Source organism: Staphylococcus sp. SA22, from assembly GCF_054165785.1.
On the sequence record NZ_JBSZQY010000003.1, the window covers coordinates 1 to 57671 of the forward strand.

56 protein-coding genes and 1 other annotated feature (1 of these 57 running past the window's edge) are annotated in these 57671 nt (G+C 34.6%); of the genes, 22 read left to right on the forward strand and 34 right to left on the reverse strand.

From position 1 onward, the window contains the following. Window positions 1–200: 200 nt before the first annotated feature. The 4 genes from ychF to ACXQH5_RS03870 form a co-directional block, all read right to left on the reverse strand. Window positions 201–1298: a redox-regulated ATPase YchF gene (gene ychF, locus ACXQH5_RS03855; protein ID WP_160203746.1), complete on the reverse strand. Its 1098-nt coding sequence runs from the start codon at window positions 1296–1298 to the stop codon at window positions 201–203. 11 nt (window positions 1299–1309) lie between these two features. Then, on the reverse strand, window positions 1310–1513 hold the full coding sequence (locus ACXQH5_RS03860) for a DUF951 domain-containing protein (protein WP_000157348.1): 204 nt from the start codon (window positions 1511–1513) through the stop codon (window positions 1310–1312). Window positions 1514–1542: 29 nt separating this feature from the next. Then, on the reverse strand, window positions 1543–2424 hold the full coding sequence (locus ACXQH5_RS03865) for a mechanosensitive ion channel family protein (RefSeq protein WP_000373077.1): 882 nt from the start codon (window positions 2422–2424) through the stop codon (window positions 1543–1545). 153 nt (window positions 2425–2577) lie between these two features. After that, window positions 2578–3423 carry a ParB/RepB/Spo0J family partition protein gene (locus ACXQH5_RS03870; protein WP_014363379.1) on the reverse strand — a complete coding sequence of 282 codons (846 nt, stop codon included), beginning with the start codon at window positions 3421–3423 and terminating at the stop codon, window positions 2578–2580. 228 nt (window positions 3424–3651) lie between these two features. Beyond that, window positions 3652–4021 (forward strand) — a binding site (T-box leader). Between the two features lie 65 nt (window positions 4022–4086). Here ACXQH5_RS03870 and ACXQH5_RS03875 point away from each other — a divergent pair. Genes ACXQH5_RS03875 through ACXQH5_RS03895 form a run of 5 tightly spaced genes read left to right on the forward strand, consistent with a single transcriptional unit; the run spans window position 4087 to window position 11177 of the window. Next, complete coding sequence (locus ACXQH5_RS03875; protein ID WP_000655692.1) at window positions 4087–5190, forward strand: PLP-dependent transferase; 1104 nt, start codon at window positions 4087–4089, stop codon at window positions 5188–5190. Further along, window positions 5187–6347: a cystathionine beta-lyase MetC gene (gene metC, locus ACXQH5_RS03880; protein WP_458066587.1), complete on the forward strand. Its 1161-nt coding sequence runs from the start codon at window positions 5187–5189 to the stop codon at window positions 6345–6347. Before ACXQH5_RS03875 ends, metC begins: the two co-directional genes overlap by 4 nt. Beyond that, on the forward strand, window positions 6316–8157 hold the full coding sequence (locus ACXQH5_RS03885; protein WP_000077321.1) for a bifunctional homocysteine S-methyltransferase/methylenetetrahydrofolate reductase: 1842 nt from the start codon (window positions 6316–6318) through the stop codon (window positions 8155–8157). The genes metC and ACXQH5_RS03885 overlap by 32 nt, the downstream gene beginning before the upstream one ends. Continuing rightward, window positions 8154–10382, forward strand: coding sequence for a 5-methyltetrahydropteroyltriglutamate--homocysteine S-methyltransferase (gene metE / locus ACXQH5_RS03890; RefSeq protein WP_000207628.1), 2229 nt, complete (start codon window positions 8154–8156; stop codon window positions 10380–10382). Before ACXQH5_RS03885 ends, metE begins: the two co-directional genes overlap by 4 nt. 42 nt (window positions 10383–10424) lie before the next feature. Beyond that, on the forward strand, window positions 10425–11177 hold the full coding sequence (locus ACXQH5_RS03895; RefSeq protein WP_000150225.1) for a cyclase family protein: 753 nt from the start codon (window positions 10425–10427) through the stop codon (window positions 11175–11177). Between the two features lie 82 nt (window positions 11178–11259). On the opposite strand, the gene ACXQH5_RS03900 is transcribed toward ACXQH5_RS03895, so the two are convergent. Next, on the reverse strand, window positions 11260–12441 hold the full coding sequence (locus ACXQH5_RS03900; RefSeq protein WP_000199085.1) for an acetyl-CoA C-acetyltransferase: 1182 nt from the start codon (window positions 12439–12441) through the stop codon (window positions 11260–11262). A gap of 521 nt (window positions 12442–12962) precedes the next feature. Here ACXQH5_RS03900 and ACXQH5_RS03905 point away from each other — a divergent pair. After that, entirely contained in the window at window positions 12963–14096 is a 1134-nt protein-coding gene (locus ACXQH5_RS03905; protein ID WP_000245691.1) for a low temperature requirement protein A, read from the forward strand. Between the two features lie 386 nt (window positions 14097–14482). On the opposite strand, the gene ACXQH5_RS03910 is transcribed toward ACXQH5_RS03905, so the two are convergent. Genes ACXQH5_RS03910 through ACXQH5_RS03925 form a run of 4 tightly spaced genes read right to left on the reverse strand, consistent with a single transcriptional unit; the run spans window position 14483 to window position 16892 of the window. After that, on the reverse strand, window positions 14483–15112 hold the full coding sequence (locus ACXQH5_RS03910; RefSeq protein ID WP_000677717.1) for an ABC-2 transporter permease: 630 nt from the start codon (window positions 15110–15112) through the stop codon (window positions 14483–14485). After that, window positions 15112–15954 (reverse strand): ABC transporter ATP-binding protein, encoded by an 843-nt coding sequence (locus tag ACXQH5_RS03915; RefSeq protein ID WP_000209561.1) that lies wholly within the window; start codon window positions 15952–15954, stop codon window positions 15112–15114. Before ACXQH5_RS03915 ends, ACXQH5_RS03910 begins: the two co-directional genes overlap by 1 nt. A gap of 24 nt (window positions 15955–15978) precedes the next feature. Further along, on the reverse strand, window positions 15979–16692 hold the full coding sequence (locus ACXQH5_RS03920; RefSeq protein WP_000698757.1) for a DUF3169 family protein: 714 nt from the start codon (window positions 16690–16692) through the stop codon (window positions 15979–15981). Beyond that, a complete protein-coding gene (locus tag ACXQH5_RS03925; RefSeq protein WP_001246010.1) occupies window positions 16689–16892 on the reverse strand; it encodes a helix-turn-helix transcriptional regulator in 204 nt (67 codons plus the stop codon). The genes ACXQH5_RS03920 and ACXQH5_RS03925 overlap by 4 nt, the downstream gene beginning before the upstream one ends. 241 nt (window positions 16893–17133) lie before the next feature. On the opposite strand from ACXQH5_RS03925, the gene ACXQH5_RS03930 reads away from it, so the two are divergent. The 3 genes from ACXQH5_RS03930 to tatC all read left to right on the forward strand — a co-directional run bounded on the left by ACXQH5_RS03930 (window position 17134) and on the right by tatC (window position 18564). After that, window positions 17134–17523 (forward strand): DUF1398 domain-containing protein, encoded by a 390-nt coding sequence (locus ACXQH5_RS03930; protein WP_000886003.1) that lies wholly within the window; start codon window positions 17134–17136, stop codon window positions 17521–17523. A gap of 98 nt (window positions 17524–17621) precedes the next feature. Further along, a complete protein-coding gene (locus ACXQH5_RS03935; RefSeq protein WP_001794540.1) occupies window positions 17622–17846 on the forward strand; it encodes a twin-arginine translocase TatA/TatE family subunit in 225 nt (74 codons plus the stop codon). Between the two features lie 16 nt (window positions 17847–17862). Next, the gene (gene tatC, locus ACXQH5_RS03940; protein ID WP_001823695.1) at window positions 17863–18564 is read left to right on the forward strand and encodes a twin-arginine translocase subunit TatC; all 702 of its coding nucleotides are present in this window, start codon (window positions 17863–17865) and stop codon (window positions 18562–18564) included. Between the two features lie 250 nt (window positions 18565–18814). Here the strand turns inward: tatC and ACXQH5_RS03945 are convergent, their stop codons facing one another. The 4 genes from ACXQH5_RS03945 to ACXQH5_RS03960 all read right to left on the reverse strand — a co-directional run bounded on the left by ACXQH5_RS03945 (window position 18815) and on the right by ACXQH5_RS03960 (window position 23398). Next, window positions 18815–20527: an FTR1 family iron permease gene (locus tag ACXQH5_RS03945; protein WP_000683710.1), complete on the reverse strand. Its 1713-nt coding sequence runs from the start codon at window positions 20525–20527 to the stop codon at window positions 18815–18817. Further along, window positions 20508–21737: an iron uptake transporter deferrochelatase/peroxidase subunit gene (efeB, locus tag ACXQH5_RS03950; RefSeq protein ID WP_000186216.1), complete on the reverse strand. Its 1230-nt coding sequence runs from the start codon at window positions 21735–21737 to the stop codon at window positions 20508–20510. The genes ACXQH5_RS03945 and efeB overlap by 20 nt, the downstream gene beginning before the upstream one ends. Further along, entirely contained in the window at window positions 21734–22588 is an 855-nt protein-coding gene (efeO, locus tag ACXQH5_RS03955; protein WP_000737196.1) for an iron uptake system protein EfeO, read from the reverse strand. Before efeO ends, efeB begins: the two co-directional genes overlap by 4 nt. Window positions 22589–22852: 264 nt before the next feature. Further along, the gene (locus tag ACXQH5_RS03960) at window positions 22853–23398 is read right to left on the reverse strand and encodes a GNAT family N-acetyltransferase (RefSeq protein ID WP_000467642.1); all 546 of its coding nucleotides are present in this window, start codon (window positions 23396–23398) and stop codon (window positions 22853–22855) included. Window positions 23399–23757: 359 nt separating this feature from the next. Between ACXQH5_RS03960 and ACXQH5_RS03965 the strand changes: the two genes are divergently transcribed. Beyond that, on the forward strand, window positions 23758–24753 hold the full coding sequence (locus tag ACXQH5_RS03965; protein ID WP_000157636.1) for a YeiH family protein: 996 nt from the start codon (window positions 23758–23760) through the stop codon (window positions 24751–24753). Window positions 24754–24812: 59 nt separating this feature from the next. On the opposite strand, the gene ACXQH5_RS03970 is transcribed toward ACXQH5_RS03965, so the two are convergent. From ACXQH5_RS03970 to ACXQH5_RS03980, 3 genes are read right to left on the reverse strand one after another with little or no spacing between them, the layout of a single operon-like run. Further along, window positions 24813–25379 (reverse strand): NADPH-dependent FMN reductase, encoded by a 567-nt coding sequence (locus tag ACXQH5_RS03970; protein ID WP_001028433.1) that lies wholly within the window; start codon window positions 25377–25379, stop codon window positions 24813–24815. Between the two features lie 13 nt (window positions 25380–25392). Then, complete coding sequence (locus tag ACXQH5_RS03975) at window positions 25393–26454, reverse strand: LLM class flavin-dependent oxidoreductase (protein WP_001086101.1); 1062 nt, start codon at window positions 26452–26454, stop codon at window positions 25393–25395. 13 nt (window positions 26455–26467) lie between these two features. Next, window positions 26468–27394 (reverse strand): VOC family protein, encoded by a 927-nt coding sequence (locus ACXQH5_RS03980; protein ID WP_001028210.1) that lies wholly within the window; start codon window positions 27392–27394, stop codon window positions 26468–26470. Between the two features lie 311 nt (window positions 27395–27705). Here ACXQH5_RS03980 and glpT point away from each other — a divergent pair, with 311 nt between their 5' ends. After that, window positions 27706–29064, forward strand: a complete 1359-nt coding sequence (glpT, locus tag ACXQH5_RS03985; RefSeq protein ID WP_001010116.1) for a glycerol-3-phosphate transporter — start codon at window positions 27706–27708, stop codon at window positions 29062–29064. An 83-nt stretch (window positions 29065–29147) separates the two neighbouring features. Here the strand turns inward: glpT and ACXQH5_RS03990 are convergent, their stop codons facing one another. The 3 genes from ACXQH5_RS03990 to mepR form a co-directional block, all read right to left on the reverse strand. Further along, window positions 29148–29588 carry a MepB family protein gene (locus ACXQH5_RS03990; RefSeq protein ID WP_000278311.1) on the reverse strand — a complete coding sequence of 147 codons (441 nt, stop codon included), beginning with the start codon at window positions 29586–29588 and terminating at the stop codon, window positions 29148–29150. 102 nt (window positions 29589–29690) lie between these two features. Further along, window positions 29691–31046, reverse strand: coding sequence for a multidrug efflux MATE transporter MepA (gene mepA / locus ACXQH5_RS03995; protein WP_000651037.1), 1356 nt, complete (start codon window positions 31044–31046; stop codon window positions 29691–29693). 105 nt (window positions 31047–31151) lie between these two features. Further along, window positions 31152–31571 carry a multidrug efflux transporter transcriptional repressor MepR gene (gene mepR / locus ACXQH5_RS04000; RefSeq protein WP_000397413.1) on the reverse strand — a complete coding sequence of 140 codons (420 nt, stop codon included), beginning with the start codon at window positions 31569–31571 and terminating at the stop codon, window positions 31152–31154. Window positions 31572–31782: 211 nt separating this feature from the next. On the opposite strand from mepR, the gene ACXQH5_RS04005 reads away from it, so the two are divergent. The 4 genes from ACXQH5_RS04005 to ACXQH5_RS04020 are packed head-to-tail and all read left to right on the forward strand — an operon-like array spanning window position 31783 to window position 35833. After that, window positions 31783–33738 carry a BglG family transcription antiterminator gene (locus tag ACXQH5_RS04005; RefSeq protein ID WP_000954247.1) on the forward strand — a complete coding sequence of 652 codons (1956 nt, stop codon included), beginning with the start codon at window positions 31783–31785 and terminating at the stop codon, window positions 33736–33738. A 4-nt stretch (window positions 33739–33742) separates the two neighbouring features. Then, window positions 33743–34186, forward strand: coding sequence for a PTS sugar transporter subunit IIA (locus ACXQH5_RS04010; protein WP_000050762.1), 444 nt, complete (start codon window positions 33743–33745; stop codon window positions 34184–34186). A gap of 1 nt (window position 34187) precedes the next feature. After that, on the forward strand, window positions 34188–34472 hold the full coding sequence (locus tag ACXQH5_RS04015; RefSeq protein WP_000699540.1) for a PTS sugar transporter subunit IIB: 285 nt from the start codon (window positions 34188–34190) through the stop codon (window positions 34470–34472). A gap of 14 nt (window positions 34473–34486) precedes the next feature. Continuing rightward, the gene (locus ACXQH5_RS04020; RefSeq protein WP_001147991.1) at window positions 34487–35833 is read left to right on the forward strand and encodes a PTS ascorbate transporter subunit IIC; all 1347 of its coding nucleotides are present in this window, start codon (window positions 34487–34489) and stop codon (window positions 35831–35833) included. Window positions 35834–35976: 143 nt separating this feature from the next. On the opposite strand, the gene ACXQH5_RS04025 is transcribed toward ACXQH5_RS04020, so the two are convergent. From ACXQH5_RS04025 to ACXQH5_RS04050, 6 genes are all read right to left on the reverse strand, one after another. Then, window positions 35977–36999 (reverse strand): lipoate--protein ligase, encoded by a 1023-nt coding sequence (locus ACXQH5_RS04025; protein ID WP_000280816.1) that lies wholly within the window; start codon window positions 36997–36999, stop codon window positions 35977–35979. Beyond that, complete coding sequence (locus ACXQH5_RS04030) at window positions 36977–37921, reverse strand: SIR2 family NAD-dependent protein deacylase (protein ID WP_001191930.1); 945 nt, start codon at window positions 37919–37921, stop codon at window positions 36977–36979. Before ACXQH5_RS04030 ends, ACXQH5_RS04025 begins: the two co-directional genes overlap by 23 nt. Next, the gene (locus tag ACXQH5_RS04035; RefSeq protein WP_000449065.1) at window positions 37911–38711 is read right to left on the reverse strand and encodes a protein-ADP-ribose hydrolase; all 801 of its coding nucleotides are present in this window, start codon (window positions 38709–38711) and stop codon (window positions 37911–37913) included. Before ACXQH5_RS04035 ends, ACXQH5_RS04030 begins: the two co-directional genes overlap by 11 nt. Continuing rightward, a complete protein-coding gene (locus ACXQH5_RS04040; RefSeq protein WP_000731878.1) occupies window positions 38712–39044 on the reverse strand; it encodes a glycine cleavage system protein H in 333 nt (110 codons plus the stop codon). A gap of 33 nt (window positions 39045–39077) precedes the next feature. Beyond that, entirely contained in the window at window positions 39078–40079 is a 1002-nt protein-coding gene (locus tag ACXQH5_RS04045) for an LLM class flavin-dependent oxidoreductase (protein ID WP_000240072.1), read from the reverse strand. A 113-nt stretch (window positions 40080–40192) separates the two neighbouring features. Beyond that, a complete protein-coding gene (locus tag ACXQH5_RS04050) occupies window positions 40193–40279 on the reverse strand; it encodes a hypothetical protein (protein WP_031844969.1) in 87 nt (28 codons plus the stop codon). A gap of 95 nt (window positions 40280–40374) precedes the next feature. On the opposite strand from ACXQH5_RS04050, the gene ACXQH5_RS04055 reads away from it, so the two are divergent. Together ACXQH5_RS04055 and ACXQH5_RS04060 are read left to right on the forward strand one after the other, a co-directional pair. Further along, window positions 40375–41574, forward strand: a complete 1200-nt coding sequence (locus tag ACXQH5_RS04055) for an NADH-dependent flavin oxidoreductase (RefSeq protein WP_000286478.1) — start codon at window positions 40375–40377, stop codon at window positions 41572–41574. 72 nt (window positions 41575–41646) lie between these two features. Further along, window positions 41647–42474 (forward strand): alpha/beta hydrolase, encoded by an 828-nt coding sequence (locus ACXQH5_RS04060; protein WP_057504541.1) that lies wholly within the window; start codon window positions 41647–41649, stop codon window positions 42472–42474. Between the two features lie 241 nt (window positions 42475–42715). On the opposite strand, the gene lip2 is transcribed toward ACXQH5_RS04060, so the two are convergent. Further along, window positions 42716–44791: a YSIRK domain-containing triacylglycerol lipase Lip2/Geh gene (gene lip2, locus ACXQH5_RS04065; protein ID WP_000943804.1), complete on the reverse strand. Its 2076-nt coding sequence runs from the start codon at window positions 44789–44791 to the stop codon at window positions 42716–42718. Between the two features lie 416 nt (window positions 44792–45207). On the opposite strand from lip2, the gene ACXQH5_RS04070 reads away from it, so the two are divergent. Continuing rightward, window positions 45208–46521, forward strand: coding sequence for a YjiH family protein (locus ACXQH5_RS04070; RefSeq protein WP_001077708.1), 1314 nt, complete (start codon window positions 45208–45210; stop codon window positions 46519–46521). 125 nt (window positions 46522–46646) lie between these two features. Here the strand turns inward: ACXQH5_RS04070 and ACXQH5_RS04075 are convergent, their stop codons facing one another. Continuing rightward, on the reverse strand, window positions 46647–47315 hold the full coding sequence (locus ACXQH5_RS04075; protein ID WP_000936725.1) for an N-acetylmannosamine-6-phosphate 2-epimerase: 669 nt from the start codon (window positions 47313–47315) through the stop codon (window positions 46647–46649). A gap of 139 nt (window positions 47316–47454) precedes the next feature. Between ACXQH5_RS04075 and rpiRa the strand changes: the two genes are divergently transcribed. Continuing rightward, on the forward strand, window positions 47455–48255 hold the full coding sequence (gene rpiRa / locus ACXQH5_RS04080; RefSeq protein ID WP_000667382.1) for a pentose phosphate pathway transcriptional regulator RpiRA: 801 nt from the start codon (window positions 47455–47457) through the stop codon (window positions 48253–48255). Between the two features lie 276 nt (window positions 48256–48531). Here rpiRa and ACXQH5_RS04085 read toward each other — a convergent pair whose 3' ends face one another. Beyond that, window positions 48532–49392, reverse strand: a complete 861-nt coding sequence (locus ACXQH5_RS04085) for an ROK family protein (protein ID WP_000291439.1) — start codon at window positions 49390–49392, stop codon at window positions 48532–48534. 158 nt (window positions 49393–49550) lie between these two features. Between ACXQH5_RS04085 and ACXQH5_RS04090 the strand changes: the two genes are divergently transcribed. Both ACXQH5_RS04090 and ACXQH5_RS04095 read left to right on the forward strand, forming a co-directional pair. Further along, window positions 49551–50432 (forward strand): N-acetylneuraminate lyase, encoded by an 882-nt coding sequence (locus tag ACXQH5_RS04090; protein WP_001030734.1) that lies wholly within the window; start codon window positions 49551–49553, stop codon window positions 50430–50432. Window positions 50433–50471: 39 nt separating this feature from the next. Continuing rightward, window positions 50472–52004 (forward strand): sodium:solute symporter family protein, encoded by a 1533-nt coding sequence (locus tag ACXQH5_RS04095; RefSeq protein WP_000665720.1) that lies wholly within the window; start codon window positions 50472–50474, stop codon window positions 52002–52004. A 105-nt stretch (window positions 52005–52109) separates the two neighbouring features. On the opposite strand, the gene ACXQH5_RS04100 is transcribed toward ACXQH5_RS04095, so the two are convergent. From ACXQH5_RS04100 to ACXQH5_RS04115, 4 genes are all read right to left on the reverse strand, one after another. Next, on the reverse strand, window positions 52110–53330 hold the full coding sequence (locus ACXQH5_RS04100) for a NupC/NupG family nucleoside CNT transporter (RefSeq protein WP_001022966.1): 1221 nt from the start codon (window positions 53328–53330) through the stop codon (window positions 52110–52112). Between the two features lie 10 nt (window positions 53331–53340). Then, window positions 53341–54264 carry a pseudouridine-5'-phosphate glycosidase gene (locus ACXQH5_RS04105; RefSeq protein WP_000002082.1) on the reverse strand — a complete coding sequence of 308 codons (924 nt, stop codon included), beginning with the start codon at window positions 54262–54264 and terminating at the stop codon, window positions 53341–53343. After that, window positions 54239–55357, reverse strand: coding sequence for a carbohydrate kinase (locus ACXQH5_RS04110; RefSeq protein WP_001283968.1), 1119 nt, complete (start codon window positions 55355–55357; stop codon window positions 54239–54241). Before ACXQH5_RS04110 ends, ACXQH5_RS04105 begins: the two co-directional genes overlap by 26 nt. A gap of 342 nt (window positions 55358–55699) precedes the next feature. Then, window positions 55700–56689, reverse strand: a complete 990-nt coding sequence (locus tag ACXQH5_RS04115) for a PTS sugar transporter subunit IIC (RefSeq protein ID WP_223200556.1) — start codon at window positions 56687–56689, stop codon at window positions 55700–55702. Here ACXQH5_RS04115 and ACXQH5_RS04120 point away from each other — a divergent pair. Beyond that, complete coding sequence (locus ACXQH5_RS04120; protein ID WP_064125682.1) at window positions 56640–56780, forward strand: hypothetical protein; 141 nt, start codon at window positions 56640–56642, stop codon at window positions 56778–56780. The two genes, ACXQH5_RS04115 and ACXQH5_RS04120, sit on opposite strands and share 50 nt — an antisense overlap. A gap of 158 nt (window positions 56781–56938) precedes the next feature. Here ACXQH5_RS04120 and ACXQH5_RS04125 read toward each other — a convergent pair whose 3' ends face one another. Beyond that, window positions 56939–57616, reverse strand: coding sequence for an ABC transporter ATP-binding protein (locus tag ACXQH5_RS04125; protein WP_000911020.1), 678 nt, complete (start codon window positions 57614–57616; stop codon window positions 56939–56941). A 12-nt stretch (window positions 57617–57628) separates the two neighbouring features. Next, on the reverse strand, window positions 57629–57671 hold the final stretch of the coding sequence (locus tag ACXQH5_RS04130; protein ID WP_000477937.1) for an ABC transporter permease. 1007 nt of this gene lie beyond the right edge of the window; 43 of the gene's 1050 nt are visible here — the last part of the coding sequence; the start codon falls outside the window, past its right edge — the gene reads right to left on this strand; it ends in the stop codon at window positions 57629–57631.

A 57671-nucleotide genomic window follows, 5' to 3' on the forward strand; every position in this document is an offset into this window, starting at 1 on the left:
TAAAATTATCTATAGGTTTTTAAAAATTGTACATGTTTAAACAATCAAAAGTGTACATTATTAAATTATCATTTCCAATATTATTAACGCGAGTAAAATTATTCCATTCTTTTAATAAATTATACGCATAATTAAAAGAGGCGAACAATTGATTCCGCCTCTTCTACATATATACTATTTAATTAACTTGACTCTATCGTTTATACATTAAATCTGAAATGAACGATATCGCCATCTTGCATAATATATTCTTTACCTTCTAATCGTTGTCTGCCCGCTTCTTTAGCGCCACTTTCGCCGCCATATTGTACATAGTCGTCATAACTTGTTACTTCGGCACGGATAAATCCACGTTCAAAATCAGTATGAATGATACCAGCACATTGAGGTGCAGTCATACCTTGTTTAAACGTCCAAGCACGTACTTCTTGCACACCAGCAGTAAAATATGTTGATAATCCTAATAATTCATAAGTTGTTCTAATTAATCGATCTAATCCTGATTCTTCGATACCTAAATCTTCTAAGAACATTTCTTTATCTTCATCATCTAATGTAGCAATTTCTTCTTCAATTTTTGCACTAATAACAATCACTTCAGAGTCTTCTTGCGCTGCATATTCACGAATCGCTTTTACTTTATCATTATCATCATCACCAATTTCATCTTCACCAACATTAGCGATATAAAGCATTTTTTTAGAAGTCAGTAATTGCGCTTGATTCACCCATTTTTGATCTTCTTCATTAAAGTCAATACTACGAGCGGGTTTACCATTTTCTAAAGCTTCTTTAATAGTTGTTAAAATACGCACTTCCATTTCAGCAGTCTTATCTTTTTGACGTGCCAATTTTTCAATTCTAGGTAAGCGTTTTTCAACTGATTCTAAGTCTGCAAGTACTAATTCCATATTGATAACTTCGATGTCATCAATTGGATCAACTCGACCAGCTACATGTGTTACATTATCATCGTCAAAAGCACGAACAACCTGACAAATTGCATCTACTTCTCTAATATGTGATAAGAATTTATTACCTAAACCTTCACCTTTAGAAGCACCTTTAACAATTCCGGCAATATCTGTAAATTCAAATGTAGTAGGTAATGTTTTTTTAGGTTGAACCATTTCTTCTAATTTAAGTAGTCTTGCATCTGGCACTTCTACAATACCCACGTTTGGGTCTATAGTTGCGAACGGATAGTTTGCTGCCAATGCACCCGCCTTTGTAATTGCATTAAATAATGTTGATTTACCAACGTTTGGTAAGCCAACGATACCTGCTGTTAAAGCCATGAATCATTCTCCTATCTTTGTGTATCATCCTGAGATACGATGATTTTTTTTAGTTTTTTATCAAACGTTTGACGTGGAATCATAATGCTTCGTTGACAATTTTCACACTTAATTCTAATGTCAGCACCCATTCTAATAATTTTAAAACGATTGGTTCCACACGCATGTTGTTTTTTCATTTCTACTATATCATTTATTCCATATTTTGACGCCATTAAATATGACCTCCATGTATTATAAACTACTAAACACCGTTTTCACTATGATTAAAAGGTGTCATTATTGGTTGTGGTGTCTTAATGCCTTCTTGTAAAAACATTTTTTGTACTTCTTTACGAATAATACGCGCACCAGAGAAACCTTCACCTGGTATTGTTTCTGCTGAAACCCTTAATATTACTCTAGTATCTTCAAAGGCATCAATACCAATCACAACAGGATCACTTACAAATAAATAATATTTACTACGCAGAGATGTAAATAATTTGTTTAATTTCTTCTCAACATTATCAATATTTTCATCTACAGATACTGGAATTTTAACAATTGCTGTTCCATTCGTAATTGAGTAATTCGTTATTTCACCCATGCTACTATTTGGCAAGATTGTAAGTTCCCCAGATATTGTATTAATACGTGTTGAACGGAGTCCAATTGATTTAACTGTTCCCTCTGCTACAGTTGTACCACCGTTATTTATCTTAACATAATCACCTACATCAAATTGGCTTTCAAATATAATAAAGAATCCTGTAATTACGTCTTTAACTATAGTTTGAGCACCAAAACCTACTGCTAAGCCTACGACACCAGCACTGGCAATTACCCCTTCAACACTAATGCCAAATTTACTTAAAATGGTAGTTACAACTATAAACCACACAATATATTTAACAACATTTTGCACCAATGATATTAATGTTTTCGAACGTTTTTTATTACCCTTTTTACTCTTGTTTTGTATTTTAAATCCTTGGGCAATCATTTTATCAAGTATTTTAATTACGATTAATGCAACGATAATATATATAATTATCATCGCTAATTTAGTAGCGACACTTTCATATGTTTCAATTTTAGTTAATGGTTCGAATAGCGATGAAATAATACTCATAACTTGATCCATAATTAGCGTTACTCCCTTCTATATAGTCTCAAATAATTTTATTAATATTGTTGTATTCTTCCAACCTACTGAAGTCGCATCATCTTCAAAGAATATAGATAACTATCGATATATCTATAGATTCACAAAGTGATATTATATAAAATTGTGTAACTATTTACCATACTTACGATTTAATTGTTCAATGATTCTCACAAAGTCATCTTGTGATTCAAACTCAAATGAGATTTTGCCGACTGATTTTTTTATCGATATATCTACTTTTGCGCCATACTGTTCTCGCAACTGTCGTTCTTGTTGCTTTATAAATTTAGGCTTAGTTATATCTACTTTGTCTGTTTCCGACTTTGACGAAACATTTTTTAATTCATTAACATGATTTTCTAAATATCTAACACTCCACTTTTCTTTAACAACCCGTTTCGCTAACCTAAGCATTTGTTGTTCATCTTTAATTGCCAATAACGTTCGTCCATGTGCACTTGTCAGTCGCCCATCTTTTACCATGTCAGCAATCTTTTTCGGTAAATGTAATAACCTCAACATATTCGCTATATACGGGCGCGACTTACTCAATCGCTTCGCTACTTCTTGTTGTGTAATTTTCAAATCTGTCATCAAACGTTGATAACTTTCAGCTTCTTCTATCGCATTTAAGTCTTCTCGTTGTAAATTTTCGATGACCGCCAGTTCCATCATATCTTCATCTGTTAAATCTTTGATAATCGCTGATACGTATTTTAAACCAGCAATTTCCGAAGCTCTAAACCTTCTTTCACCAACTACAATGTAATAACCTTGAACTGTTTTTCTAAGCACAATTGGTTGCAAAATACCATATTGCTTAATTGAATCTGCCAAATCATTTAAATGATTTTCATCGAAAGTTTTTCGGGGCTGATACGGATTCGGTTTGATATCCGATATATCTATTTGCTTAATTTGTTCATCTTTTGTTTTAGTAATACGTTGATCTTCACTTTTTGACAATTCACTCACATCACTTTTTATTTGATAACAACAGTTAAATATATTTTATGTATTCTAAATGAGTCAGACAACCATTAACCACACTTTATTTAAAAAATAATTCATTTTTCAACTTCAAGATACCAATTACAATTTCACAAACAAATTAACTTTTAAATCAAAATTTTCTGAATAATTGTTGACAAATCTTTTTTTACTCTGTAAGCTAATTAATATCTTATAACAGTTTAATGAAACGTAAACACAATAAAGAGGAAAGTAAAACACACCCTGCTTATACAGAGAGTCTTTAGTAGCTGAGAGAAGATTTTGAAAGCGTGTTTGAAAATGGCCTTGGAGTGTTGATGCCAATATGAGGTGTCTACGGGTTCGCCCGTTATAGCGATACAGTATTAACATTGATGTTAAATGGCGTACTGGATTCTTTACGCACGATTTTTTGTTAATAAGTACGGGATATCACATTACTATATCCTTACTTACTGACTTTAATTGTGATAATTGTTCAGTAAGCATATTTACTTTTAATGCGTACTGAATAAGGTTATTTCAGCGATGGAATAACAAATAAAGGTGGTACCGCGAAACATAAGCTTTCGTCCTTTTTATCCGATTCATTCGGGTACGAAGGACGGAAGCTTTTTTTATTTTTTCTTATAGGAGGGTCTTAATATGAAGGATACACAGTTAGCCCAAATCACATTAACTGATGATTCAACCGGTGCTATAGCGAATCCAATCCATTTATCTACTGCCTACAAGCATCCAAAACTAGGACAATCGACAGGTTTTGATTATACACGTACTAAAAATCCTACACGCTCAACATTTGAAACCTGTTTTGCCAAACTTGAGCATGGTATTGCATCATTCGCTACATCAAGTGGAATGTCAGCCATTCAATTAATATGTAATTTATTTAAACCACACGATGAAATTTTAGTTTCATTCGATTTATACGGCGGCACATTTAGATTATTTGAATTTTACGAGCAACAATACGATATCAAATTTAAGTACGTTGATTTTACAGATTATGAACAAGTTGAAAAAGAAATCACTGATAAAACAGTTGCATTATTCATTGAACCAATATCTAACCCACAAATGATTGCTATTGATGTAAAGCCGTACTATCAACTTTGTAAAGCTAAAGGCTTATTGTCAATTATCGACAATACTTTTTTAACACCTTATCTTTCAACACCATTAGCAGAAGGTGCTGATATAGTCTTACATTCAGCTACGAAATATATTGGTGGACATAACGATGTACTAGCAGGTGTCGTAACCGTCAAAGATGAATCACTCGCGCAACAGTTGTTTGATTTTCACAACATGACTGGCGCAACACTTTCACCAATAGATAGTTATTTGTTGTTACGTGGACTTAAAACTTTGCATTTACGCATTGAGCGTGCGCAATCAAACGCAAGAAAACTTGCTAAAAAATGTCAGTCACTTCAAGCAATTGACGAAGTACTATATAGCGGGCAAACTGGCATGCTTAGTTTAAGACTTAACAAGGCCTATAGCGTCGCTAAATTATTAGAAAATTTAGACATTTGTATCTTTGCAGAAAGTTTAGGAGGTACTGAAACATTAGTGACCTTCCCTTACACACAAACACATGTTGATATGCCAGATGCTGAAAAAGATAAACGTGGCATTGATGAGTATTTAATCCGCTTATCACTAGGCGTTGAAAATTATGAAGACATCGAACGCGATATCATCCAAGCATTAGATAAAGCTCAGATTGGAGAGATTGTATGACACTTTCAAAAGAGACAGAAGTGATATTCGATTGGCGTAGAGGTGTGGAATATCATTCAGCTAACCCACCACTCTATGATTCTTCAACATTCCATCAAACAAGTCTTGGTGGCGATGTTAAATATGATTATGCACGAAGTGGCAACCCTAACCGTGAACTTTTAGAAGAGAAGTTAGCACGATTAGAACAGGGAAAATTCGCTTTTGCTTTTGCATCAGGTATTGCTGCTATTTCAGTAGTACTTTTGACTTTCAAATCTGGTGATCATGTCATCTTACCCGATGATGTATATGGCGGTACTTTTCGCCTCACTGAGCAAATTTTGAATCGTTTTAATATTGAATTTACAACCGTAGATACTACCAAGCTCGAACAAATCGAGGGCGCCATTCAATCAAACACAAAATTAATTTATATCGAAACACCATCGAATCCCTGTTTTAAAATTACTGATATCAAAGCTGTTTCTAAAATAGCCGAAAAGCATGAACTACTGGTAGCTGTGGACAATACATTTATGACACCGTTAGGTCAATCACCTTTATTACTTGGCGCTGATATTGTCATTCATAGTGCTACAAAATTTTTAAGTGGACATAGCGATTTAATTGCTGGTGCTGTCATTACTAATAATGAGGCAATTAGTGAAGCTCTTTATTTAATACAAAATGGTACAGGCAATATGTTATCTGCTCAAGATAGCTGGACGCTTGCTAAACATTTAAAAACATTTCCAATCAGATTTAAACAATCTGTCGAAAACGCTCAAAAAATCGTGTCATTTTTAATAAAGCAAGATGAAATTTCAGAAGTTTATTATCCGGGACTCACTGCTGCTCATTTAGAACAAGCTAAAAATGGCGGTGCCGTTATTGGCTTTCGTTTAGCTGATGAGTCTAAAGCACAACAATTTGTCGATGCACTGACATTACCACTCGTTTCAGTGAGTCTGGGCGGTGTTGAAACGATCCTTTCACATCCAGCAACAATGTCTCACGCTGCACTACCTGAAGAAGTGAGACAAGAACGTGGTATCACTTTCGGTCTATTCCGATTAAGCGTTGGTCTCGAAGATCCTGATGAACTCATTGCAGACATCAAATACGCATTAAAGGAGGCATTCAATGAGTCAATTCCTCACACAATTGAAAGATAATGTTTTAGTAGCTGATGGCGCTATTGGAACGATTTTATACTCTGAAGGGTTAGACACCTGTCCAGAAGCATATAATCTTAGCCATCCAGATAAAGTTGAACGCATCCATCGTTCATATATTGAAGCCGGTGCTGATGTCATTCAAACCAATACTTATGGTGCAAATTTTGAAAAGTTAAAACGATTCGGTCTTGAAGATAAAGTTAAAGCTATACATCAAGCCGCCGTTCGCATCGCAAAAAAAGCAGCAAATAAAGATACGTATATATTAGGCACAGTTGGTGGGTTTAGAGGTATCAAACAAGAGGATATCAGCTTACAAACTATTCTTTATCATACTGAAATTCAAATAGACACCTTAATTGAAGAAGGCGTTGACGCGCTACTTTTCGAAACGTATTACGACCTAGAAGAGTTAACAAATGTCATTTCACGAACGAGAAAGAAATACGACATTCCAATCATTGCTCAATTAACCGCTTCAAACACAAATTACTTAGTTAATGGTCAGGCAATCAATGAAGGATTAAAACAACTCGTTCAATGTGGTGCAAACATCGTGGGACTCAATTGTCATCATGGCCCGCACCATATGCAAGAGTCTTTCACACATATTGAATTACCAGAGCACGCATACTTATCTTGTTATCCAAATGCCAGCTTATTAGATATTGAAAATAGTGAATTTAAGTATAGTGACAATGCACAATATTTCGGCCAAGTTGCTCAAAATTTAATTCGCGAAGGTGTTCGTTTAATTGGTGGTTGCTGTGGTACAACGCCAGAGCACATCAAATTTATTAAAGAATCTATTCAGACACTTAAACCTGTTAATGACAAAAAAGTGATTCCGATACCAAAGAAAGCACTTTTCAATCCATCTCAAAATAAAGTTAGACAATCATTAACATCTAAGGTTCAAGAACGTCCAACCGTTATTATCGAATTGGATACACCGAAACATTTAGACACGGATAGATTTTTTGAAAATATCGCTAAACTTGATAAAGCTAATGTAGATGCGGTAACACTCGCAGATAATTCATTGGCAACTGTCAGAATTAGCAACATTGCTGCTGCAAGCTTAATTAAACAATATTACAATATTGAACCACTCGTACATATTACATGTCGAGACCGAAACTTAATCGGCTTGCAGTCCCATTTACTTGGATTATCGCTCATTGGCGTTAACGAAATATTAGCCATAACTGGTGATCCTTCAAAAGTTGGTCACTTACCAGGTGCAACCAATGTCTATGATGTTAATTCTAAAGGATTAACTGAACTCGCTCTAAGATTTAATCAAGGTATTAACACTGACGGTGATGCGCTGAAGAAACGTACACACTTCAACATCGCTGGCGCCTTTAACCCTAATGTTCGTAAATTAGATGGTGCCGTAAAACGACTAGAGAAAAAGATAGAAAGCGGAATGTCTTATTTTATAACACAACCCGTGTACAGCAAAGAGAAAATCATTGAAATTTACCATGCCACTAAGCACTTGAACAAACCATTTTTCATAGGCATTATGCCTATCGCAAGTTACAAAAACGCACTCTTTTTGCATAATGAAGTGCCAGGAATCAAGATGTCAGATGAAATTTTACAACAATTTGAAGCAGTTAAAGATGATAAAGCCAAAACACGCGAACTAAGTCTTAAGCTTTCAAAGGATTTAATCGATACTGTTCATGAATATTTTAATGGTTTATACATTATCACACCGTTTCAAAATGTCGAAGATTCATTAGAACTTGCAGCATACTCAAAATCTATTACTGCTCACAAGGAGGCAATATTATGACAACAATTAAAACATCAAACTTAGGATTCCCAAGATTAGGTAGAAAAAGAGAATGGAAAAAAGCCATCGAAAGTTATTGGGCAAAGAAGATTTCTAAAGAAGAATTAGATCAAACATTAACTGATCTACATAAAGAAAATTTATTATTACAAAAGTACTATCACTTAGATAGCATCCCAGTTGGTGATTTCTCTTTATATGACCATATTTTAGATACGTCATTATTATTCAACATCATCCCTGAACGTTTCCAAGGTAGAACTATCGATGATGACTTATTATTTGATATTGCTCGCGGTAATAAAGACCATGTTGCAAGTGCACTTATAAAATGGTTTAACACTAACTATCATTACATCGTACCTGAATGGGACAATGTTGAGCCTAAGGTGAGTCGCAATGTATTATTAGATCGCTTTAAATATGCCCAATCTTTAAACGTTAACGCTCACCCTGTCATTGTTGGTCCGATAACTTTTGTTAAATTATCAAAAGGCGGTCACCAAACTTTTGAAGAAAAAGTTAAAACGTTATTACCACTTTATAAAGAAGTGTTTGAATCATTAATTGATGCAGGTGCTGAGTACATTCAAGTTGATGAGCCAATCTTAGTTACAGACGACAGTGAAAGCTATGAAAATATTACACGTGAAGCTTATGACTATTTCGAAAAAGCTGGTGTTGCTAAAAAATTAGTCATTCAAACATACTTCGAACGTGCACATCTTAAATTCTTAAGTTCTTTACCTGTTGGTGGTTTAGGTTTAGACTTTGTCCATGATAATGGCTATAACCTTAAACAAATTGAAGCAGGAGATTTTGATAAATCAAAAACATTATACGCTGGAATTATTGATGGTCGTAATGTATGGGCAAGTGACATTGAATCTAAAAAAGTCTTAATCGATAAATTGTTAGCACACACGAATGAGCTTGTCATTCAACCATCATCTTCATTATTACATGTTCCAGTATCTTTAGATGATGAAACATTAGATACAAGTGTTGGCGAAGGCTTAAGCTTTGCAACTGAAAAATTAGACGAATTAGATGCATTGCGTCGCCTATTTAATCAAAACGATAGTGTTAAATATGATAAATTAAAAGCACGTTATGAGCGTTTCCAAAATCAATCATTCAAAAACTTAGATTATGATTTCGAAAGCGTGCGTACTTCAAGACAATCACCATTCGCGCAACGTATTGAACAACAACAAAAACGTTTGAACTTACCGGATTTACCAACAACAACTATTGGATCATTCCCACAAAGCCAAGAAGTTCGAAAATACCGTGCAGATTGGAAAAACAAACGCATTACAGACGAAGCATATGAAACATTCTTAAAAAATGAAATTGCTCGATGGATTAAAATTCAAGAAGACATCGGCTTAGATGTATTAGTTCACGGTGAATTTGAACGTAATGACATGGTTGAATTCTTCGGAGAAAAATTACAAGGTTTCTTAGTAACTAAATTCGGTTGGGTGCAATCATATGGTTCACGTGCCGTAAAACCACCAATCATTTATGGTGATGTAAAATGGACAGCACCTTTAACTGTTGATGAAACAGTTTATGCACAAAGCTTAACAGATAAACCAGTTAAAGGTATGTTAACTGGACCTGTAACAATTCTAAACTGGTCATTTGAACGTGTTGATTTACCACGTAAAGTCGTTCAAGATCAAATTGCTTTAGCAATCAACGAAGAAGTATTAGCACTTGAAGCTGCAGGAATCAAAGTTATCCAAGTTGACGAACCTGCATTACGTGAAGGCTTACCATTACGCTCTGAATATCACGAACAATATCTTAAAGATGCTGTTTTATCATTTAAACTTGCAACGTCTTCAGTTCGTGATGAAACTCAAATCCATACACATATGTGTTATTCTCAATTCGGTCAAATCATTCATGCTATTCATGACTTAGATGCTGATGTTATTTCAATTGAAACATCTCGTAGCCATGGTGATTTAATTAAAGACTTTGAAGATATTAATTATGATTTAGGTATTGGTCTAGGTGTATATGATATTCATAGTCCACGTATTCCAACAAAAGAAGAAATTACTACAGCAATCAATCGTTCACTACAACAAATCGATCGCTCATTATTCTGGGTAAACCCTGACTGTGGTTTGAAAACGCGAAAAGAAGAAGAAGTTAAAGATGCATTGACTGTACTTGTGAATGCTGTTAAAGCTAAACGCCAAGAATAATCGCAGCATTTATCATATAATAAACTAAAAACGGGTGATTTTATGACACACTATCCTTTATGGCAACAATTAAATACTTTAAAACAAGCAACTTGGGTTGATTTAACGCATACATTTGATCCAGAAATACCACGTTTTAGTGAGTTTGAAAAAGGTGAAGTTTCAACTTTATTCACGGTTAAAGATCATGGTTTCTATGTGCAACGTTGGAATATTGTAACGCAATATGGTACTCACATTGATGCACCAATCCACTTTGTCGAGAACAAACGTTATTTAGAAGACATTGATTTAAAAGAATTGGTATTGCCGTTAATTGTATTAGACTTTTCAACAGAAGTAGCGAACAACAATGATTTCATCGTAACACGTGCGCATATAGAAGCATGGGAAAAAGAGCATGGGACTATTGAACCTGGCACTTTTGTTGCACTTCGTACCGATTGGTCAAAACGTTGGCCTAATATTGAAACGTTTGAAAACAAAGATTCGAACGGACAACAACATGCACCGGGTTGGGGATTAGATGCTTTGAAGTACTTAATTGAAGAACGCCGTGTTGAAGCTGTTGGTCATGAAACATTCGATACCGATGCATCTGTGGACGTTGTAAAAAATGGTGATTTAGTTGGCGAACGTTATATTCTTGGTCAGGATAAATACCAAGTCGAGTTATTAACTAATTTAGATCAATTACCAACTCGTGGCGCCATCATTTACGCTATCAGCCCTAAACCAAAAGATGCACCTGGGTTCCCTGTTAGAGCATTTGCAATTAAACCATCAAATGACTAATATTACCCAATAAATCCATAAACAAATAAAAACAGGTTATGCCAACATGTAATTAATACTGTTGTGATAACCTGTTTTCTTATTATTTATACTTTGATACAACTGCAGCGATAGCTTGACCGCCACCAATACACAATGATGTTAAACCAGTTTCGACTTCATCATTCAGTTGATGCAATAATGTCACTAAAACTCTAGCACCAGATGCACCAATAGGGTGTCCTAATGCAATAGCGCCACCTTTAACATTCACCTTTTCAGGAGGTAATTTTAATTCGCGATCTACAGCTAATGATTGTGCTGCAAATGCTTCATTTAATTCAAATACATCAATATCGCTTAATTCTTTTTTACTACGTTTCAAAGCCTTTTCAACAGCGCCAACTGGTGCAATACCCATAATAGAAGGATCTACACCATGACTTCCAAAGCCATCAAGCACTGCCAATGGTTCGATATTTAATTCTTTAGCTTTGTCTTCTGACATGACTAACATCATCGCAGCACCATCATTGATTCCTGATGCATTACCTGCTGTAACTGTACCGTCTTTTTTGAAAGCTGGTCTTAAGCGACTTAATTTTTCAACTGATACATTTTCACGTACACCTTCATCCATAGTGACAACGATTGATTCACCTTTACGTTGAGGAATCGATACTGGAACTATTTCACTATCAAATTCACCATTTTGCTGTGCACGTACTGCTTTTTGTTGTGAGTTTACAGCAAATGTATCTTGTTCTTCTCTTGAAATACCATATTGTTCTACTAAATTTTCAGCAGTAATACCCATATGATATTGATTAAATACATCTGTTAAACCATCATATACCATGCTATCAACCATTGATTGATGTCCCATTTTAAAACCAAAGCGACTGTTGTTGACAAGCATTGGTGATTGAGACATATTCTCCATACCGCCAGCTAGCACGATGTCATTTTCACCAGTCACAATAGATTGATATGCTAATTGAATCGACTTTAACCCAGAACCACATACTTTATTCACTGTAAATGCAGGTACTGTTTCTGGCAAGCCACCTTTCATAGCAGCAATTCGTGCTGGATTTTGTCCTTGTCCTGCTTGTAGTACGTTACCGATGATGACTTCATTAATCTCACTTGGATTCAAACCCGTCTCTTTAATAATATGTTCTATTAAAGTCGCACCTAAATCATAGGCTGGCACGTCTTTAAACGCACCTCCAAAAACGCCAATAGGTGTCCTGTATGCTGCTGCTAATACGACTCTCGTCATGTCATATTCATCTCCTTATGATATATACAATTTTATTACTAATACGTCTAATGAACCAATACGCCACTAACATCCAATTTATGAAACCAATTGCTACGTATGTTACATTTTCATTCTTGTTATGCATTTAACAAGACATATTATACAATGTAGTAATTTGATTGGGCAATTAGAAACGCAACCGTTTTCACCCTAACACTTCACACTTTAATTTTTGCTCTATCATCCTCATCTATAGTACAAAATTATTAATTAATTTACCACAAATATTCATTATAATTAAGTGCAACGCTATCATCATTTTACAGTCAATTATGGAACTACTTTGTTGCTGTTGATTTCATAATGTCCTTCACATTTATCGGTACATCACCTATATTGTTAGCAATTTTGAAGCTACCTTCATATCAACTATCTCAAACCCTTCGTCGATACTAAAATATAAAAAGCCTCTTTTCACTAGAATAGATGCATAGTATACTTAAAAAATTAATTATACATCCAAAAGGAGTTAAAATTTTATGGTTAATGCATTAACACCAAAACATTTAGCTGAAAAGCGTGCAGGATTCCATGAGTTGTTCTTTGATTTAATTTTCGTCTATGCCATTCAAAAAATTGCACATGTGATTTTAACAACACAAAATGGTTCCATTTCAGCTGATTTATTTTTCAAATACATCGTCATGAGTTTGTTCTTATGGTTAATGTGGTCTCATCAAACATTTTTTACAAATCGATTTGGTCAAGTTACATTCAAAGACGTCTCGTTTATGATGTTTAATATGTTTATCATGGTCTTCCTATCTAACAGCCTATATCCGGACTTTGAAAAGACATTCTTCCCATTCTTCTTATGCGTGGCAATTATGTATTTAAGTATCGGATTACAGTATTTATTACATATACGTACAGGATTAGATTATGGCGATAAGCGTACATGTCAAGCTTTTGCGACCGTAGCCTTTGTGATTTCATTTTTATCATTTCTATCATTAGTACTACCACAAAGTATCCATTACATCCCTGGATTTTTAGGCGTATTCATTGCAGCGACAGGACTTATTCCATTTCAGAAATATCTTGTATTATCACCTGTTAATATGATGCATTTAGTAGAACGTTTTTCGTTACTAACAATTATTATCTTTGGCGAGGTACTGGTTGGTTTAGCTTCGTCATCATTTAGCATTGATCATTTTAGTTACATTTATATATTCCAATTTATGATTTTAATTAGTCTTTTCGGTGTTTATTGGATCATTACTGAAAATTACATCAATCATAAATTATCATCTATCGGTTTTCGTTTATCGTATACGCATCTATTAATCAATATCGCTTTAGGTGTGATTAATGCCGCAATTGTTTTTAGTAATAACAATAAACTAAATGACTTGTTTGAAATTAATATGATGTATATCAGTGTTTTAATATTCTATATTGGATTATGGTTAATCACGCCTTATTTCCATAATGAACTGACAAACGCAAAATATATTTCTTCTTCACTAGGCATACTTGTAGTATCATATATCATCAGCCTTATCTTTAAAGGGCATGACCAAGTAATGATTATCTCGGTATCCGTTGCGACTTTCTGCATCATGCTCATCTATTTTAAAAATCAACGTCTACGTCAAAGTGATGAATAGATAACCTTGATCTCGATCAATGTATTGGAACTGCATCCAAAAATATTGTGCTTCACAGTATACTTTTGAGACAATCATCAGTTATGATACATGATCGAGTTTTTATATTTCCAAGGAAATCATTGGCATATACTATCATCAATTGATACACGCAAATAAATTTCAGCAACACACTCAATAATATATACACGTTAATCCTCACTATAAAAGGATGCAATTCCCACACAACCTAATCTTCTAAAAACAAATGATATGATATAGAGATGTCAACTCAACCTTTCATCCCGCATTTCATTCCACACCAAAAAGAGCCGATGATAATCGTATTGATTTATCACCTGCTCTAAATATTATTTCAATGACTAGCTTCACACCAAGAATATTGATTATAGTTCTTGTTTGTTAAAAATTTTAATAGACAATATATAAGAAACGCTCGTTATAACTATACCAATGACCGCATATACTATGACAACTAGCCATCCTCCAGTGCTAATTTTTTCAAATTCTAATGCAGATGCACCACTAACCATACCATATATAAAGAAAAAGACCACGAAAGAAATAAGTAGTAGTATAGATGCACATATCATAATGACATTGGAGTTTTCAGCGCCAAATTTAAATGTCAATGGGAAAATGATAGAGTATGCCCCTATGATACCAAAACTCATTAAACCTGACATAATACCAATCATCACACTTTGGGTCACAATCGTAGTCACAACTAATCCAATCATTAAACTTGCACCGAATAAGATTAAATAAAAGGCAAAGTATGACTTAATATAATCACTACGTTTAACCGGTAAAGTAGATACATAATACATCCATCTTGAGTCTTTTTCATGTTTAATATTATCAGTAATAGGTGTAATTAACATAACCCCAGCCATTGCAGAACTCATCAACGGATTAAATACTGCAAAGTATCCCGCAGCTATGATAGCGACTATAAAATAAATATATGTTTGCTTTCTCGTTGCATAAAAACTACTTAGGAACATACCTTTCATTATACTTCACCTCGCATTATGATTTTCGTAGCGTCATCAATGTGTTTTAAAGGCTCTGCATTTTCAATTTCTGCATAATCTTTAACTAAAATTTGATATTTCCCCTTTGACAATCTAGAAGCTATAATTAAATGCTTAGGAATTTCAACATCTTTATCTTCTGTCGTAACAATTCCATATTGTGCTAAAAGTATATCTTTCTGTTCAGTTAAAATCATTCGTCCATCTTTCATAAACACTAATTTATCCGCTAATTGTTCTATATCTTCAGAAATATGCGATGATATTAAGATGCCTCCACCTTGCGCGACAAAATCTTCTAATAGTTCCATTACTTCTTCTCGTCCAGAAACATCCATACCCGCAGTTGCTTCATCTAAGATCAATAGCTTCACATCATGAGAAAGCGCAATCGTCAAAGCTATCTTCATTCGCATCCCTCTTGAAAAAGTTTTAATTTTAGTTTGTAGTGGCAACTCGAAATATTTGATTAAATCAAAGAATTTTTGACTATTCCAAGTCGTATAAATAGATTGAAATACTTTATCTATATCTTTAATAGTCAATTTATTAGGTACTCTCAAATCATCAAACACAACACCTATGTGTTCTTTATATTCGACATCACCCGCAGCATGCTCTTCCCCAAAAAATGTGATACTACCGTTATCTTTATGTCGATTGCCTACTAGAATATTAATTAATGTCGATTTACCTGAGCCATTTTTCCCGATTAATCCTACTGTCTCATTGGTAGAAATCGTTAAAGATGCATCTTGTAATTTAAATTCCGAATCTTTGTATTGTTTGTTCACACGATCTACGTTTAACAATGTTGTCATATCCATGCTCCTCTTTGTTTAATTTTAATAAAAACGTCTACTCTTCAATAAATAACTAAAGGCGTTATATATGAAAATAGCAATGATAAGTAGCAAACTGAAACTTTGATTAATTCCAGTAGTAATTGAATAAAGCCCAATTACTACAATGGCTAGTATCAATATTGATAAGTTGATTGCATATGTTTTAAATAATGCTATTAATTCTATATGGCGTTCACCTTCATCCAATATTTCCAATCGCTTTTCAGTGTAATTCTTATCTGCAATTTTTGGCATTCTGTCATCAAATCTTCTATTAAACAGTGTAAATTGTGTATTGAAAATACCACTAGCAAAAAATGGTATTAAAAAGAATAGTATTCCATTTGCTTCAGCTTGTCCTACCACAAAAATAAGCAACACTAACAAGGCAATAACTGTCTGTAGAATACTTAATATACTTCCATTTAAAACATGACGATTCGCAAGCAATTCATATTGATCTGTTTCTTCGTTATCTACCTCTTCATCTACAAGTCGCTTATACTTCAATGCACGTCTTTGATTCATCAAAACAATGATTTCTATTAATATGATGATCATAGTCGCAACAATCGATATTACAACGACATTGTTACGCGTTGCGAACGTCAAATTCTCAATACCCAATCCATCAAAGTTACCTAAAATTCCACCTATGATACCACCTACAAGTCCACCTAGTAAAAGATATCCGATATATCTTAGTATTTTCATGCCTCATCCTCCTCAATAATAAAAATAGTTTCCACTTTTTCATTGAAGATACGAGCAATCTTTATTGCAGTTAATACCGATGGCATAAAGTTGTTTCGCTCAATTAGCGAAATGGTTTGTCTTGAAACACCCGCTTGTTTAGCAAGCTGCGTTTGGTTTAAGCCATCTCGTGCTCGTAATTCTTTCAATCGATTACGCACATCGCATCAACTCCTTAATTACACTGTAAATGATATGCGTCTTTTTGACAACTATATTTGTCAAAACTACACAAAAAAAATATAAATGTCCACCTATGTATGACATTTTGAAACAAACACCTCAACGCCTACAAGTCATAATTGTTTACTTTCGTTACACCTTCCTGCATAATTAACAGCATTCTAATTTTAGTATGATGCACACATTTTCACTAAATCAAACCATTCAAAGGAGACTATTATGGCATTTACATTATCTGCAATCCAACAAGCACATCAACAATTTACTGGTGTTGATTTTCCAAAACTATTCAAAGCATTTAAGGATATGGGTATGACGTACAATATTGTTAATATTCAAGATGGCACAGCAACATACGTACATCAATCAGAAGATGATATCGTTACGTCATCTGTAAAAAGTAATCATCCTGTCGCTCCAAGATCAAATCAATCTATCGTTCAAGATGTATTAACTAGACATCAACAAGGACAAACAGATTTCGAAACATTTTGTGATGAAATGGCTGAAGCTGGCATTTATAAATGGCATATCGATATTCAAGCTGGTACTTGTACTTATATCGACTTAAAAGAACAAGCTATTATTTCAGAATTAATACCTCAGTAAGTTGTGTTTATAGCAATATTTTAATTATTATATAAAATTTGTTGATAATCATTATCGTTCGGTATAAAGTAAATACTATATACTACTTATGAGTGAGGTTGATTATCATGATAACTAACACTTTTATTTTAGGCATCACAGGTCCAACAAGTCTTGTCGTCATTAGCATTATCGCTTTAATTATTTTTGGTCCGAAAAAATTACCACAATTTGGTCGTGCTATCGGTTCTACTTTAAAAGAATTTAAATCTGCAACAGAAGATTTAGATAAAGAGTCTCACGATACACCCAGTAAGGAATCGAAGCAACAGCGAGAGCAATAGTACTGATGATACATTAATGGTTCACTTTAGCGAACTACGCCATCGGTTAGTAAAAATTTTATTGTCGTTCGTCATTACGGTCATCGTCGTATATGTTTCATCATTTTGGTGGATGACACCATTCATAACGTATATTACCCGTGCACATGTGTCCTTACATGCATTTTCATTCACAGAAATGATCCAAATATACGTGATGATTATATTTTTCATCACGTTTTGTTTCATTTCACCAGTCATGTTTTATCAATTGTGGGCATTCATTGCACCTGGATTACATAATAATGAACGTCAATTTATTTATAAATATAGTTTTTTTAGCGTGTTATTATTCTGTGCTGGCGTCGCTTTTGCATTTTATGTTGGCTTTCCAATGATCATTCAATTCGCGTTAAAATTATCATTAACTTTAAACATTTCGCCAGTCATTGGCTTTAAAGCATATTTGATTGAACTCATACGTTGGTTATTCACATTTGGCATTCTATTTCAATTACCAATATTATTTATGGGTCTTGCAAAATTCGGTCTTATAGATACATATTCTTTGAAACATTATCGTAAATATATTTACTTTGCTTGCTTTGTGCTGGCGAGTATCATTGCACCACCAGACATAACATTAAATATATTACTCACATTGCCACTCATATTGCTCTTTGAGTTCAGTATGTTCATTGTTAAGTTCACATGCCGCGATGAACCACCAACGCAATGACCTTATACGAATCAATACTGCAATACTCACAATGCAACAACATCACAATAGCCAATAAAAGAACAATGAAGCACCTCAGATTATATCAATACTGCAGCTAACTAACATTGCGTTAATCAGAATACAGCATCGGATTAAACCGTGATATCCACATCTCTGCAATGCAACGAGAACCAACAATGCCGCGATATCTGCAATGCTACGATAATCCGCCATACAGCAACAAAAAAACAGGCACTCGGCCTGTTTTTTATTTTTTAAATTTAAAGATTAAGATAGCAACTACCATAATATAGGTAGCTTGTGCTATCAATGGTTCATAACTTGGGTAGAATCCCAACCAGTTAATCGTTGGGAATCCTTCAATAACATGTCTTGGCATCGCACCTAATAATTGTAACTTTTGAATACTTACGCCAAGCATTTTGAATCCCATAATAAAAATAAAAATCGACAATACTCTAAATATATAGAATATAGGTATCAATCTGACGATAAATCTAAATAATAGCGCAAAGACAATTAATATCACAATGGCCAAGGCAATACCTATGACAAAATCTTTGGTCGCTAATTCGCCTATCATTCCCATATAGAAAATGATAACCTCAACACCTTCACGCAACACAGATATTAAACCAATCATCGCTAACAATACCAAATTACCATTACTAATCGCATTGGCATACATATTTTTAATCATATCATTCCAGCGTTTCGCATTCGAACGTTTATGCATCCAAACACCAACGATAAACATTAATATGACCGCAACGATACCTAATCCCGCTTCCATACTCTCACGAAGCATACCGCTATTCCCTAGTGTTTCTACGAATGTAATTGCTAAAACGATACTCAATACAAGTCCGGCAATTGCACCACCAATCACACTTGCAGTACCCTTCTTATCTTTGACATTACGCGTCATAGTAGTCAATGTCATTACAATTAATAACACTTCTAGTCCTTCACGTAAAAAGATAATCATCACATCGACGAAGCTATAACTATGGCCAACAACCTCTTTAATTTGGTTATTTAAATCTACTAAGCCATCTTTCACATGTGCTTTATTATGTTCGTCTAATACACTTTGATAATATGGTATTTTATCTTCAATTTTCGTATACAAAGCACCGTCTTTAGTTTGAATTTGCCCTTCAACATACGGCCAAATTTCTATAAAATGTGTAAGCACAGCATCAGCATCCGACAATTGATTGTTGTCGATAGCTTTAATCGCCTTCTCTAACTCATCATTTAATTGTGATACATGGTATTGATCATTTGCAGACGTATCACTTTTTTTATCGACATGATCAATATTTGATTTAAAAGTTGTCCAAGCATGTGACACTTTTGCCGTATCTAATGGTGACTTATGAATTGCAATTCTAAGTTGTAATAATGCGACTTCAATTTGTCCATATTGATTTGCGTCATAATTGCGAATCACTGTTTCATTACTAGTCCAAATCTGATTCAAACTATTGTTCAAAGATTCTAATTCCGCTTTATTTTTGTCTTTAATCGCTTTTGTCATCGCTGCATCTTTGGCATCGACTTGCTGTTGTAATAGTTTAATTTTAGAACCCGCATCTTTACTAGCCAATTTCTCTTCATAAGCAATTAATGACTTCGTTAATTGCGAAAGTGTATCTTTTTTATCATCATTCGCTTTTGCATCTTCAAGCTTTCTCACATTTGATTTGACAGCATTACCTTCGCTATTATCTTCAAGCGATAATTTCTTAACTGCACTTACCACTTGCTCAATTGCTTTCTGCTTATTGTCATTCGATATCGAATTATTAGAAAGTGCAGATTTCGCATCCGTTATCACACTATATACATCACTAATACTTTGTTGTTCTGCTGCCTGACTTTTCAATAACCCAAAGTTACACACCATAGCAGCAGTAATTAGCATTGCTATAATTTTAGTCAAATAATGTTTCACCAAGGTATCCTCCCTTACTAACACCTGGTAATACTAAAAATGAAGCAGAACCTCTATGTGTAATGTATTCATTTAACTTATCATTACTACCTAAATTGTTTTGAATATCGATAAATTGTTGGGTCGCTTTTTGAAAAGCAATGAACAACAAGCCTGTTTCGAAGTTACCTGTGCGGTCATCCGTACCATCAACATAATTAAAGGCTCTACGTAAAATTGACGTATTTGCTTCTTTCGCTAGTCTCGTATGGGCATCTTTATCAATAATATACTCGCCATGACTATCTTTCGCTTTTAAGTCAATTTCATCAAACTCTTTCCCACCTGTTAACGGTGCGCCACTATGTCGCTTGCGACCAAATGTAGCCTCTTGTTCTTCCAGTGCAGTACGATCCCACGTTTCAATGTGTATTTGAATACGTCTGACAACACAATAAGTTCCATGTTTCGCCCATCCGTCATCAATAAACACATAATCTTTAAGTTGATTACTCTTTCTAGGATTAATTGTTCCATCTTTAAATGCCATTAAATTTCTAGGTGTTTCCTTACCTTTAGCAGAGATAAAACCAGATTGCGACCAACGTACCTTAACAATATCTCGAAATGGACGAACTAAATTATGAACCGCATGAAAGGATACTTGCGAATCATTTGAGCATGCTTGAATCATAATATCACCATCGCTGTAATCGTCTATTAACTGATCATTCGGAAAATGCGGTAAATCTTTAAAGGCATCGGGAATTTTACTAGATAACCCAATTTTCTTCATCAAAGACTTACTAATTCCAAAGGTAATCGTTAACTTGCTTGCACCTAATCCAATCGATTCACCAGTATCTACTGGCGGCATTAAAGGATTGTTACTGGCCTTGCCAACTGTATCACCATCCATCATACGATCAGCCATAACCGTCCACTTTTTAAACATTGCCTTAATTGCATCTCTATCTTTTGACTTCAAATCTAATGCAACGAAATTGCATGTTTTTTGCGTGGGTGTGGTAATGCCTGGTTGCACTTTACCATAAAATTCATACGCATCTTTTTCCGGATCTTCTGGTGTATTGAACATTGATTTGAAAGACCACATGCTACCAACACCACTTGCGCCAATTGCAACACCGGCACCGCCAATACCTAACATTTTCAAAAATGTACGTCTTGAAAATTGCGTACTATCGTTAACTTGTTCATAATTTGTCATTCAGTAATCACAGCCATTTTACTTAGTGGCTCTCCTAATGCATTAACAGCATCCGCAAATGCTTTACGGTCTTTCTTCGATACTTTTTCAAATGACTCATAACCGCCGTTGTTATCTTTATATTTATCCAATAATTGATTCACTTTATCGAAGTTCATTTGAATATCATCACTTAATTTTTTATCTTTTTTCTCTAAAATAGGTTTGAATAAGTCATAAATTTTTTGTGCGCCTTCAACGTTCGCTTTAAAATCATATAAATCTGTATGTGAATAAATTTCTTCTTCACCTGTGATTTTAGAAGTTGCAACTTCATTTAATAGGTCAACAGAACCTTGTAACATTAATTTTGGTGTGATATCTAATGTATCAGCTTTGGCATGCAATTCTTTTGCATCTTTCAATAATTGTTGTGCATCTTTTTTAGTCACATCATCAATTTTCTTATCTTCGTATAATGCTTTTTCAATCTTATGATATCCTGACCATTCTTTTTCCTTTTTCTCTTCTTTCATATCTGCAAGACGTGCATCAATTTTAGGATCTAAATCTCCAAATGCTTCTGCAACTGGTTCAGAGCGTTCATAATACATACGAACTTTTGGATATAACGCTTTTGCTTGGGCCATATCATTATTTTCAATCGCTTTAACAAATTTTTCTGTACCTTTTAAAAATTCATTTAACTGTTCATCAGTATATTTATCATATGCTTTTGTTGCTTGTTTTAATTCTGCTTTAACACCATCATCTTTTTTCGATGTCTTTGAATCATCCTTCTTACTATCGTCGTTCCCACATGCAGCAATTAATAATGTTGATGCTAATAATAGCGTTGTTAACTTTTTCATTTTGACACCTCATTATAGAAATTCTATTATCCCCATAGACATGCCCTCATTCGTACTATCTCACACTCCCTAAATGCCAAGATAATACGTGGCTCTTAAAATGATGATTTTAAGGCATCCTCCCATGAACATTATCTAGTTGATAATAATTATCAAAATCATTATATTGTTATAAAATAATACTGTCAACAACCTTTTTAGTTTGAAAATAAATAAAAGAGTAACACTTATATGTAAGTCATCACTCTTTTGTAGTCTGATTTATCATCCTTCATTATATTCTGATTTTAATAAACTATAGATGTAACTCGATGAATAAATACCATTTAGTAATTCATTGTCACGTAACATACCTTCTCTAGTAAATCCCAGCCTTTCAGGAATAGCTTGACTTTTTTCATTATTAACTGCGGCACTGATCTCAATTCGATTTAGGTCAATCTCATCGAAGCAATACTTTATCAATGCCTCAACTGCTTGTGTCATAATCCCATGACCCTCAAATTGTTTATCTAAATAATACCCTAAAGAAGTTTTTCTGTGCATGTGATTAATTTCATGTAAACCGATGACACCAACTAGCGTTCCTTCATACCAAATGCCACACTGAAATCCATTACCATCAGCAAATTGCAAAAGTCCTCTTTTAATAAATGCACGCGTATCTGATGGTTGCTCAGTTGCATCTACCCAAGGTAACCATTCCCTAAGTGAATTTCTTGAACGATTGACTAAATTGAAAAGCGCTTCTGTGTCATGGGCTTCTAAAATTTTTAATCTTATTTGTTCATTCACTTTCATTCCAAACATACCATCACACCCTCATTTATTTTTCATATAATTTTGTAAATTATCATAATAATAACATATTAATATTACGCATTGTATCTTAAATTTGTTGTCCTTCCCCAACTTGCATTGTCTGTAGAATTTCTTTTCGAAATTCTCTATGTTGGGGCCCCGCCAACTTGCATTGTCTGTAGAATTTCTTTTCGAAATTCTCTTTGTTGGGGCCCCGCCAATAAGCGTTGTAGTGCCTATTACTTTGGTTGATGTCCAAGTTTCCTATCACACAACTTAAATTAATCACTACTTTATTATTCATTCCAAATTTATATTTAAAAATACGACAAAACAGTGCTAAAATGCTATTAAAGGAGGCACTGCTCATGGCATCATTGAAAAATAAGCATTTTATGATTGGACTATCATTAACATTTATAGTCGCATTATTTAGCTTTTTAGCAGCTAAATTGCCAATCTTAGATAAGGTTGGCGCATTAACTATCGCGATATTAATCGCTATTCTATATCGTCACTTTAGAGGATATCCTGAACAATATAGCTCAGGTATTACGTTTTCATCTAAATATTTATTAAGATTTGCAATCATCCTATATGGACTTAAACTCAATATATTCGATATTATCGGTCAAGGTAGTAGACTATTAGCCATCGATGTAGGTGTCGTTATTTTCAGTATTGTAATGATGCTCTTTGTCAACAAACTGTTGCATGGTGACAAAAACATCGCATTATTACTAGGTGTAGGTACAGGCGTTTGTGGTGCTGCCGCTATTGCTGCAGTAGCCCCAATATTCAAATCACGTGAAAAGGATACAGCTATTAGTATCGGTATCATCGCATTGATTGGTACGATATTTTCACTTATATATACAGCTATCTACGCTATCTTTTCAATGACGACAAATGTTTATGGCGCTTGGTCCGGCGTTAGTCTTCATGAAATTGCACACGTTGTCTTAGCTGGTGGCTTTGGTGGTAGTGATGCACTTAAAATCGCACTGCTTGGTAAACTTGGTAGAGTATTCTTACTGATTCCATTAACCATCGTACTTATTTTAATTATGCGTTTCCGTTCATCAGAATCATCTAGCAAGGGCCGAATAAGCATTCCATACTTTTTAATTGGATTTGTCATTATGGCCTTAGTGAATACATATGTAACTATTCCATCAGTATTGTTAAATATTTTAAATACTGTATCAACAATTTGCTTATTAATGGCCATGGTTGCTTTAGGGTTAAATGTTGCATTTAAAGATCTTAAAAATCGTGCACTTAAACCGCTTATGACAATCATTATTACCTCAATATGCTTGTCATCACTTGCCTTTATCGTCGTTCACTGGCTATATAATTAATATGAAAAGACGCTCAAACACATACAAATTTAGTGTGCCGAGCGTCTTATTTTTATACTTTAAAAGTCGTATTGGTTGTTTTCTTCTTCAAGCACTTGTTGTTGTACTTTGGCAGTTCGCATTGTGGATTGTGCCAACGCTTTTAAACGAAATACAACATCATCATTGACAATTTGTTGATTTGAAAAGTCCCTCTCTTCAATGAATACATACGTTTGCATCGTATGTGCTTTCATGTAACTCAATATTGGTTTTAAATGCATTTCAGGAATTAAATAATGTTTACTAGAACCTGCTGTCGCTACAAGTCCTATTACCTTATCGCGAAACGCATTGACCGGAAGTAAATCAAATACATTTTTCAAAGCACCAGGGATGGAAGCTTGAAAAATTGGAAAACCAATAAAAATCACATCAGCCTGCATTAACGACGTCGTTAATTTATATACATCTCCTGTAGTATCTAGATAATTCTTTCCAACACTAAATTCTAATTCAAGTTCTCGTAAATCCATCAACTCTATTTGATGTCCCTCATTGATGACTTCTAGTTCATTTTTTAAATCATCCATAGCAATTCTCGTTTTAGAACCTACTGTGGAACCTGACAATAATACAATATTCATGATGACGCCCCTCCTATTTTGATAAATGCTTTTTAATCGCCGGTATAATGTCGTTGCCAATTAACTCAATATTCTTCATAACATTTTCAAATGGCACACCGCCAAAATCAATCTGTGCCATAAATCGTTGATGACCATACAACTCGTGTTGATACAATATCTTTTCAATAATTTGTTGCGGGCTTCCAACCATTAGCGCTTCTCTATAATCTGGTGAATTAGCAAATTGCTGTTTCGGATAACCAACGCCACGAATAAATGACATCCCTGTATTCAAATGTGGATAAAATTCTCTCATAGCATCCTGAGTTGTTTCAGCTGTATAAAACAGACTCGCTGTACTTACTGCTAAAGACTTAGGCGAAGCATCGAAACCTGCTTCAGTTGCCGCTTGACGATAAGCATCTATAGAACCTTTAAAGTTCATTGCTGGGCCACCAAGGGTTGTAATCATCATTGGCACACCTTGTTTTCCCGCTTTGATAGCACTTGCAGGTGGACCACCAACAGCACGCCATATTGGCAATGTATTATCAATTGGTCTTGGGAATATTTTCATATTTCTAAGTTCTGGACGATATTTTCCAGACCAAGTAATACGTTCAGTTTTATTTAACTCTAAAAGTAAACCTAATTTTTCTTCAAACAATTCATCATAGTCTTTTAAATCATAGCCAAACAAATCAAAAATACCTGTTCTTGATGCTCTACCAGCCACAATTTCGGCTCTACCATGAGAAATCAAATCTAATGTCGCGAAGTCTTCAAATACTCTTACAGGATCTGTTGCACTAATAATCGTTGAAGAACTTGAAACTTTAATATGCTTTGTCGCTTGGGCAATTGCACCTAACACAACCGTATGTGCCTGTGTTGTAAAATGCTCCTGATGACTTTCACCAACTGCAAAAACATCAATACCTGCTTCATCTGCTAATTTACTTGCTTCAATAATTTCATTAATACGTTGCTCATAACTAACTTTTTCACCTTTAAATGGATTCAATAAATGATCACCTAAGGAATACAAACCAAACTCAAGAGGCGTATTTTTATTCATTTCTAATTTTGCCATTAAACATTCTCCTTTATATTTCGTGTAACTTACTTTCAATTTGTTCACGTTCTGCTTCTAAAAAGTCAGGCAAGTTCAATTGACTTCCTAATTGTTCAACAGGTGTATCAATAGTAAATCCAGGCGCTTCAGTCGCAAATTCATACATAATTGAATTATGGCGATAGTATAATGATTTAAAGAAATAGCGATCAATTATACCTGAATTACTTTGTGGTTGTTGTTGTAATTTCTTGTAAATTGCATCTAAGTCACTCATTTGTGGTGTATTAACTGCAATATGATGGATATAACCTCGTCCAGGTCTTTCACGTTGTCCCTGTTGCTCAATAACTACAAAATCCGAATATAAACCTTGTGGTGCTAATGTCAGCACATCGAATGCTTTATTATCTCTTTTGCGATAACCTAAGACATTTTCCAAAAATTCTACCGTACGCGCTGCATTTCTAACTCTTAATTCTACTGGCCCTATTCCTAAAATTTGATATGCTTGAGGTATTTCACTATAAGCGTTATGTTGCCATTGATGTGGTACTTCAAAACTATCATTAACAAGCAGTATGATTTCTAAGTCGTCTTCATCTTTAAAGACAACACCTTCTTGTCCAAGATAGTACAAATGTTCAGACTTAATACCATTATTCTCAAGACGTTTTTCAAAATAATGAAGTGCCGCTTGATTTGGTACTAATAATGAAAATCGATAAATCGTTTCAGTACCTGGCTGCTTATGACCCGCATTGGGAATTTCAAAAAAACTTAAAATTGTTCCGGCTGTACCTACTTCGTCCCCATAAAACAAATGATACATTGAAGGATTGTCTTGATTAACCGACTTTTCAACCAATCGTAATCCAAGGACATTTGTGTAAAAATCCTTATTACGTTTTGCATCTTTTGTATACATGGATATGTGATGATGCCCTACTATATTCATACTATCCCTCCTATTAGTATAAATTTTATACCAACTTACATAAAAAAGATAGTTATATGCCATTTACCCCTTTTCTGCAAATAAAAATATGTTTGCACTCATTCGTAGATACACATCTAGTATGTATAACGACATAATAATTGCATAATTATAAATTTATGTGTGGCAATTTATTTTTTCTAAATGTTTATAAAATAATTCAAAAACTAAATCTGCAAGATTTCACAAAAGTATATTGACAACGCTTTCATACATGTCTAATATAAGTTTATCGCACAAAATGCATATAAATACATATTAAGGAGGATTTTATGAATTTTCTTAAACCTGCAAAGCATATTAAGCCTTTGCCAGAAAATCAGATAGATGATACCTATAAACGATTACGTCTCCAAGTATTTCTTGGTATTTTCATCGGTTACGCTGGGTACTATTTATTACGTAAAAACTTTTCATTAGCGATGCCGGCATTGCAAGAGCAAGGTTTTACAAAAGCGGAACTAGGTTTTGCACTTTCTGCTGTTTCCATCGCATATGGATTTAGTAAGTTCTTTATGGGTACTGTAAGTGATCGGAGCAATGCTCGGATATTCTTAGTTCTTGGATTAGTACTCACTGCTATCGTCAATTTGTTAATGGGATTTGTACCGTTCTTTACATCAGGTATCGGTATTATGTTTGTCCTATTATTCTTAAATGGATGGTTTCAAGGTATGGGCTGGCCACCTTCAGGCCGTGTTCTCGTTCACTGGTTTAGTGTAAGTGAACGCGGAAGTAAGACTGCCCTTTGGAACGTTGCGCATAATGTTGGTGGAGGTATTATGGCACCTATTGCTGCTTGGGGTATTACAACAACAGCATTTATCAACTTTGGTTATTTAAAAGGTTTCGAAGGTGTATTCATTTACCCTGCACTCTTAGCACTTATCATTGCCGCAATTTCATACGTATTGATTAGAGACACACCTCAATCTCAAGGTTTACCTCCGATCGAAATTTATAAAAATGACTTTGCTACAAGCGATAAGAAAACATTAGAAACAGAATTAACTACAAAAGAAATTTTATTTAAATATGTACTGAACAATAAATGGGTATGGGCAATTGCCTTTGCAAATATATTTGTTTATTTCGTGCGTTATGGTGTACTTGATTGGGCGCCAGTCTACTTAAGTGAAGAAAAACATTTCGACTTAAAAGCATCAGGTTGGGCATACTTCTTATACGAATGGGCTGGAATTCCTGGTACATTATTATGTGGTTACATTTCTGATAAATTATTCAAAGGTCGTCGTGGACCTGCAGGTTTCTTCTTTATGTTAGGTGTCACAGTATTTGTATTAATTTATTGGTTAAATCCTCCAGGCAATGCTTGGTTAGACAATGTCTCATTAATTGCCATTGGTTTCTTAATATATGGACCAGTTATGTTAATTGGTTTACAAGCATTAGATTATGTACCTAAAAAAGCAGCTGGCACAGCAGCTGGATTAACAGGATTATTTGGTTATCTGTTTGGTGCTGTAATGGCCAACATCGTCTTAGGTGCTGTAGTTGATAAATTCGGATGGGATGTCGGTTTTATTTTATTAACAGCAATCAGTGTGTTTGCAATGTTGAGCTTTATCCTCACTTGGAATAAAGTAGGACAAGAAACCGTTCATCATTAAATGATTAAAAATAAAGTCATATGGTTATCTTATCGAAAGATGATATATTCATCTCTTATAAGTTCAACCATATGACTTTTTAATTAGTATTCAAAAAAATATTTACATTGCCAGTTTTGTGTTTGCTCTGCTCTTTTATTCAATTGATTACACCACTTAGGATAAACTCTAAAAGCCATCTTACCTTTATGTTCAAATGTAGTTAAGATGCCTTTTTCTACCAATAATTCTCTAGGAAATAAGAAATAACCGCTTAATTCTTCATCAATAACTATAATCATTAAGTAATCTGCAAATGCCTCTTTTGAGTATGGTTGATTACAATTGTTCTCGTCTTTTGTCCAACATGTAACAAAATACCCTGCTTTAGTCGGTGTTTTCTTAGCTAACCTACTTTGATATGTTTCCTCTTTAAAGCTAAATGTTAATGCTTCGTAATCTTGATTATATTTTTCTTCAGTTAAATCTTTAACTTCTGATTCTTCACTAAAAATATATTTCAACAGTATTTTAGATTTATACATATGCCAATCTCACTTTATTTTTTCATAATCGTATCATATATTTATTTTTTCGAAAATTACACTTCCGACCGAAATATACTCAGCGAGAAGTGTACGAAATATTTAACCTTCTATTAATTCAGATGTATCAACTGTCAAACGATCACGTAATAAATAGACGATTAACATTGCTGCTAAAGCACAAAGTGACTCAGCAATTAATAATGACCAAATGACACCTGTTAGTCCAAACAAAGCATTCATAATAAATAATACAGGAATGATAATCGCACCTTGTAAAATGGCCATAATTGTAGCACCGCGACCTTGACCAGTTGCTTGAAGCATACCAGTAAACAAGAAACCTATACCATTTAATAATAATGATGTCATTGTTACTTTCAAAATAAATGTCGCCATCTCAACAATGGCTTGATCAGTAGTAAATAGTCCGACCATATGATGTCCAATTGTAAATACAGCAATCATACATACAACAAAGATAACGCCGATAGACATGATAACTGCTTTGATAACGTCTTTCATACGCCCTTTATTTGACATAAAGTTATATGCAATTAATGGTACAACACCTTCACATAATCCCATGATAATAAGTTCTGGAAATTGCACAAGTCTAAATGAGATACCATAACTTGCAATCGCGAAGTTTCCATAATGTGCTAAAAATAAATTTAAAACTAATCCTGTGAATCCCATTAAGATACTCATTAAAAATGCAGGAATACCTATTTTAAAGATTTCAGAAAGCATTTCTTTATTAGGTTTCGCAAGTTTAATATTAACTGACACAACGTCACTATTTTTCATAAAATAAATGATAAAGAACAGAGCAGCAGCAACATTACTGATTGCAGTACCCAAAGCTGCACCAACAACGTTTAAATCAAAACCAAAAATTAAAATTGGATCTAAAATAATATTTAAGCCTACACTAGCTAACATACCAATCATAGAAATCATTGGTGCCCCAATTGCACGTGCAAATTGTTCTAATATGAAGAACAAAATTACAAAAGGTGCACTTAAAAACATTACTTTCAAATAATTACTTGTTAAAGCTAACGTTTCACCTCTCGCCCCTAAAATTGCTGCGATTTGATCACTGAATGGTAAAGCAACTAAAATTACGATAAGTCCTAGTGCAATACCACCATAAATAGAGAAACTACTTACAAATTCACTCTTACTATAGTCTTTCGCACCTAATAAACGTGAAATATAAGTTCCTGCACCAACGCCAAATAAATTACCCAACCCCATTAAGATAGCAAATACTGGCAGTGTTAGTGAGATAGCAGAAATCATGTGGCTATCTTCTAAAAATCCTATAAAGTAAATATTTAATATGCCATAAATAACGCTTAATAAAGTCCCTATCATCATTGGCAATGAGAAATGCATCATCGCTTTAAATACTGGCGATTTCTCAAAATAATATAATTGTTCGTCTTTCATTGTTCAATACTCCTTGTCTTTTCCGATAATTAGCTTACTAACAATTAGATATCTAACTATAACATTAAAGATAAAGTGACTGATTTCTACCAGTCACTCTACCATTTATTGTAAACTAGATAACATTTTCGTTAAGTTTGCTTTCATTTGTTCATTTTCTTCTTCAGATAACTGCGATACGAGTGTTTGCTCCATTTCATCAAATATCGAAGTGAATGCTTCTACAAGTTTAATCCCAGAGGTAGTCAGTCCTATATTCTTTCTTCTCGTATCTTGTGCATCGATATAGCGATAGATCAGCTTTTTACGTTCAAGGTTCCTTAATAAATTACTGACAGTTGGACCTGTTCGTTGTAATGCTTTAGCAATATCATTTTGTGTCAGTCCATCTTGTTGATGTGCATAAAGATAACCTAACGTATGACCTTGCTCATTTGTAATATCAAATTGCTCTAACTTTTGATCAGCCTTTTGTTTCATCTCATGACTAATCATTCTAAATAAATACGAATAAGTGAATTCCATTTATTGCACCACCATTTCGTTAGATGTCTAACTAAATATACTGCGACATTTTTAAATTGTCAACATGAATATCTAATTTATTTTAAAAGTTCCTATAAAATCTTGCATCATAAACATTTTGATATGCAATTTTTCGGATTAAAATATGAAAGAGATTGCATATCTACGCTTTTAAGAAATCGCTTACAATTACAAATAGGAGGATATTACGTTGTTAAGTTATAGACAAATCGAAATTTTGTATCTTTTAATTCATGAGCAAACGTTTATTCCAATCAATACCATTGCTAAGCAACTTGGTGTATCACCTCGTACCATTCAATATGATATAGCATATATTGAGCAATATGCTGAAACTTATCATTACCAAGTCAGCCGTAATAAAGCTGCAGGCATCAAAGTAACAACAGCTAACACAACGATATTAAATGAATTAGAGCACAATCTAACGAATCAAATTCATTTTTCAAAAGATGAGCGACTCACACATATCGCTTTAAAGTTATTCGAAACAACTGATCCTGTTTCAACAAAGCAACTTGCACAAGATGTTAATGTTTCGCGTCGGACAATTGCAGATGATATTAAAATGATTCAAGCCCAACTAGATCAATACCATTTAAAGTTAAATTATGTCCACAATAAAGGATTCAATATTATTGGTGAGGAAGATCATTATCGTAAAGCGTATGCACACTTTATACATCAATATATGAAACAAGCTGCACCTTTTATAGAGGCTGATATCTTTAATTCAGAATCAATCGCATTGGTTCGCCGTGCCATTATTAAGACATTAAATAGTGAAAATTATCATTTAGTTCAGTCGGCTATCGATGGCTTAATCTATCATATACTCATTGCCATTCAGCGTCTAAATGAAAATTTTTCGTTCGATATACCTATCAATGAAATTGATAAATGGCGACATACTAATCAGTATGCTATTGCTTCAAAAATGATAGAAAACTTAGAACGCAGTTGTAATATCACATTTCCAGAGTCTGAAATTATCTTTATCACGTTACATTTACTAGGCTCTAAAATGACCGAACATACAGCATCTTCAATTACCTTTGAATACCATGATTTATCGCAAAATATACATGAATTGATCACTTGTGTTAGCCAAGAATTAGGCATTGATATGTCAAAAGACAACAAGTTGCATACCAGTCTGATCACACATATCAAACCAGCTATACATCGTATTAAATTCGATATGCTACAACCTAATCCTTTGAGGCAAGAAGTTATGCGTCGCTATCCTCAAATCATTGAAGCCGTTAGCAAGCATATTAGCCCAATTGAACAAGATGCTGCTATTCGCTTCAACGAAGATGAATTAACATACATTACAATTCATTTCGCATCAAGTATAGAGCGTGTTGCAACACATAAACAATCAATGATTAAGGTTGTCTTACTATGTGGTTCTGGTATAGGCACGTCGCAACTTTTAAAATCAAAACTAAATCATCTGTATCCTGAGTTTCACATTTGGGATGCCTATTCCATTTATCAATTGGAAGAAAGTCGATTATTGCAAGATAACATTGATTATGTCATTTCAACAGTACCTTGTGAAATCTCAGCTGTACCAGTTATTCATGTCGATCCATTTATCAATCAGCAATCTCGTCAAAAATTGAATCAAATTATCAATGACTCAAGAGAACAACGAGTCATGAAAATGGCAACTGATGGCAAGTCACTCGCAGATTTATTGCCTGAACATCGCATCATTATAAATAAACAACCATTATCAATTGAATCGGCAATTACAGTGGCTGTGCAACCTTTAATCAATGATGGCATTGTCAATTCAAATTATACAGCTGCAATTTTAAAACAATTAGAACAATTCGGGTCATATATGGTCATTAGTCCACATATTGCACTTATTCACGCTGGTACTGATTATGTACAGAATGGTGTAGGTTTCGCACTAACTTATTTCACTGAAGGGATTATTTTTGGTAGTAAAGCTAACGATCCCGTTCACCTTGTCATTACATTAGCAACGGACCACCCCAATGCACATTTAAAGGCATTGGGACAGTTAAGCGAATGCTTAAGCAACGACTTATATCGACAAGATTTCTTAGATGGGAATATTTTTAAAATTAAACAACACATTGCTTTAACTATGACAAAGGAGGTTTAATAACGTGTCATTAGACATTTTGTCAACAACACGCATCATTGTAAAAGAACAAGTAAATGATTGGACTGAAGCTATAACTATAGCTTCTCAGCCATTACTACAAGAACAAATTATTGAACAAGGCTATGTTCAAGCAATGATTGATAGCGTTAATGAACTTGGACCTTATATCGTTATCGCACCTGAAATTGCAATTGCACATGCAAGACCGAACAATGACGTACATCAAGTTGGTTTAAGTCTATTAAAGTTGAACCAACATGTGGCATTTTGTGATGAAGATCACTACGCATCACTCATTTTTGTATTGAGTGCCATCGACAATCATTCACACTTATCTGTATTACAAAATTTAGCAACCGTACTGGGCGATAACCAAACAGTCCAGCAGCTATTAACTGCAACAAACGCACAAGACATTAAAAATATTTTAAAGGAGCATGATTAATATGAAAATTTTAGTAGTATGTGGCCACGGTTTAGGAAGTAGTTTTATGGTAGAAATGAATGCACAAGAAGCGCTTAGGCAACTTAATGCACCATCTGATATCGAAGTTGAACATAGTGACATTATGACAGCAAGTCAAGAGATGGCTGACTTGTTTATTTGTGGTAGAGATTTAGCTGAAAATGCCGGACGTCTAGGGGATGTCTTAGTTCTTGATAATATTTTAGACAAAGCTGAATTACAACAAAAGCTCGCAGAAAAATTACAACAACTTAACATGATTTAAAGGAGGTACGACCTATGCAAGCAATCCTTAATTTTATAGTCGATATTTTAAGTCAACCAGCCATTCTTGTTGCACTGATTGCCTTTATAGGTTTAATCGTTCAGAAAAAACCTGCCGCAACAATCACTTCAGGAACCATTAAAACGATATTAGGCTTCTTAATTTTAAGTGCAGGTGCTGATGTCGTCGTTCGATCTCTTGAGCCATTCGGCAAAATATTCCAACACGCATTCGGTGTGCAAGGTATCGTACCTAATAACGAAGCTATCGTCTCACTAGCCTTAAAAGATTTTGGAACAACAGCTGCACTCATCATGGTCTGTGGCATGATTGTTAATATTTTAATTGCCCGCTTCACTAATTTAAAATATATCTTTTTAACAGGTCATCATACATTTTACATGGCTGCGTTTTTAGCAATCATTTTAACAGTCAGTCATATTAAAGGCTGGCTAACGATTGTTATCGGCGCACTCGTATTAGGATTAATCATGGCAGTCTTACCTTCATTACTCCAACCTACGATGCGAAAAATTACAGGGAATGATCAAGTAGCGTTAGGTCATTTCGGCTCAATCAGTTACTTTGCCGCAGGTGCTGTAGGTCAATTATTCAAAGGTAAGTCTAAATCAACGGAAGAGATTAAATTTCCAAAAGGCTTAAGTTTCTTACGAGAAAGTACAATTAGTATCTCGATTACGATGGCATTACTTTACTTCATCGCATGCTTATTTGCGGGCGTTAGTTATGTACACGAATCTATTAGTAATGGTCAAAACTTTATTGTCTTTTCATTAATTCAAGGCGTGACATTTGCTGCTGGTGTATTTATTATTTTAACAGGCGTTCGCTTAATCTTAGCTGAAATCGTCCCAGCATTTAAAGGAATTTCTGAAAAGCTTGTACCAAATTCTAAACCTGCATTAGACTGCCCTATTGTGTTCCCTTATGCACAAAATGCAGTACTAATTGGATTCTTTGTCAGCTTTATTACAGGTGTCATTGGTATGTTTATCTTATTCTTATTTGGTGGCGTCGTCATTTTACCTGGCGTAGTTGCACACTTCTTCTTAGGTGCAACGGCTGCTGTATTCGGTAATGCAAGAGGCGGTATTAAAGGTGCTGTTGCTGGTGCCGCTCTAAATGGTATCCTAATAACGTTTTTACCATTATTATTCTTGCCATTTTTAGGTGAATTAGGTGGTGCTGCAACAACATTCTCAGATACAGACTTTTTAGCTGTCGGTATCGTGTTCGGTAACGCAGTAAAATATATGGGATTATTTGGTGCGATTCTATTTATTATTATCGTAGGTGCAACAGCAATTTTATTAAAAGGTCGTCAAAAGCCACAGCAATAGTGTTAACGTAAAAATATAAAACACCGTCACATATTGAGTGAATGCCCCTTTTATCAAGAGGAAAGCCACTTACTTATGGACGGTGTTTTTGTATTATATTAAATAATGTTTAACGAGGGTGCGACATTAACGCCTAAACAATATTAACTTAAAATCATCTCAACCAATGATTCAACCGTAACATTACCAAAATAATAAACGATGTCTAATTGCTTTAACTGATGCGTTAAATCTTCTCTTGTCATTTTTGTTCCTTGTAATGCTTGTTCCACATCTTTTATATCACCTTGTCCAAAGAAATCACCAAAAATTCTACAATCTGCAATACGATTTTGTTCAACAGAAATGGTAATATCTACAGTACCTGATGATAATCTTTCACTTCGATTATATTCATATTTAGGTGACTTCCCATAATTCCAATCCCAATTTTTATACTTTTTACTCGCCAATTCTTCAATCGATTCCCAATCTGCATCAGATAATTCGTATCGTTTCGCCTCTTTAATGTCATCGATTCCCAAAATCTGCGTCACCATTAAATTTTTAAATTCTTCAATGGTTATATCCCGATACTTTTCATCCAGTGCTTCTCTAAGATGACCAACACGTGCACGCACAGATTTAATCCCTTTCGATGCAATCTTTTTGCGATTAGGCTTTAACACTTTATCCATTGCTTCATAATTAACATCAAGTAATAGCGAATAACCGCCATAAATACGATTGTTCATTAATGTCATTGCGGCGCCTGACACTTTTTTACCATTCAAGGTTAAATCATTTCTACCGCTTTGTATCACATCTGTTGCACCTAATGTATGCAACGCTTTTATAGCTGGTTGATAAAATCGTTGAAAATCACCATAAATTGAAGTGTCTTGTTCTAAAATACAACACATATTAACGGCACCTTTATCAACATACACAGCGCCACCACCAGTATCTCGGCGAACTACTTGAATACTATGTTTATCTATATAATCTTGATTCACTTCTATAGCAGTATTTTGAAAACGTCCAATTTCCACTTTTGGATCACAATAATAAGGAAATAAAATATCTTCATCTAAAAAGATATTCTGGTTAACATAAACTTGCATAGCGAGTGCAATCGCACCATCAGTAATATATTCTCCATTCCTAATCGGTTCTATTAAGTACATCTTCTGTCTCTCCAATGTTGTTATTTTTCGTTGTGCTGTCGTTCCGGAGTGCTGCTGTAATCAATGTTGAGATATCATCAGTCAAATGTATGGTACGTTCTTGAATTGAACTCGGAATGCGATATGCCTTTTTATTCATCGTCATATAAAGGGCATTTTCATTTTTACGTGTCATACGCTGAAAAGGATGCTTCACAAATTGTGGTGTAGTATAACCAATTCCAATTTCCAAATACAACACTTTATCATCTTGATGTTGCTCTAGAAAAGCATTATAACGTTGTAGTTGCGCATGAAATTCAGCATCTTCAACCATGCCAACTTCCGCTTTACGTTTATTCACTTCCATTGGGGCATCACATTTTGGACATCTTGGAATCATCTCCCAAGGTATAAGCATATCTTGTTGCGCAACAACCATTTTACGAATTAAATCATCATTGCGATACGTTTGAGCATGACAATGCTGACTACACTGTTGCAGTATATACTCCCCTTGTATATGAAATACATGAGTCATATCATATTCAGCAGCATCGAAAGCATTGTCTGCATTCGTAGTTATGATATGGTACTGTTTACCTTCCACTAAAGATTTTAATGCGAGATAAGACTGACCTACAGGTTGATCTAAATAGTTTAATGTAATAAAACGACTCTCAAATGCCCAATACTCTTGCCAACTGCCATAAGGATGTAAACTCGCTTGCAACATATCAAAGAAGCGATATTTTTCAATAAAATCTGGGAAATTTTCCGTAAAACGCTCTCCTACATATGTAAATCCGTCAGATGCAGACATGCCTGCACCAATTCCAATCACTATCGCATCTGCTTCATCAATCGCAGTACGCAATACTTCAGCCTGCTTTGTCTTGTCATCTATTAAAAGAGACATTGCATTCCATTTACTACTCTGCATCACGGTTAAATGCCTCCTTATACAGTTGTAAATCCTTATCTGTAAATACATTGAACACGACTTTCAATGTTGAATTTGTTTCTTTGAGATAGCTTTCTACTGTTCGAATAGCAATTTCTGCTGCTTCATCTTGAGGAAAAGCAAATACACCTGTAGATATACAGCAAAAAGCGACATGATTTAAACTATGTTGATCAGCAAGCTTAAGACAGCTCAAATAGCATTTAGCTAACAAGTCCTGATTCATCTTTGAAACAGGCAATCGACGTATTTGCGGACCAACCGTATGAATTATATACTTTGCTGGCAAATTATATCCACGTGTTATTTTGGCTTTACCTACAGCTTCATTGCGCCCTTGTTGTCGAATAATCTCTGCACAATCAAGTCGAACTTGAACACCCGCTTTTGTATGAATAATATTATCAATGCAGTCATGATTAGCTTGCATACATCCTAGAAAACGACTATTTGCAGCATTAACAATAGCATCGATTTTTAACGTCGTGATATCACCTTGCCAAACAAAGATATTGTCACCTTTTATCGGCTTCAAATCTTTCAAATCCGTAACATGTTGACGATTCAAATCATTTAACAGAGCATCTTGTACAGCTAAATATTCATCACTTACAGGTAATGCCGGTCTGACATTTGCTAAACCTCGATATAATTCCCACAAATCTTCAAATGAAGATGGCATTACCAATACGTCATTGTCATTTCTCTCTCGACGCATATCATTGATTAAATATTCAAGTCTCGCTTTATTTGATTTTAACGTTTCCATTTAAGCCTCCGGTAATGCTAGGAATGCTTCTTTATCGACATCATCCAATTTGAACAACCAATTTTCTTCTGGTTTTTCAGAGTTTAAAATTGTCGGTTCTTCTTCCGCTTTTGTATTTCGCTCAATAATCGTTCCTGACAATGGCGTTTGCACATCAATGACCGTTTTCGATGCTTCGATACTCACAATTTCATCATCCACTTTAACTTCATCTGGACTCACGAATTCAACATAACCTACTGTCCCAATATCATCTTGCAATTCAGGTGTCATACTAAACACATACAAATCTCCTACTTTTTCTACCCATAAATAATTGGCTAACTTTTTCATCTTATCTTCATCCTTTCTCTTCTATTTAAAATGCTACAAATAGATTTCCGCGAGTAATTTTAATGTTTTACAACGCTGTTCAATGCCTGGAATAAGCGGTGCTACTAACACCTCATCAACTTCAAACGTAGCAATGAAATCATCTAATTGTGCTTTAACCTGTTCTTGTGTGCCTGCAATGATGCGTGCTTGATGTGCTTGAATCATCTCTTTGTCTCGATCATTAAGCTTATACTTTTGCGCTGTGTCTACTGAAGGAAAATGTTCAAATTCTGCAAATTGTAATTTACCTAATAACCAAACATCTAAGGCATGTTGCAATGCTGCTACTTCCGCTTCGTTATCAGCTACAATGACAAATACAGATGCCATCACCTTTGCGCCCATTTTAATCGTTGATGCTTGGAAATATTTTTTGTAAATATCAATGTTATCCTTCGCTGCATGTATCGCATTTATATCTGGTAGCAAAAATGTTCCAACAGAAAGCCCTATACCTAGTTCGGCCGCTATTTTGGCAGATGTTGCGCTACTACTTAATAACCACATTTCTGGAAAATGATCAATGTGTGGTTGGACACCTAACGTATGCGCACTTGGTTTATCCTTTATTGTAAGATAATCACGTAATAACGAAATCGATTCATCGTAACTATCATATGTAGGATTTATTCCATCTAAAGCTTGCTTTACCATAGTAGTACCTGGATTATTACCAATACCTAAATCAATACGATTTGGATATAACGCTGTCATCATTCTAAAATACTCAGCAATTTTATAAGGTCGATAGTGCGGCAACATCACACCACCAGAGCCAACTCGTATGTGATTTGTCTGCGCCAATGTATGCATCATCAAAAGTTCTGGACTACTACACGCAAACGCTGGTACATTATGATGTTCCGTAAACCAAATTCGCTTAAAGCCAAGTCGATCTGCTAATTTTGCAAGTGTCACTGAATCTTGCAATGCCTTTTGTGCATCCTTACCTTCATCTATTAAGGCATAGTCTAATACGCTTAATTTAACCAATCCGTCATCTCCAAACTTATCCTGTCATGTCAAACCGACATAACATTTTAACGTTCTTAATACCATTCCCTCTTCATATACCCACGTATATGATAACGTTTTTCAATTAACTTTTATATCTTTTCGCTTTTATTTTTCTTTTTCATATTTTCAGACCTACAAATGCCATTCATTAGTTTAATTTTAAAAATGCTTTCCATGTACCAATTCTATTCTATCAAGACTGTTCATCATTGATTATTCAGTCTTTCCATGGTACTTTGAAAACAATATTGAATAGAAAAGGAATCATAGTATGTACCGATACAAACCACTTTTACAATCAATCCACTTACCTAATGGCATCAAAATTTCGAATCGCTTTGTATTATCACCAATGACCGTAAACGCATCAACAAAAGAAGGCTATATTACAAAAGCAGACTTGGCTTATGCTGCACGTCGCTCTAATTCAGCTGGTATGCAAGTCACCGGCGCTGCTTACATTGAACCTTATGGTCAATTGTTTGAATACGGCTTTAATATTGATCATGATGCTTGTATCCCTGGATTAACTAACATGGCATCTACGATGAAACAACATAGTAGCCTCGCTATTATTCAGCTAGCGCATGCTGGTCGTTTTTCAAATCAAGCAATTTTAAATTTTGGAAAGGTGTATGGACCAAGCCCTATGACGTTGCATTCACCGATTGAACACGATGTTATCGCCATGTCTCAAGAGAAAATCAATAGCATCATTCAGCAGTATCGTGATGCTACATTACGCGCGATTAAAGCAGGTTTTGATGGTGTGGAAATTTCGATTGCACAACGTTTGCTGATTCAAACATTTTTCTCAACTTTTTCGAATAAACGTACAGACCATTACGGTGCCGACTCATTAAAAAATCGTGCAAAATTATGTTTAGAAGTTATGCGTGCGGTACAAGAAGTGATTGATAAAGAAGCACCTGACAATTTTATTTTAGGATTTCGAGCAACGCCAGAAGAAACCAGAGGTAGTGATTTAGGATATACCATTGACGAGTTCAATCAATTAATCGATTGGGTCATGGACGTTTCAAACATCCAATATTTAGCAATCGCTAGCTGGGGTCGACATATTTATCAAAATACGTCTCGTACACCAGGTGAACATTTCGGTCGGCCAGTTAACCAAATTGTCTATGAACATTTAGCAGGTCGTATCCCTTTAATTGCAAGTGGCGGGATTAATTCTCCAGAGTCTGCTTTAGATGCTTTACAACATGCAGATATGGTCGGCATGTCTTCGCCTTTTGTCACAGAACCTGACTTTGTGCATAAACTTGCTGAACAGCGGCCACATGATATCAATCTTGAATTTTCTATGGCAGATTTAGAAGATTTAGCCATTCCACATGCTGCTTTTAAAGATATTGTTAAAATGATGGATTATGGGGAAAGTCTAAAGAAGCATACCCGTGACGCTTTACGTCAATTGGAACAGAATTATCATGACTCATCGTCTTAAGACTATTTTTCATGGAAATTTAATACAGTGTTATAATGACATCAATTTCAAAAATAAGGAGTCTGTATAGTCGTGACTGAAATTAAAGATAAAGTAATTACTAAAGATGCATTTGCATTACCTTACACAATTATTAAAGCAAAAAATCAACCAACAAAAGGCGCTATTGTCTACATCCACGGTGGTGGATTAATGTTCGGTAAAGCTAACGATTTATCTCCACAGTATATCGATATCCTTACAGAACATTACGATTTAATTCAACTAAGTTATCGTTTATTACCAGAAGTAAGTCTCGATTGCATTATTGAGGATGTCTACGCATCATTCGATGCGATTCAATCACAATATTCTAATTGCCCTATTTTTACCTTTGGCAGATCATCAGGTACATATTTAAGTCTATTAATTGCACGAGACAGAGATATTGATGGTGTTATTGATTTTTATGGTTATAGTTGCATCAACACTGAACCTTTTAAAATGGCAAATAGCTATTACGCTAAAATAGCTCAAAGCGTAAACGAAACAATGATTGCACAACTCACTTCACCAACACCGGTTGTTCAAGATCAAATCGCACAACGTTTTTTAATCTACGTTTATGCACGTGGCACAGGCAAATGGATAAATATGATTAATATTGCTGATTATACCGATTCAAAATACAACATCTCACCAAATGAACTTAAAACACTTCCACCTGTTTTCGTTGCGCATTGTAATGGCGATTATGATGTTCCCGTTGAGGAAAGCGAACATATCATGAATCATGTTCCACATTCAACATTTGAACGCGTGAATAAAAACGAGCATGATTTTGATCGTAGACCTAATGACGAAGCAATCGCTATTTATCGTAAAGTTGTTGATTTCTTAAACGCTATAACAATGGCGTAATATACCATTATTTTTAAAAACTCAATTTATCATCATGATAAACAGTTATTCAATCAACCATATTATTCATACAATTTATTAAGCTCATAAACAGATACGCCTGTCCCTTTAGTTTTCGCTAATGAGACAGGCGCTTTATTTCACTTTACTATTTTTAAATTCAACACTGTGATGTTACTTATATCTGCTGTGCCATGTTAGTAGCACGAAATGCATAGCATATTAAATTACGAAAATGAATTTAACTTGCTTTCAATTGTGTACCTTTACCTTCAGTTGCTTCAACACGCAACAAGTCATTTATAATACCTGTATAGAAGTTGGCGAGTTCTGCACCTTTACGCTTGAAATCTAGGAAATCTACACCGATAAAATCGACATGATCCCATCCTTGTATGATTGGTTTAACTTGCCAGATACCTCTTCGTGTGGCAGGTTCATCATTCGTAACATTAACAAATGGTTGATTGGACGGATGTAATGACGAAATCACTGGTACGACACCATCATTTTTACGCCATTCTTCTCTTGCATCATGACCAATAATTCTACTCGTTGTATCCATTAAGAAAAATGTACCTAAATCAGGATTTTCATATCCTAATGGACCAGTATGAGATGATACACCTGTATAAGTCGTGTACGTAATATTTGGATTCATACTTGTCATGTTGTTCAATTTTGCAGAGCCATCTAACGTTAAATCATAGGCAGCATTGTCGTCTGATGTCCAAATTTTGCTTTTACTAACGCGTTTTATATAGTCAATGTAACTCTCATTTGGTAATTGTTTAAAGCCCCATTGCGTTAATCCTAAATCGATATTCGAATACTTATTACCCATAAATCGATTTAAAGCGAACATGATTTTTCTAACAGCTTCTGTATTTCCAAACTTATCAGCTGCTTGTGAACCATTATGTGGTGTTGCTAATGTTGTGATTGATGCAACCATATTGTTATGACCACCAGTGAATAATGGTGATATTTCTCCACCATGCGCTTTATGATAGGCAATTTCTTCTTTGTTACCATTTCTTAAAAACTCTTCCATTAAACGAATTGTTTGACCACCCATACTATGCCCTACAAGATGTACCTTTTTACCAGGTTCCCAATTAGGCATGATTCCTTTATATGTCTTACCATAGCGCTCATGTCCGTATTTAGCTGCATGTGCTGCACCATAATCTACGCGACCACCTTTGATGTAATAATAAAGTTCTACAGCACGATCATAGTTGCTACCAAATGCACTAACACTTGCTTGATGTACATTATAGCCTTGCTTTCTCAATTCTTCGATAACTTTAAATTTATTCCCACCCCAATAATTTGGGTATAAAGCAGGTGCATTATCGCCTACTAATCCTAAAAATCCATGTACAAAAACAACTGGATATTTGTTAAGTGGTTGTACTTGATTCGCTTTAAGTGGTCGAATCTTTTTAGCATCTGCTGCTGCATTTGTAGTCGAACGTGTTTTAGGCGCTTGAAGCGCATCTTTGATTAGTTGTTTATTATCAGTATTTTTATCTGTCGGTTTCTCCGGGGAATTTTGACCATCGATATGTTTACTTAAATCGCCAACTTGTGGTTTCTGTTCACTTTGGCGAACAGTATCATCTTGCTTTGCATCTATGATTTGATGCGCCGGTTGATGTGTATCTTGTTGATTTGGATGTTTGTCCGTGGTTGCATCTTGTGCTTTTGTTGATTTAGGTGCAGTTTTATCATTAGATGGGGGTGTTGTTGAAGTTGGTGCTGCTTTATCATGATTTGGTATTACCTTTTGTGCCGGAATGGATGGTTGTGATTTATCAACATCATTCGATTGTGACGTTGTCGATTGTGATCCATTACGTTCAGCATGATGGGTATTTTGAACCTGATCATTTTGGCGTTCAGTTTTGTTAGTCGCATTATTTTGATGTGACTGTTTAGAACCTTGTCGTTCAGAATCTTGCTTTACTTGATTATCATTTTGCGTTCTGCTTGTTTTACTATTTTGTGTTGATTGATGCTTCGATGATTGAAGCGTATCTTTACCTTCTGTCACTGTTCCACTTTTACCATTCTCTTTATGCATATCGTCTAATTGCTTTCCTGACTGCATTTGATGTGACGTTATCGCGTTCCCTTGTTCTCCCGGTTGATTTAGTGTTTCTTTTTGTGCCGCTGCATTAGACGTTAGTGTTTTTTCCGAGGCTTGTGCTTCATGTGATGAAACAATAAACATTGTAGCCGCTAACACTGACACCACGCCTATTGAATACTTTCTAATACTATACTTTCTTTCTTCTTGTCCTCGTAACATATAATCACCTCAAAAGTATTTTTTTGACCCCCTCTTGAGAATGAAAAACAACTGCACCTTCAATATAACATGACATATATTATTTTTTGATTAAGACTACAAAATTAATAAAAATTTAATAATACGATATTAAATCGATACTAATTATTTACAAATATCTGTATCCTCAAATAATTTATAAACACTTTAATTGTGACGTTGAATCAACACAACAACATTTAAGATAAATATTTTATTAAGCTATATAGTTTCAATCTATATATAATTAGTTAATTTGTATTGGTCTGAAAATAATTCAAACTATACAATTATATTAAGTTTTCAGATTTTTCTAAATTAAAATAATGATTCATCTCATTAAGGGGAAGATGCATCATACAGTTTTGTGTATTCATTTAAACAAAGGGGTTGCTTTAATGAATCAATATCATTCTAATGCACAACAACCAAGTGCATGGCGTTTTTTTGTCTATAGTTTAGTGGGTATACTATGTTTCTTTATTCCTTTTACGATTAATGGTAACAACACTATTTTCGTCGATCATGTTCATCTAGCCATTCGCTCAATCATAGGTCCACTTATGCCATATGTTGCACTGATTATGATTTTAATTGGTACAGCGTTACCAATAGTGAGACGTACTTTTATGACTTCAATCACAAACTTGGTCATTACATTATTTAAAGTTGCAGGTGCAATAATCGGTATAATGTATGTATTTAAAATCGGTCCATCAATACTATTTAAAGCTAACTATGGTCCGTTTTTGTTTGAAAAATTAATGATGCCATTAAGTATCTTAATTCCAGTAGGTGCAATTGCGCTTTCTTTATTAGTAGGCTATGGCTTATTAGAATTTGTCGGTGTTTATATGGAGCCTATTATGAGACCTATTTTTAAAACACCAGGAAAATCCGCTGTCGATGCAGTGGCTTCGTTTGTCGGCAGTTATTCCTTAGGATTATTGATTACTAATCGTGTCTATAAGCAAGGGATGTACAACAAAAGAGAAGCCACGATTATTGCGACTGGCTTTTCAACAGTTTCAGCAACTTTTATGATTATCGTTGCTAAAACTTTAGGATTAATGCCGCATTGGAATTTATACTTTTGGATAACTTTAGTCATCACATTTGTCGTGACTGCAATTACTGCATGGCTACCGCCAATCACCAATGAATCAACAGAATATTATAACGGACAAGAAGGAGAACAAGAAGTTGCTATTGAAGGAAGCAGACTGAAAACTGCATATGCAGAGGCGATGAAACAAAATGCATTAACGCCATCCCTCGTGAAGAACGTTTGGGACAATTTGAAAGACGGTTTAGAAATGACTGTTGGTATTTTGCCCTCTATATTATCGATTGGTTTTTTAGGACTGATTGTAGCGAACTATACACCATTCATTGATTGGCTTGGCTATATATTCTATCCATTTATTTATATTTTCCCAATTGCTGATCAGGCTGTACTTGCAAAAGCTTCAGCGATTTCTATTGTAGAAATGTTTTTACCATCTTTGTTAGTAACTAAAGCTGCAATGAGTACTAAATTTGTCGTCGGTGTAGTAAGCGTATCAGCCATTATCTTTTTCTCAGCATTAGTGCCATGTATACTAGCAACTGAAATTAAAATACCTGTCTGGAAACTCATCATCATTTGGTTTTTACGCGTGGCATTGTCGCTATTAATCACTATCCCCGTCGCTTTACTCATTTTTGGATAAAGTTGAAAATAAAATCACTATCATAAACAAACAAAACGAGATGAACCCATTACATTCATTGAGCCACCTAAGATAATTAGGTACCTTTAATTAATGATGGTCATCTCGTTTTTTATCGTTATCATTTAATCTTCCATAACTTGAACAAAACGTTTCGTAATTTCTTTTGGTCGTGTTATCGCACCACCAACGACTGAACAATGAACGCCTAAGTCCATCACGCGTTTATACATATCCGGTGTAATGACATTACCTTCCGCAATAACTTTTGCATCAACACTTTGTAGTACATCTTTTAGAAATTGGAAGTCATTTTGATAAAGTAATTGTCCTTGCGTATAACTAGTATAACCATGTAACGTCGTGCCAATATAATCAAAGCCAAGTCGTGCCGCATTTTTAGCTTCTTCAACGGTCGCGATATCAGCCATGATTTCAACGTTAGGTGCATGTGTTCTAATATATGTCACTAATTCGTCTAACGTTTCTTTCGGACGTTGCTGTAACGTTGCATCCAATGCAATGACTTCACATTGGCTTTCTATCAGTTCATCAACTTCTTTTGACGTTGCAGTAATGAAAACATCTGAGTGATCATAGTCACGTTTCACAATGCCAATAACTGGTAAATCTACCGTTTCTTTAATTGCTAAAATGTCTTCCTTAGTATTTGCGCGAATACCAACAGCACCACCTTCATACGCAGCTAATGCCATTTTCGACATAATAAAAGATGAATGTAATGGTTCATCTGGTAGTGCCTGACAAGATACTATTAATCCATGTGGTAACATTATTCCTCACTCCATAAGTCGTTTTTTCACGTAAAGTCATTTACAATATATCATTAAGATAATTTTTATCAATGCTTTTTACTATCTTGAAAATATTTTTCATATATAATAGTAATCATTAAGATGAAGGGGTGACACAATGAAATTTGAGAATCGTGTTCAACGTTATCAACATTTATTTACAAAAACTGATAAACGCATCGTCAATTATATAAGACAAAATGGTTATAGCGATGCCTTTTCAACGATTAACTCCTTAGCCCATGCGATTGGTACATCACCAGCAACGATGACACGCTTTAGTCATAAGCTGGATTATGAGAATTTCCAAGATTTAAAATTTAATATTCAACAAGAAATGACAGAGACAGTTATTGAAAATAGCCCAATCATTCAAAGAATTCATAAATATCATCAACAAATCATTCAACAAACTGGTGAATTTATTGATAACGACATTATCCAAACCTTTATCGACAAACTTCAATCAAGTCGACATATACTCTTTGCTGGACTAGGTAGCTCTGGTTTATCAGCGACTGAATTTTATTATCGTATGATTCGTATGGGGCTAAAAGGTAATGTTACTACCGATTCACATTTAATGAAAATATCGGCATCTCTACTATCTCATTCGGACATGTTTATTGCTATGTCAAATAGTGGTAATACTTCGGAATTAATTTCAGCAGCGGAAGTCGCCAAATCTCATGGTGCATATGTCGTTGCCATCACAAATTTCGAAGGTAGTAAACTTACAGATTGTGCAGATTTAGTACTTTTAACAACGGATCAATCGCGTAATACCGACCATCAATTTATCAACACACAAATTGCGACACTCTTTTTAATCGATATCGTGAGTTATCATTTATTAGAAAATACAAATCTGAGTCAAACTTATCAACATACTAAATCTATTATCCTAGACAACAAATAACTAGTAGTATATTCAAATCCACCTGCAACTGTAAACAATCATCGTGATTGTCCCAACAAGTTGCTAGGTGCTTTTTTAATTTCAATACCAAATACTTTTTTACATTTTTGAAATCTATACGTTCAAGCGTCTTCAATTTAATATGCCCGTGGCACACTGTTGGTTGATATAGTTTAGATTGGTCCTAGATAGAGTGTGATGTGTGGAACTAACAACTGCTCTCATCTCTCGTATCGGTTTCAAATTCTATTTTAGAATGACTCCTTCTTTCAACCATCATTGCAAACAGCCATATAATGCTGCATCATTTTTACTCTTAGTCGTTTGTATCGGTGCATAAACATAGTCTTTTGGTAAATAGTGTGCAACTTTCGGCTCGATATATTTAATGAGATTGTCTCCTTGTTCAGATATACCGCCACCAATTAATATAAGCCCTGGATCATACATGACTTGTATTTGGGCAATCCCTTCTGCTACATCTTCTGCCCACTCATTCAATATTTGTTTTGCAATATCATCACCTTCTTCAGCTGCTTCAAACAATACTGGCACATGTGTGCTTCTCGTAAATCCTCCGTCAATCATGCGCTTTTTCAATGCACTCGTTGCAGCACGTTGCTCAAACGTTGTATTTTCAGTTGGACGATACAATAAATACCCAACTTCATTTGCCTTATGAAGTTCACCATTATCAATATGTCCTTGATTATTTTTGTACGCACCCCCAATGCCTGTACCAAGCGTCATACAAAAGATCCGTTCTGCTTGATATTGATGTAATTTCAATTCGCCTAGTAATGCAGCGTTCACATCATTTTTTACTTTGACATAAGGAGACAGGGATTTTAATAATCGCTTAAAATTAGTACCTTTATAATTCGGAATGGTTGGCCCTGCGTATACAATTTCGCCTTTTTGTTCATCAACAACGCCTGCTGATGAAATACCTATGACAGGTTGGATTAACTGATATTGCTTCATATATCCTGTTACAATCTCATATACTTTGTCAGTAATAAGCTCACTTTTATTGTCCGGCGTTGGTATTTGTTGATAGTCAAACATATTCAATTGCTTATCAATAACTGCCGATTTAATTTGAGTGCCTCCAATATCGATTGCGATGTAATACACCTTACTCACTCCATTTCTATTGATTTTGAAAAATATTTTCATTAATTATACATAAATATGACTACAATTTTCAAAAAGATATTGTTACATTTTATGATAGCGTTTACAATTATAGCTGTAAACTATATTATCAAATGATTTTTTGGAGGGACTTCATAATGAACAAAGATTTAAAAGGTTTATATGCAGCGTTACTCGTTCCTTTTGATGAAAATGGTCAAGTAAATGAACAAGGACTTAAACAAATTGCTCAAAATGCCATTGAAACTGAAGAATTAGACGGTCTTTATGTAAATGGTAGCTCAGGCGAAAACTTTTTATTAAATACAGAACAGAAGAAGCAAGTTTTCAAGGTTGCCAAAGAGGCAGTTGGGGATAAGGTAAAATTGATTGCTCAAGTAGGTTCGTTAGATTTAAATGAAGCCATTGAACTCGGAAAATATGCCACAGAACTCGGTTATGATGCACTTTCTGCCGTAACACCATTCTACTATCCATTTACTTTTGAAGAAATTAGAGATTACTATTTCGATATTATCGAAGCAACACAGAACAATATGATTATTTATGCAATACCAGATTTAACAGGTGTGAATATTTCTATTGAACAATTCAGGGAGCTTTTTAATCACGAAAAAATTGTTGGTGTTAAATATACAGCGCCGAACTTCTTCCTACTCGAACGTATTAGAAAAGCATTCCCAGACAAATTAATCTTATCTGGCTTTGATGAAATGTTAGTTCAAGCTACGATTTCTGGCGTAGATGGTGCAATTGGTTCTACATATAACGTTAATGGTCGCCGCGCTAGAAAAATCTTCGACTTAGCAAGACAAGGTCAAATTCAAGAAGCTTACCAACTACAACATGATTCAAACGACATCATCGAAACAGTGTTATCAACGGGTATTTATCCAACATTGAAAGAAATACTACGTCACCGTGGCATTGATGCAGGATTACCGAAACGTCCATTCAAACCTTTTAACGAAGCACATCGACAAACATTAGATCAACTCATTGCAAAATACGATTTATAGACATCAAAGAATCAATACATTGTAAAGGGGATGTTGTCCATGAAAGAAGTTGGATTTGGCACACTGAACTGGGTTGCCGTTATCATTTATCTACTAGCTATGTTGTTCATTGGCGTTTATTTTACCAAGCGCGCGAGCCAAAGTACGAATAGTTTCTTTACCGCAAGTGGTCGCTTGCCATCTTGGGTAGTTGGGTTTTCAATTTATGCCACTACATTAAGTGCAATTACGTTTATGTCTACACCAGAGAAAGCATTTTTAACAGATTGGTCATATATTGCAGGTAACATCGCTATCGTAGCAATTATTCCATTACTCATTTATTTCTATGTTCCATTCTTTAAAAAGTTAAAGGTAACATCTGCATATGAATATCTAGAAGCACGTTTCGGACCTAGCATTCGTGTCATTGGCTCTTTACTATTTGTAGTTTATCATCTAGGGCGTGTAGCAATCGTTATCTACTTACCAACATTAGCGATTACATCTGTATCAGACATGAATCCTTATATCGTTGCATCACTCGTTGGTTTACTATGTATTTTATATACATTTTTAGGTGGATTCGAAGGTGTGGTTTGGAGTGATTTCATTCAAGGCGTCATTTTATTAGGCGGCGCTTTAGTTATCATCATTCTTGGTGTTATGAATATCAAAGGCGGTTTTGGCACTGTCTTTGCAGATGCGATTGAGCACAAAAAATTAATTAGTGCAGACAATTGGAAACTAAATACTGCAGCAGCTGCCATTCCAATTATTTTCCTAGGAAATATTTTCAACAATTTGTATCAATACACAGCGAGTCAAGACGTCGTGCAGCGTTATCAAGCTTCTGATAGTTTAAAAGAAACAAATAAATCGTTATGGACAAATGGTATCCTAGCTTTAATTTCAGCACCCTTATTTTATGGTATGGGTACAATGCTGTATTCATTTTATGCACATGAAGCTGTTTTACCAAAAGGCTTCAATACATCATCTGTAGTGCCATATTTCATTTTGACTGAGATGCCACCATTTGTAGCAGGATTACTTATTGCAGCCATTTTCGCCGCTGCACAGTCTACCATTTCATCTAGTTTAAATTCTATATCTGCTTGTATTTCAATCGACATTAAGCAACGCTTCTTCGGAAAAGGTAGCGAGCGACACGAAGTTAACTTTGCACGTTTCATTATCATCATTGCAGGTATTTTCGGTTTTGGAATGTCACTATACTTAATTGCTTCTAATTCAAATGACCTATGGGATTTATTCTTGTTTGTAACTGGATTATTCGGCGTTCCATTGGCTGGTGTATTTGCAGTTGGTATTTTCACTAAACGTACGAATACATTCGGTGTTATTTGTGGATTAATATTGGGTATCATCTTTGCTTACGTCTATAATGGTGTTGGCAAAGGTAACTCACCTTTCTATGTATCTACCATTTCATTTACAGTTGCTTTTGTCTTTGCTTATATACTTAGCTTCATTGTCCCTTCAAAACATAAAAAAGATATAACGGGATTAACAATTTTTGAAAAAGATAAACCATCAACATACATTTCAAAAACGGCTACGAAAAAGTAGACTGTTATGATAAAACCCCATCACCAAGTTATGATGCGCTGTTGCGCCAACTTGGTGATGGGGTTTTGATGTTGCCATGAATTTAATTTAGATACTTCGATTAATTTACAATACTAAGCCAATAATTGATCCTGAAATGATTGAAGCTAGAGTTGAACCAAGTAGCAACCTCATTGCAAAGGATGCAACTTTTTCTCCTTGTTTATCACTAATGCCTTTAATTGAACCAACGATGATACCAACCGTACCAAAATTAGCGAAGCTTACTAAGTAAACTGAAATGATACCTTGTGTTCGAGCAGATACATCACCCAGGACATTTTTAAAATCAAGCATTGCTACAAACTCATTTGTAATTAATTTGGTCGCCATTAAAGAGCCAGCTGGAACTGCTTCACTCCATGGAATACCCATTAAAAATGCGATTGGTGCAAACACATAGCCAATAAGCTGTCTAAAGTTCAAACCAACACTACCAAACAAGATATTAATTGCTTCCATTAATGAAATAAATGCTAACAACATTACGGCTACTACAACAGCGATTTTAAACCCATCCATTGCACTATCACCAATCATTTGGAAAAAGGCAACTTTCTTAGGTTTTCCTGTTTTTCCATTCAATGTTTTAGTTTCTGTGGATTTCGTTAAGTTATCAATTTCAACATCAGTATCATCAGATTTATAGGGATTGATTACACTGGCGATGATAAGCGCACTAAAAATATTTAACATTACTGCTGTAACTACGAACTTAGGTTCAATCATTTGCATATATGAACCCAACATTGCCATACTAACAGCACTCATACCAGATGTCGCAATTGTATATAATTTTGCTCTAGACAACTTTGGTATAATATCTTTTATAGTTAAATACACTTCTGGCTGTCCAAACATCGCTGTCGAAATAGCAAAGTAACTTTCTAAACGCCCCATTCTCGTTATTTTATTAATAGCAATACCTACATATTTGATAATAAATGGTAATACCTTAATATAATTAAAAATGCCTATTAATACAGAAATGAATACTAATGGCAGCAACACATTTAAAAAGAATGTAAAGCCATTTTTATTTTGTATATCTCCAAAAACAAAGTTTATACCTGCTTTACTAACATTTATTAACCCTTCAAAAAATGAACCTAATGCAGTTAAGATTGTTAAACCAATCGTTGTGTTCATCATAAATAACACAATCAACACTTGAATAAATATCATTATTAACGTCTTTTTGAAGTCTATGTTTTTACGATCAAAACTGAATAAAAACGCAACAAATAGTGCAAATGCTATCCCTGTGATAGCGAATAAAATATTCATGTATCATCACCTACATTAATTTATTAACAGCGACAGCAATTTTAGCACCCAACGCCGCATTGTTTTCAACAAGTTTTATATTTGCTGCTAAACTTTTACCATTCGTTTTTTCTACAATTTTCCCTAACAAGAACGGTGTGGCGTCCTTACCTTTAATACCTTGATTTTCGGCTTCAACAACAGCTTCATTTATGATTGCCTCAATATATGCTTTTGATAAGGCATGCTCATATGGAATGGGATTAGCAACAACAATGCCACCTTCAAGATTTAACTGCTGTTTTGTTAAATGAATGTCAGCAAGTCGTTCTGGCGTTTCAACCGAACTTGTTAACTTAACACCGCTTTCGCGAGTGAAGAATGCTGGCAATTCATTCGTTTGATATCCAATAACTGGAACGCCTTTTGTTTCTAAATACTCCATTGTCTTAGGTAAGTCTAAAATTGATTTGGCACCTGCACAGATAACAGTGACATTTGTTTTAGACAGTTCTTCTAAGTCTGCTGAAATGTCCATCGTATGTTCTGCACCTTTATGGACACCCCCAATACCTCCAGTAACAAAAAATTGAATACCAGCCATTGCAGCACATATCATCGTCGTCGCTACAGTAGTAGCACCAATACGCTTCATCGCAACAATTTCTGCTAAATCCCTTCTAGACACTTTAGCAACATCTTTATTAGTTGCAAGTATTTCTAAATCTTCACTTTCTAAACCAATTTTAATTTTGCCATCTATAATGGCTATGGTTGCTGGAATGGCACCATTATTCCTGATAATTTGCTCTACTGTTGTTGCCATTTCAACATTTTGCGGGTACGGCATACCATGTGAAATAATTGTTGATTCTAATGCTACAATAGGTTGATTGTTCTTCCGTGCTTGCTGAACTTCTCGAGAATACTCAATATACTTTTGTAAATTTGCCATTTTTATAATCCTCCATATCGTGATAAAGTTGCTGTTGATCTAGGTTTTGCCTAACTGTATATTTCGTTTCTATCGTTTTCTTTGCGTTAACCATACCAGCAATTAATATATCTTCAGTAGACATCCCATTTAACCAGCTATACACTACTGCAGCACAGAATGAATCACCTGCACCTGTAACATCTTTCACACTATTTGATGGCATAACTGACTTGATGATTTCTTCCTCACCACTTCGATAAATGAGTTCTTTCACGCCATTTGTCACAATAACATTTTTAACACCTAAATCATTCCAGCGTTTAGCAGCTATTTTTAAATCATCAGTAGATTCTATTTTTAAATTTAAGTATGTTTCTGTTTCATCTTTATTCGTGATAATCCAATCAATAGCATGTAATGAATCAGGCATATTTTTCATTTTTGGGGAAGAAACCGTGGTGATAACTAATTTGATTTGATGTTTCGTGGTATAGGCACATAAGAAGTTTAATGCCTCTTTGCCTAAATTCAAATCGACAATAATGCACTTAGCCTTTTTCAATAAGTGTGAACGCTTAATTAAAAATTCAGGCGTAATGTAGTCAAACACTTCCATATCTGCTAAGCCATATGTCATGTCGCCTTCTTTACTAATTAAAGCTGTATATGAACCTGTACTCGCATTTTCAAATTGTTGAACATGATCCAAATTCATAAATGGTGTGGACAATCGTTTAATCATTTCCCATTCACTATCTTGTCCACTAGCAGATAAAAAAGCGACCGTTTCGCCAAGCCTACCTAAGTTCTCAGCAATATTTCTTGCTACGCCACCAATAGAGCGTGTTGACGTTACAGGATTTGATGTTTCTGCAACTAAATCTTTATGCACATAAAACTTACGATCTACATTCGCTGCGCCAATACAAACAATAGGATAATCTTCATTTAAAACATATGCCTTTCCCATAACATATTCCTTTTGTATTAATCCTGAAATAATGTTTGCTACGCTGGGTCTAGATAATCCAATTGCCTCAGCAAGTTCACGTTGTGAAATAAACGGATTATCTTTAATTCTTTTTAAAATTTCTTTCTCAGAATCGCTCATAACATCCCTCCTCATATTGACTTAAAATACTTGAATCAGTGAATTTACAAAAATATCGTAGCATGCAGTTATTTCTGTTGTAAACGCTTACATTTACTGTTATATCAATGATATTTGTTTATAAAATACGCATAATTTCGTAAAAAGTAAGTTCATTCCATCGCGTAAAAGGCACCTGAGAAAATGATAAATGTTTATACAGTATGATATTTGTCGACTATAAATTATGACATTTTTATGTCTTATATTTTTCTATAAAAAAACGTGACTCATTATCGACTGTTACATCGACTGAATCACGTTACTATGTTTTATTTGTTTTTACTATTCAATATGATGATGCTATGCGTCTACTGCACCTCGATTAATCATGTCTTGCTTAGTAACAATTGGGTATTTTTTAAATACGATTGAACCAAGATAACCTACAAGCGCACCTACAAGCGCCATTACTACACCATAAATCACAATTGTCGTCGGATGATTAAATCCAAACATAACTAAAAATCCTGCAATCGGTGTAGCTGTACCTGTCGCATCGTTAATTAAACCTGACATAGCAATAATTAAACCAGCAATCGCACCACCAAAGAAATTTGTAATATAGATTGGAATTGGATTGGCTGATACAATATCTGCTTGTGATAAAGGTTCAATACTTACTGCAATCGTAGACTTACGATCACCTAATTTTAAGCGATGGAATAGCGTCCCATTCATAAATGCCGAACTAAATGCTGCCATGGCACCAATAGCCATAGGTACACCCGTTAAACCTAATAATGCTGTCAATGCCATTGAACTCAATGGCGCTGTGCCGACAACCGTGATAATACCACCTAAAATGATACCCATGATAATTGGATTCGTATTCGTACTACTTTGGATAATATCACCAATTCTAATCAATGTACTATTCACTACTGGCGTTAATAATACTGCAATAAGACGAGCTAATGGCGCTAAGATGACAATCGATCCAATTAAGTCGACACCATCCGGCACATATTTCTCTGTATATTTCATCACATATCCAATCATATAACCCGCAAAGAAACCTGGTAATAAATCCATACCACCGCACGCGGCTGCTATAACTAATGCATATACTGGTGACACCCCGATAGCTAATGCTGTTAATCCAGCGGCAGCGACACCACCTAGACCTCCCGCAGCGTCTCCTAGCTCTTCTAAAAATTTAATACCGAATACTTCGCCACCAACATATTTATTAAATGCTTCTACTAAAAATGTTGCGATTGCTGCATTTGCTAATGCTCCCATGGCGCGCATACCATTAGGTGCTTTATATGTAAATAATGTAAAAATCACTAAGACCAAAAATAAAAATAAAGTACCTATCAATAAATCCATAACCATTGACCCCCATTACGATAAATTTATATTCAATCCCCATATTTAAATATTGAATACTTAGAGGCCATTTTACTACAAAAAATATTATATTTCACGGAATATTTCTAATTTTCGATAATAATTATTATTAATTGAATGTGAAAGTTTATTCAAATAATACATAAACATAAAAATACCGGCACATGATGTACCGGCTTAATAAAACTATTCTACTGTTTCATTTTCAAGATTAAGGACGCCATCTTTCATATGATATGAACGATCACAATATGCTTTAAGTCGTTTATCATGTGTAACAATAATACATGCTTTCTTTCTTTGTTTGGCTTGATCACGTAGAATTTTAATGACTTCAATCGCATTTTCAGTATCTAAAGCCGCGGTAGGTTCATCCGCTAAAATAATCGACGGATTCGTATATAACGCTTTGGCTATCGCCACACGTTGTTTCTGACCACCTGAAATTTCTGAAGGTAACTTATTAAGCAATGATGTTAGCCCTAATTGTGACATAAGTTGCTGATAGTCTTCATTAGACATAACATTCTTATTTTTCTTTTTCAGTAATGTAAATTGTTGCTTTACCGTTAAAAATGGCACAAGATTTGTAGCTTGTAAAATAAAACCTATCTCAGACATTCTAACTTTTGCCAATGCTTTTTGCTTCATTGTCGTAATATCTTGGTTATTGATTAAAATGTGCCCAGATGTCGGCGTTTGTAAAGCACCTGCCATAGTTAGAAATGTACTTTTACCAGAGCCAGAAGGTCCAACCAATGCTATAATATCACCTTTATTTATCTCAAAATTCGTATCTTTAACCGCTTCAATGTTACGATTCCCATCTTTAAATGACTTTGTTACATTTTCAAATTTCAACATTTGCTACACCTCCTACCCAATCGCCTTTAACGGATCTATTTTTCTAATTGTTAAA

Coding starts and splice junctions, on each gene's coding strand:
- ychF (WP_160203746.1), bottom strand. CDS start 1,298: ATGGCTTTAACAGCAGGTATCGTTGGCTTACCAAACGTTGGTAAATCA.
- ACXQH5_RS03860 (WP_000157348.1), bottom strand. CDS start 1,513: ATGGCGTCAAAATATGGAATAAATGATATAGTAGAAATGAAAAAACAA.
- ACXQH5_RS03865 (WP_000373077.1), bottom strand. CDS start 2,424: ATGGATCAAGTTATGAGTATTATTTCATCGCTATTCGAACCATTAACT.
- ACXQH5_RS03875 (WP_000655692.1), top strand. CDS start 4,087: ATGAAGGATACACAGTTAGCCCAAATCACATTAACTGATGATTCAACC.
- metC (WP_458066587.1), top strand. CDS start 5,187: ATGACACTTTCAAAAGAGACAGAAGTGATATTCGATTGGCGTAGAGGT.
- ACXQH5_RS03885 (WP_000077321.1), top strand. CDS start 6,316: ATGAGTCAATTCCTCACACAATTGAAAGATAATGTTTTAGTAGCTGAT.
- metE (WP_000207628.1), top strand. CDS start 8,154: ATGACAACAATTAAAACATCAAACTTAGGATTCCCAAGATTAGGTAGA.
- ACXQH5_RS03895 (WP_000150225.1), top strand. CDS start 10,425: ATGACACACTATCCTTTATGGCAACAATTAAATACTTTAAAACAAGCA.
- ACXQH5_RS03900 (WP_000199085.1), bottom strand. CDS start 12,441: ATGACGAGAGTCGTATTAGCAGCAGCATACAGGACACCTATTGGCGTT.
- ACXQH5_RS03905 (WP_000245691.1), top strand. CDS start 12,963: ATGGTTAATGCATTAACACCAAAACATTTAGCTGAAAAGCGTGCAGGA.
- ACXQH5_RS03910 (WP_000677717.1), bottom strand. CDS start 15,112: ATGAAAGGTATGTTCCTAAGTAGTTTTTATGCAACGAGAAAGCAAACA.
- ACXQH5_RS03915 (WP_000209561.1), bottom strand. CDS start 15,954: ATGACAACATTGTTAAACGTAGATCGTGTGAACAAACAATACAAAGAT.
- ACXQH5_RS03920 (WP_000698757.1), bottom strand. CDS start 16,692: ATGAAAATACTAAGATATATCGGATATCTTTTACTAGGTGGACTTGTA.
- ACXQH5_RS03930 (WP_000886003.1), top strand. CDS start 17,134: ATGGCATTTACATTATCTGCAATCCAACAAGCACATCAACAATTTACT.
- tatC (WP_001823695.1), top strand. CDS start 17,863: ATGGTTCACTTTAGCGAACTACGCCATCGGTTAGTAAAAATTTTATTG.
- efeB (WP_000186216.1), bottom strand. CDS start 21,737: ATGACAAATTATGAACAAGTTAACGATAGTACGCAATTTTCAAGACGT.
- efeO (WP_000737196.1), bottom strand. CDS start 22,588: ATGAAAAAGTTAACAACGCTATTATTAGCATCAACATTATTAATTGCT.
- ACXQH5_RS03960 (WP_000467642.1), bottom strand. CDS start 23,398: ATGTTTGGAATGAAAGTGAATGAACAAATAAGATTAAAAATTTTAGAA.
- ACXQH5_RS03965 (WP_000157636.1), top strand. CDS start 23,758: ATGGCATCATTGAAAAATAAGCATTTTATGATTGGACTATCATTAACA.
- ACXQH5_RS03970 (WP_001028433.1), bottom strand. CDS start 25,379: ATGAATATTGTATTATTGTCAGGTTCCACAGTAGGTTCTAAAACGAGA.
- ACXQH5_RS03975 (WP_001086101.1), bottom strand. CDS start 26,454: ATGGCAAAATTAGAAATGAATAAAAATACGCCTCTTGAGTTTGGTTTG.
- ACXQH5_RS03980 (WP_001028210.1), bottom strand. CDS start 27,394: ATGAATATAGTAGGGCATCATCACATATCCATGTATACAAAAGATGCA.
- glpT (WP_001010116.1), top strand. CDS start 27,706: ATGAATTTTCTTAAACCTGCAAAGCATATTAAGCCTTTGCCAGAAAAT.
- ACXQH5_RS03990 (WP_000278311.1), bottom strand. CDS start 29,588: ATGTATAAATCTAAAATACTGTTGAAATATATTTTTAGTGAAGAATCA.
- mepA (WP_000651037.1), bottom strand. CDS start 31,046: ATGAAAGACGAACAATTATATTATTTTGAGAAATCGCCAGTATTTAAA.
- mepR (WP_000397413.1), bottom strand. CDS start 31,571: ATGGAATTCACTTATTCGTATTTATTTAGAATGATTAGTCATGAGATG.
- ACXQH5_RS04015 (WP_000699540.1), top strand. CDS start 34,188: ATGAAAATTTTAGTAGTATGTGGCCACGGTTTAGGAAGTAGTTTTATG.
- ACXQH5_RS04020 (WP_001147991.1), top strand. CDS start 34,487: ATGCAAGCAATCCTTAATTTTATAGTCGATATTTTAAGTCAACCAGCC.
- ACXQH5_RS04025 (WP_000280816.1), bottom strand. CDS start 36,999: ATGTACTTAATAGAACCGATTAGGAATGGAGAATATATTACTGATGGT.
- ACXQH5_RS04030 (WP_001191930.1), bottom strand. CDS start 37,921: ATGCAGAGTAGTAAATGGAATGCAATGTCTCTTTTAATAGATGACAAG.
- ACXQH5_RS04035 (WP_000449065.1), bottom strand. CDS start 38,711: ATGGAAACGTTAAAATCAAATAAAGCGAGACTTGAATATTTAATCAAT.
- ACXQH5_RS04040 (WP_000731878.1), bottom strand. CDS start 39,044: ATGAAAAAGTTAGCCAATTATTTATGGGTAGAAAAAGTAGGAGATTTG.
- ACXQH5_RS04050 (WP_031844969.1), bottom strand. CDS start 40,279: ATGGAAAGCATTTTTAAAATTAAACTAATGAATGGCATTTGTAGGTCT.
- ACXQH5_RS04055 (WP_000286478.1), top strand. CDS start 40,375: ATGTACCGATACAAACCACTTTTACAATCAATCCACTTACCTAATGGC.
- lip2 (WP_000943804.1), bottom strand. CDS start 44,791: ATGTTACGAGGACAAGAAGAAAGAAAGTATAGTATTAGAAAGTATTCA.
- ACXQH5_RS04070 (WP_001077708.1), top strand. CDS start 45,208: ATGAATCAATATCATTCTAATGCACAACAACCAAGTGCATGGCGTTTT.
- ACXQH5_RS04075 (WP_000936725.1), bottom strand. CDS start 47,315: ATGTTACCACATGGATTAATAGTATCTTGTCAGGCACTACCAGATGAA.
- rpiRa (WP_000667382.1), top strand. CDS start 47,455: ATGAAATTTGAGAATCGTGTTCAACGTTATCAACATTTATTTACAAAA.
- ACXQH5_RS04090 (WP_001030734.1), top strand. CDS start 49,551: ATGAACAAAGATTTAAAAGGTTTATATGCAGCGTTACTCGTTCCTTTT.
- ACXQH5_RS04095 (WP_000665720.1), top strand. CDS start 50,472: ATGAAAGAAGTTGGATTTGGCACACTGAACTGGGTTGCCGTTATCATT.
- ACXQH5_RS04100 (WP_001022966.1), bottom strand. CDS start 53,330: ATGAATATTTTATTCGCTATCACAGGGATAGCATTTGCACTATTTGTT.
- ACXQH5_RS04105 (WP_000002082.1), bottom strand. CDS start 54,264: ATGGCAAATTTACAAAAGTATATTGAGTATTCTCGAGAAGTTCAGCAA.
- ACXQH5_RS04110 (WP_001283968.1), bottom strand. CDS start 55,357: ATGAGCGATTCTGAGAAAGAAATTTTAAAAAGAATTAAAGATAATCCG.
- ACXQH5_RS04120 (WP_064125682.1), top strand. CDS start 56,640: ATGGCGCGCATACCATTAGGTGCTTTATATGTAAATAATGTAAAAATC.
- ACXQH5_RS04125 (WP_000911020.1), bottom strand. CDS start 57,616: ATGTTGAAATTTGAAAATGTAACAAAGTCATTTAAAGATGGGAATCGT.